The organism is Cupriavidus sp. 2KB_3, from assembly GCF_052115685.1.
Lineage (GTDB): Bacteria > Pseudomonadota > Gammaproteobacteria > Burkholderiales > Burkholderiaceae > Cupriavidus > Cupriavidus campinensis.
Window position 1 is genome coordinate 171,210 of record NZ_JBFRHD010000003.1, and the last position, 56,715, is coordinate 227,924.

At 68.8% G+C, this 56,715-nt stretch carries 49 protein-coding genes (2 of these 49 running past the window's edge); 25 read left to right on the forward strand and 24 right to left on the reverse strand.

Annotated elements, in window-relative coordinates; translation table 11 throughout:
* The 7 genes from AB4120_RS04060 to AB4120_RS04090 all read right to left on the reverse strand — a co-directional run.
* A protein-coding gene (locus tag AB4120_RS04060) for a LuxR C-terminal-related transcriptional regulator (protein WP_441641870.1) crosses the window boundary here: on the reverse strand, window positions 1-2,402 show its 5' portion. Its footprint begins 355 nt before the window's first position; only the first 2,402 of its 2,757 coding nucleotides appear in the window; its start codon is at window positions 2,400-2,402; its stop codon lies beyond the left edge, outside the window.
* A 6-nt stretch (window positions 2,403-2,408) separates the two neighbouring features.
* On the reverse strand, window positions 2,409-3,962 hold the full coding sequence (locus AB4120_RS04065; RefSeq protein ID WP_149139055.1) for a long-chain-fatty-acid--CoA ligase: 1,554 nt from the start codon (window positions 3,960-3,962) through the stop codon (window positions 2,409-2,411).
* Window positions 3,963-4,047: 85 nt separating this feature from the next.
* The gene (locus AB4120_RS04070; RefSeq protein WP_149139054.1) at window positions 4,048-4,881 is read right to left on the reverse strand and encodes an SDR family NAD(P)-dependent oxidoreductase; all 834 of its coding nucleotides are present in this window, start codon (window positions 4,879-4,881) and stop codon (window positions 4,048-4,050) included.
* Between the two features lie 43 nt (window positions 4,882-4,924).
* The gene (locus AB4120_RS04075) at window positions 4,925-5,344 is read right to left on the reverse strand and encodes a MaoC family dehydratase (protein WP_149139053.1); all 420 of its coding nucleotides are present in this window, start codon (window positions 5,342-5,344) and stop codon (window positions 4,925-4,927) included.
* Between the two features lie 13 nt (window positions 5,345-5,357).
* The gene (locus tag AB4120_RS04080; protein ID WP_149139052.1) at window positions 5,358-5,801 is read right to left on the reverse strand and encodes a MaoC family dehydratase N-terminal domain-containing protein; all 444 of its coding nucleotides are present in this window, start codon (window positions 5,799-5,801) and stop codon (window positions 5,358-5,360) included.
* 28 nt (window positions 5,802-5,829) lie between these two features.
* Entirely contained in the window at window positions 5,830-7,023 is a 1,194-nt protein-coding gene (locus AB4120_RS04085) for a lipid-transfer protein (protein WP_149139051.1), read from the reverse strand.
* 30 nt (window positions 7,024-7,053) lie between these two features.
* The gene (locus AB4120_RS04090) at window positions 7,054-8,190 is read right to left on the reverse strand and encodes an acyl-CoA dehydrogenase family protein (protein ID WP_149139050.1); all 1,137 of its coding nucleotides are present in this window, start codon (window positions 8,188-8,190) and stop codon (window positions 7,054-7,056) included.
* A 248-nt stretch (window positions 8,191-8,438) separates the two neighbouring features.
* Between AB4120_RS04090 and AB4120_RS04095 the strand changes: the two genes are divergently transcribed.
* From AB4120_RS04095 to AB4120_RS04105, 3 genes are read left to right on the forward strand one after another with little or no spacing between them, the layout of a single operon-like run.
* Window positions 8,439-9,578 (forward strand): acyl-CoA dehydrogenase family protein, encoded by a 1,140-nt coding sequence (locus AB4120_RS04095; RefSeq protein WP_441641871.1) that lies wholly within the window; start codon window positions 8,439-8,441, stop codon window positions 9,576-9,578.
* Window positions 9,579-9,614: 36 nt separating this feature from the next.
* A complete protein-coding gene (locus AB4120_RS04100) occupies window positions 9,615-10,802 on the forward strand; it encodes a lipid-transfer protein (protein ID WP_149139048.1) in 1,188 nt (395 codons plus the stop codon).
* A 30-nt stretch (window positions 10,803-10,832) separates the two neighbouring features.
* Window positions 10,833-11,663 (forward strand): SDR family NAD(P)-dependent oxidoreductase, encoded by an 831-nt coding sequence (locus tag AB4120_RS04105; protein WP_441641872.1) that lies wholly within the window; start codon window positions 10,833-10,835, stop codon window positions 11,661-11,663.
* 112 nt (window positions 11,664-11,775) lie between these two features.
* Here the strand turns inward: AB4120_RS04105 and AB4120_RS04110 are convergent, their stop codons facing one another.
* From AB4120_RS04110 to AB4120_RS04120, 3 genes are all read right to left on the reverse strand, one after another.
* On the reverse strand, window positions 11,776-12,696 hold the full coding sequence (locus AB4120_RS04110) for a TauD/TfdA dioxygenase family protein (RefSeq protein WP_149139047.1): 921 nt from the start codon (window positions 12,694-12,696) through the stop codon (window positions 11,776-11,778).
* A 59-nt stretch (window positions 12,697-12,755) separates the two neighbouring features.
* Complete coding sequence (locus AB4120_RS04115) at window positions 12,756-13,841, reverse strand: Zn-dependent alcohol dehydrogenase (protein ID WP_149139046.1); 1,086 nt, start codon at window positions 13,839-13,841, stop codon at window positions 12,756-12,758.
* A gap of 164 nt (window positions 13,842-14,005) precedes the next feature.
* Entirely contained in the window at window positions 14,006-16,813 is a 2,808-nt protein-coding gene (locus tag AB4120_RS04120; protein WP_149139045.1) for a LuxR C-terminal-related transcriptional regulator, read from the reverse strand.
* Between the two features lie 283 nt (window positions 16,814-17,096).
* Here AB4120_RS04120 and AB4120_RS04125 point away from each other — a divergent pair, with 283 nt between their 5' ends.
* The 8 genes from AB4120_RS04125 to AB4120_RS04160 all read left to right on the forward strand — a co-directional run bounded on the left by AB4120_RS04125 (window position 17,097) and on the right by AB4120_RS04160 (window position 25,936).
* Window positions 17,097-18,071, forward strand: a complete 975-nt coding sequence (locus AB4120_RS04125; protein ID WP_149139044.1) for a tripartite tricarboxylate transporter substrate binding protein — start codon at window positions 17,097-17,099, stop codon at window positions 18,069-18,071.
* A gap of 89 nt (window positions 18,072-18,160) precedes the next feature.
* Entirely contained in the window at window positions 18,161-19,291 is a 1,131-nt protein-coding gene (locus tag AB4120_RS04130) for a CaiB/BaiF CoA transferase family protein (RefSeq protein WP_441641873.1), read from the forward strand.
* Between the two features lie 13 nt (window positions 19,292-19,304).
* A complete protein-coding gene (locus tag AB4120_RS04135; protein WP_441641874.1) occupies window positions 19,305-19,967 on the forward strand; it encodes a hypothetical protein in 663 nt (220 codons plus the stop codon).
* Between the two features lie 274 nt (window positions 19,968-20,241).
* Window positions 20,242-21,390: a porin gene (locus AB4120_RS04140; protein WP_149139042.1), complete on the forward strand. Its 1,149-nt coding sequence runs from the start codon at window positions 20,242-20,244 to the stop codon at window positions 21,388-21,390.
* A 98-nt stretch (window positions 21,391-21,488) separates the two neighbouring features.
* Complete coding sequence (locus AB4120_RS04145) at window positions 21,489-22,094, forward strand: DUF2889 domain-containing protein (protein ID WP_441641875.1); 606 nt, start codon at window positions 21,489-21,491, stop codon at window positions 22,092-22,094.
* Between the two features lie 201 nt (window positions 22,095-22,295).
* Window positions 22,296-23,144 (forward strand): presqualene diphosphate synthase HpnD, encoded by an 849-nt coding sequence (hpnD, locus tag AB4120_RS04150; protein WP_149139040.1) that lies wholly within the window; start codon window positions 22,296-22,298, stop codon window positions 23,142-23,144.
* Window positions 23,145-23,222: 78 nt separating this feature from the next.
* A complete protein-coding gene (shc, locus tag AB4120_RS04155; RefSeq protein WP_441641876.1) occupies window positions 23,223-25,241 on the forward strand; it encodes a squalene--hopene cyclase in 2,019 nt (672 codons plus the stop codon).
* On the forward strand, window positions 25,238-25,936 hold the full coding sequence (locus tag AB4120_RS04160) for a phosphorylase (protein WP_441641877.1): 699 nt from the start codon (window positions 25,238-25,240) through the stop codon (window positions 25,934-25,936). The genes shc and AB4120_RS04160 overlap by 4 nt, the downstream gene beginning before the upstream one ends.
* A gap of 33 nt (window positions 25,937-25,969) precedes the next feature.
* Here AB4120_RS04160 and AB4120_RS04165 read toward each other — a convergent pair whose 3' ends face one another.
* The gene (locus AB4120_RS04165; RefSeq protein ID WP_441641878.1) at window positions 25,970-27,220 is read right to left on the reverse strand and encodes an Hsp70 family protein; all 1,251 of its coding nucleotides are present in this window, start codon (window positions 27,218-27,220) and stop codon (window positions 25,970-25,972) included.
* A 217-nt stretch (window positions 27,221-27,437) separates the two neighbouring features.
* On the opposite strand from AB4120_RS04165, the gene AB4120_RS04170 reads away from it, so the two are divergent.
* The 3 genes from AB4120_RS04170 to AB4120_RS04180 are packed head-to-tail and all read left to right on the forward strand — an operon-like array spanning window position 27,438 to window position 30,632.
* Window positions 27,438-28,481: a Bug family tripartite tricarboxylate transporter substrate binding protein gene (locus AB4120_RS04170; protein WP_149139039.1), complete on the forward strand. Its 1,044-nt coding sequence runs from the start codon at window positions 27,438-27,440 to the stop codon at window positions 28,479-28,481.
* A 37-nt stretch (window positions 28,482-28,518) separates the two neighbouring features.
* The gene (locus tag AB4120_RS04175; protein WP_149139038.1) at window positions 28,519-29,784 is read left to right on the forward strand and encodes a CaiB/BaiF CoA transferase family protein; all 1,266 of its coding nucleotides are present in this window, start codon (window positions 28,519-28,521) and stop codon (window positions 29,782-29,784) included.
* On the forward strand, window positions 29,781-30,632 hold the full coding sequence (locus AB4120_RS04180; protein ID WP_441641879.1) for a citryl-CoA lyase: 852 nt from the start codon (window positions 29,781-29,783) through the stop codon (window positions 30,630-30,632). The genes AB4120_RS04175 and AB4120_RS04180 overlap by 4 nt, the downstream gene beginning before the upstream one ends.
* Before the next feature lie 17 nt (window positions 30,633-30,649).
* On the opposite strand, the gene AB4120_RS04185 is transcribed toward AB4120_RS04180, so the two are convergent.
* From AB4120_RS04185 to AB4120_RS04195, 3 genes are read right to left on the reverse strand one after another with little or no spacing between them, the layout of a single operon-like run.
* Window positions 30,650-31,477: a phosphate/phosphite/phosphonate ABC transporter substrate-binding protein gene (locus AB4120_RS04185; protein WP_149139037.1), complete on the reverse strand. Its 828-nt coding sequence runs from the start codon at window positions 31,475-31,477 to the stop codon at window positions 30,650-30,652.
* 1 nt (window position 31,478) lies between these two features.
* Entirely contained in the window at window positions 31,479-32,483 is a 1,005-nt protein-coding gene (locus AB4120_RS04190) for an ornithine cyclodeaminase family protein (protein ID WP_149139036.1), read from the reverse strand.
* A gap of 10 nt (window positions 32,484-32,493) precedes the next feature.
* Complete coding sequence (locus tag AB4120_RS04195) at window positions 32,494-33,489, reverse strand: Bug family tripartite tricarboxylate transporter substrate binding protein (protein ID WP_262389785.1); 996 nt, start codon at window positions 33,487-33,489, stop codon at window positions 32,494-32,496.
* A 294-nt stretch (window positions 33,490-33,783) separates the two neighbouring features.
* Here AB4120_RS04195 and hutC point away from each other — a divergent pair, with 294 nt between their 5' ends.
* Complete coding sequence (hutC, locus tag AB4120_RS04200) at window positions 33,784-34,506, forward strand: histidine utilization repressor (protein ID WP_144196907.1); 723 nt, start codon at window positions 33,784-33,786, stop codon at window positions 34,504-34,506.
* A gap of 6 nt (window positions 34,507-34,512) precedes the next feature.
* Here hutC and AB4120_RS04205 read toward each other — a convergent pair whose 3' ends face one another.
* From AB4120_RS04205 to AB4120_RS04235, 7 genes are all read right to left on the reverse strand, one after another.
* On the reverse strand, window positions 34,513-35,760 hold the full coding sequence (locus AB4120_RS04205; RefSeq protein ID WP_149139034.1) for a GGDEF domain-containing protein: 1,248 nt from the start codon (window positions 35,758-35,760) through the stop codon (window positions 34,513-34,515).
* 202 nt (window positions 35,761-35,962) lie between these two features.
* A complete protein-coding gene (locus AB4120_RS04210) occupies window positions 35,963-36,748 on the reverse strand; it encodes an IclR family transcriptional regulator (RefSeq protein WP_149139033.1) in 786 nt (261 codons plus the stop codon).
* Window positions 36,749-36,832: 84 nt separating this feature from the next.
* Window positions 36,833-37,612 carry a class I SAM-dependent methyltransferase gene (locus AB4120_RS04215; protein WP_149139032.1) on the reverse strand — a complete coding sequence of 260 codons (780 nt, stop codon included), beginning with the start codon at window positions 37,610-37,612 and terminating at the stop codon, window positions 36,833-36,835.
* 87 nt (window positions 37,613-37,699) lie between these two features.
* Entirely contained in the window at window positions 37,700-38,569 is an 870-nt protein-coding gene (locus AB4120_RS04220; RefSeq protein WP_149139031.1) for an ABC transporter permease, read from the reverse strand.
* Between the two features lie 41 nt (window positions 38,570-38,610).
* Window positions 38,611-39,465: an ABC transporter ATP-binding protein gene (locus tag AB4120_RS04225; RefSeq protein ID WP_149139030.1), complete on the reverse strand. Its 855-nt coding sequence runs from the start codon at window positions 39,463-39,465 to the stop codon at window positions 38,611-38,613.
* A gap of 1 nt (window position 39,466) precedes the next feature.
* Entirely contained in the window at window positions 39,467-40,510 is a 1,044-nt protein-coding gene (locus AB4120_RS04230; protein ID WP_187645235.1) for an ABC transporter substrate-binding protein, read from the reverse strand.
* A 40-nt stretch (window positions 40,511-40,550) separates the two neighbouring features.
* A complete protein-coding gene (locus tag AB4120_RS04235) occupies window positions 40,551-41,420 on the reverse strand; it encodes a TauD/TfdA dioxygenase family protein (protein WP_149139029.1) in 870 nt (289 codons plus the stop codon).
* Window positions 41,421-41,652: 232 nt separating this feature from the next.
* Between AB4120_RS04235 and AB4120_RS04240 the strand changes: the two genes are divergently transcribed.
* From AB4120_RS04240 to AB4120_RS04260, 5 genes are all read left to right on the forward strand, one after another.
* Window positions 41,653-42,648, forward strand: coding sequence for an aliphatic sulfonate ABC transporter substrate-binding protein (locus tag AB4120_RS04240; RefSeq protein ID WP_149139028.1), 996 nt, complete (start codon window positions 41,653-41,655; stop codon window positions 42,646-42,648).
* A 155-nt stretch (window positions 42,649-42,803) separates the two neighbouring features.
* The gene (pdhA, locus tag AB4120_RS04245; protein WP_441641880.1) at window positions 42,804-43,904 is read left to right on the forward strand and encodes a pyruvate dehydrogenase (acetyl-transferring) E1 component subunit alpha; all 1,101 of its coding nucleotides are present in this window, start codon (window positions 42,804-42,806) and stop codon (window positions 43,902-43,904) included.
* A complete protein-coding gene (locus tag AB4120_RS04250) occupies window positions 43,897-44,874 on the forward strand; it encodes an alpha-ketoacid dehydrogenase subunit beta (RefSeq protein WP_092296961.1) in 978 nt (325 codons plus the stop codon). The genes pdhA and AB4120_RS04250 overlap by 8 nt, the downstream gene beginning before the upstream one ends.
* Before the next feature lie 9 nt (window positions 44,875-44,883).
* The gene (locus AB4120_RS04255; protein ID WP_149139026.1) at window positions 44,884-46,014 is read left to right on the forward strand and encodes a dihydrolipoamide acetyltransferase family protein; all 1,131 of its coding nucleotides are present in this window, start codon (window positions 44,884-44,886) and stop codon (window positions 46,012-46,014) included.
* A 151-nt stretch (window positions 46,015-46,165) separates the two neighbouring features.
* On the forward strand, window positions 46,166-46,819 hold the full coding sequence (locus AB4120_RS04260) for a peroxiredoxin (protein ID WP_144196896.1): 654 nt from the start codon (window positions 46,166-46,168) through the stop codon (window positions 46,817-46,819).
* Window positions 46,820-47,006: 187 nt separating this feature from the next.
* Here AB4120_RS04260 and AB4120_RS04265 read toward each other — a convergent pair whose 3' ends face one another.
* A complete protein-coding gene (locus tag AB4120_RS04265) occupies window positions 47,007-47,969 on the reverse strand; it encodes a chemotaxis protein (protein ID WP_149139025.1) in 963 nt (320 codons plus the stop codon).
* Window positions 47,970-48,477: 508 nt separating this feature from the next.
* On the opposite strand from AB4120_RS04265, the gene AB4120_RS04270 reads away from it, so the two are divergent.
* Window positions 48,478-49,878, forward strand: coding sequence for an NCS2 family permease (locus AB4120_RS04270; protein WP_149139024.1), 1,401 nt, complete (start codon window positions 48,478-48,480; stop codon window positions 49,876-49,878).
* A gap of 399 nt (window positions 49,879-50,277) precedes the next feature.
* The gene (locus tag AB4120_RS04275; RefSeq protein ID WP_144196893.1) at window positions 50,278-50,595 is read left to right on the forward strand and encodes an H-NS histone family protein; all 318 of its coding nucleotides are present in this window, start codon (window positions 50,278-50,280) and stop codon (window positions 50,593-50,595) included.
* An 84-nt stretch (window positions 50,596-50,679) separates the two neighbouring features.
* Here the strand turns inward: AB4120_RS04275 and AB4120_RS04280 are convergent, their stop codons facing one another.
* Together AB4120_RS04280 and AB4120_RS04285 are read right to left on the reverse strand one after the other, a co-directional pair.
* Entirely contained in the window at window positions 50,680-51,234 is a 555-nt protein-coding gene (locus AB4120_RS04280) for a hypothetical protein (protein ID WP_262389784.1), read from the reverse strand.
* A 249-nt stretch (window positions 51,235-51,483) separates the two neighbouring features.
* Entirely contained in the window at window positions 51,484-52,419 is a 936-nt protein-coding gene (locus tag AB4120_RS04285; RefSeq protein WP_149139023.1) for a LysR family transcriptional regulator, read from the reverse strand.
* A 198-nt stretch (window positions 52,420-52,617) separates the two neighbouring features.
* Here AB4120_RS04285 and AB4120_RS04290 point away from each other — a divergent pair, with 198 nt between their 5' ends.
* The 3 genes from AB4120_RS04290 to AB4120_RS04300 form a co-directional block, all read left to right on the forward strand.
* Entirely contained in the window at window positions 52,618-53,808 is a 1,191-nt protein-coding gene (locus tag AB4120_RS04290; RefSeq protein ID WP_149139411.1) for an MFS transporter, read from the forward strand.
* 158 nt (window positions 53,809-53,966) lie between these two features.
* Window positions 53,967-55,310 (forward strand): MFS transporter, encoded by a 1,344-nt coding sequence (locus AB4120_RS04295; protein ID WP_441641881.1) that lies wholly within the window; start codon window positions 53,967-53,969, stop codon window positions 55,308-55,310.
* Window positions 55,311-55,367: 57 nt separating this feature from the next.
* Window positions 55,368-56,715, forward strand: partial view of a NarK family nitrate/nitrite MFS transporter gene (locus AB4120_RS04300; protein WP_441641882.1) — the 5' portion only. The gene runs 35 nt beyond the window's last position; the window shows 1,348 of its 1,383 coding nt (coding positions 1-1,348); its start codon is at window positions 55,368-55,370; its stop codon lies beyond the right edge, outside the window.

A 56,715-nucleotide genomic window follows, 5' to 3' on the forward strand; every position in this document is an offset into this window, starting at 1 on the left:
GCGCGCAGCAATATCGGGTGCAGGCCGGCGCCCTCCTCGATCAGGGTGCGATGCAGCCCGAGCCGGTAGCACGTGGCCACGGCCGATTGCGCGCAACCCAGGGCCTGCGCGCTCCGGCCCAGCGATTCGAGCGCGCGCGCCTGCAACAGGTCGGCCACGGCCTGCAGCCGCTCGCAACCGCGCGCCGCGGCGAACCGCCGCAGTGTCTCCAGCGCGGACAGGGCCTCCTGCGGGGCATCCTGCGCCAGCGCCAGCCGCGCGCGCGCCAACGCCGCCGTCGCGCCAATCTCCACATCGTGGATGCCGTCGCCCGGATGCCGTGCCGCGTAGCCGTCGAGCACCGCCTGCAGGGCCTGCGCGTGACGGCGATCGCCATAGGACAGCACCAGCCGCTGCTGTTCGGCGACCATCGCCGCCACGCCGCGATCCATGCCCGTGGCGCGGAAATGCGCCTCGGCGCGTGAGAAGTAGGCGAGCGCATCCTGTGGCGGCTCGCGCAGGGCCTGGATGCGGCCGAATACCCGCGCGGCGCGCAGCTTCAGCTCCGCCGAGGCACCGCGCAGCCGCATCCGGCACGCCGTCAGTGCCGCGTACGCCTCGTCCAGGCGGTCGAGTTCGAACCATGCCTGCGCGACCACGGCAGCACATACCGTCGCGCAGAGCGCCCCGCTGCCGTGGATGGTCCGTGCGCGGCGCAGCGCGGCGGCGCCGATGCGCTCCGCCTCCAGCGCGTTGCCTTCGCGCATCGCCACGTTGGCCGCCGACGCCGCCGCCACGAGCGCCAGCTCGCCACGGCCGCTTCGCGTGGCGCGCGCCGCCGGGGCGCTGTACAGGCAGCGCGCCGCCAGATGGTGACCCTGCGCCGAGAGCCAGTGCACGCGCACCGCCAGCTCGATATCCTCCAGCCCGCCCGGCACCGACCGCGCTGGAATCAATTCGAGCGCCTGCAAGGCGGCGAGCGCGGCAGGCTCTTCGTCGCGATAGGTGGCGAGCACGGCGCGCAGCAGCAGCCGATGCCGCAACTCGGTGGGGTCGTCGGCCAGGCCGTCGGCGTCTGCCGTGGCCTCAACACGCGTGAGCCACCGTTCGGCAAGGTCCATGCGCGAGGTCAGCGCGGACGCCCACGCGCCCATGCGCAGCAGCCGCGGATGCGCCGCCATGCGGGTGCCGCCCACGCTCTCGGTCCAGCGCGCCACCACGCCGAGGTGCGCCAGCGAATGCGCCGGCGGCAGCCCGCCATCGACCAGCTGCGTGGCAAGCGCCAGGTCGTCGCACAGCGCGGCACTGCGCATCGCGTCGGCGAATCGGCCTTGCTGCACGAACCATAGCGCTGCGCGGCGGTGGAGCGGCTTCGGGTCGATGCCCGCCCGCGCGCGGCGCTTGTCCAGGTAGGCGACGAACATCGGATGGAAGCGATACCATGCCTGATCGTCGCGGCGGTCCACGCGCCGCAGGAACACGTGGCGCCCGAGAATCTCGTCGATCAAGGTTGCCGCATCGTCGCGGCTGGTGACGAATGCCGCGAGGTCGGCCTGAAAGCTGCGCAGCACCGACACATGCAGCATGAAGTCGAGCAACCTGGCTGGCAGTTCGTCGATGACTTCCTCAGACAGGTAAGCCTCCAGGTTACCGTTGCCGCCGTCGCCCACCCGCGCCGACGCATCGCCGGCGCTATCGCACGCGGCGTCGCGCGTGCGGCCCGCCAGCCGCACGCCCACCGGCCAGCCCTCGGTAATCTCCTGCACCTGCCGCGCCACGTCGGCGCTGGCCGGCATACCGGCACGCGCGGTCAGGAAAGCCGCCGTCTCGTCGTAGTCGAACGTCAGCTCGGCCCCGTCGATTTCCACGAACTCCTCCATGGCCCGCAGCCGCCCGAGCCGCAGCGCGGGCACGGTACGCGAAGCAATCACCAGATGCAGGCCGGGCAGGATGGCGTCGGTCAGCGCCTGCACCAGCGCCAGCGTGGCGGGGTCCTGCACATGATGGAAGTCGTCGATCATCAGGTACACGTCGGCCGGCGTGCGCGCGAGCACTTCGACCAGCGATGCGAGCAGCAACTCCGCGCCCTGCCTGCCCTCACCGCCCTCACCGCCCTCCCCCTCGCCAGCCTCAATGGCAAGGCCCGCGTGCGCGAGCGCCCCGGTCAGGATGGCGCGGAACGTTGGCAACGTCCCGTCCTGCATCGCCAGCGTGAGCCAGGCCACGCGCGCACCGGCCTTGTCGAGCCGCTGGCGCCACTGCGCCATCAGCGTGGTCTTGCCAAAGCCGGCGCCGCCCGTAAGCAGCACCAGCTTGCGGTCGCTGGCAGCCTGCAGCCGGCCGATCAGCCGCTCGCGCGAGATCGCGTCGCTCGCGGGGCGCGGCGGCACGATCTTGGGCAGGATGCACGGAGACGCGACCATCGCGGCCTACGACTTCCAGTGGCGCTTGCGCAGCTCGTTCTTGAGCACCTTGCCGACGCTGGACAGCGGCAGGGCATCCACGAACTCGGCGCTGCGCGGGATCTTGTACCCGGCAATCAGCGCCCGGCAATGGCCCTGGATCGACTCGAACGTGGCCTCCGCGCCAGACTTCAGCACCACCACCGCATGCACGGACTCGCCCCACTTCTCGTGCGGCACGCCGATCACGGCGACCTGCGCCACGGCGGGGTGGCTCGCCAGCGCACGCTCCACCTCGGCGGAATAGACATTCTCGCCGCCGCTGATGATCATGTCCTTCATGCGGTCCACCAGGAACACGAAGCCGTCGGTGTCCATGTAGCCGCCGTCGCCGGTGTGCATCCAGCCGTTGCGCACGGCGTCCGCCGTCGCCTCCGGCTGGTTCCAGTAGCCGAGCATCACGTTGGGGCCGCGCACGGCGATCTCCCCCACCGTGCCGCGCGGCACCTCGTGGCCCTGCGGGTCGACGATCTTCACTTCCACCATTGGCGCGGGGCGGCCCACCGAGTGCATCTTGCCGCTCGCCTGGCCGGCCTCGTTGTGGAACTCCGGGCCGAGCAGCGTAGCCACCGGCGCCAGCTCGGTCATGCCATAGCCCTGCGCGAACTCCACGTTCGGGAATGCGGCACGGGTACGGGCCAGCAGCGCGGGCGTCATCGGGGAGGCGCCGTAGCGGATCAGGCCGAGCGACGAGAGGTCGAGATCGGCCGCGCGCTGCGGGTTCTGCTCACGCCAGTCGAGCCCCATCTGGATCATCGTGGGCGCAAGCAGCACCGAGGTCACGGCATCACGCGCGATGGTCTCCAGCATCTGGCCGGGGTCGAAGGCCGCCATCGGCACGTGCGTGCCGCCGATCAGGAACACCGCATTGATCGACGCGAAGCACGCCAGGTGGAACATCGGCATGACGTGCAGCATCACGATCGACTCGTCGAAGGTGCCCGTCATCGGCTGGTTGCAGGCCGACGAGACGAGGTTCGTGTGGCTGAGCATCACGCCCTTCGGGAAGCCCGTGGTGCCGCCCGTGTAGAAGATGCCGGCCAGGTCGTCGCCGTGGCGGTAGGCGTCTTCCACCGGCTCGCTGTCGGCCACCAGTGCCTCGTAGTTCAGCATGCCCTCGGGCGTCTCGCCATCACCGGCGTAGATGATGTGGCGCAGCGTCGGGCATTCGGCGGCCACCTTGCGCGCCACGACCGTGAACGGGTCGTCGACGATCAGGATGGCAGTGGCCGAGTCATTGAACGAATACAGGATCTCGGCCGCGCTCCAGCGCGTGTTCACCGGATTGAGCGCCGCGCCGGCCCATGGCACGGCCATGTAGTACTCGAGAAAGCGCGCCGAATTGAGCGAGAACATCGCCACGCGCTCGCCTTCCGTCACGCCGAGCTTCTTCAGCGCGCCGGCCAGGCGCGCCACGCGGTCGCCAAGTTCGGCATAGGTCAGGTTGCGGCCCTGGAAACGCACGGCCGTCTTGTCCGGCCGTTGCTGCAACGATCTGTGCAGCGATTGTGTCATGTACATGCGAAGTGTCTCCGTCACCAACCGAGGGGGGGCGGTAGCGGCCTCTTGACGGGCCGCTCTGTGGGTCTTCCGGGTACCGCCGGGGTCAGAAATTGCCGCCGGGGCCGCCACCGCAGTAGACGACCTGCCCGGACAGGAAGTTGGACTCCGGCGTGCAGAACAGGTACACGGCGCCAGCCGCCTCTTCCGGCCTGCCGGCGCGGCCCAGCGGCGTCATGCGGCTCACGCCGTCGAGCATCGCCTGCTGCACGCCGACCTTGATCTCGCGGCCTTCGATGTTGACGGTCTTGCTCTGGTCACCGGCCAGCGCCTGCGTCAGGCGCGTTTCGATCAGACCGAAGGCCACCGCGTTCACGTTGACCTTGAGGCGTCCCCATTCCTTGGCCAGGGTCTTGGTCATGCCCAGGATGCCGGCCTTGGCCGCCGAGTAGTTCGACTGGCCCGGGTTGCCGCCGGCCGCGCCGGACGAGATATTGACGATCTTGCGGAACACCTCGCGGCCCTCGGCCGCTTCAGCCTTCGCCGCCGCGCTGATGACCGGCTGCGCGGCGCGCAGGATGCGGAACGGCGCGGTCAGGTGGCAGTCGAGGATGGCATACCACTGTTCGTCGGTCATCTTCTGGATGACGTTGTCCCAGGTGTAGCCGGCGTTGTTGATGATGATGTCGATGCCCTTGTGGTGCTCGACCGCCGTCTTGACCAGACGGTCGGCGAAATCGGGGGCGGTCACGCTGCCCACGCATGCCACCGCTTCGCCGCCCTGCGCGCGGATCAGTTCCACCACTTCGGCGGCGGGATCGGCGTCCAGGTCGTTCACCACCACGCGGGCACCTTCGGATGCCAGCTTCAGCGCCACTTCACGGCCAATGCCACGGCCCGAGCCGGTGACGATGGCGGACTTGCCTGCGAGTTTGCTCATGTCTGTTCTTCCTGTATCAATTCGTCTGGGGTGCGATGGGGGCTCACTTCAGGGCGACGATGGCGTCGCCCAGCAGCTTTTCCTCGCCGTACTGGTTGGCGCAGCGCAGCGCCACTTTCACGCGCTGCTCGCCATCGGCCTCGAATTTCTCGGTCACCACGCCGGTGCAGGTGGGCTGGTTGCCCAGGTGCGTGATGCCGGTGAAGCGGATGGCCACGTTGCGCACCTGCGTCTGCGGCACCCAGCCGGTCAGCAGGCGGCCCAGGTAGGCGGCGGAGAGCATGCCGTGCGCGAACACGTCCGGCATGCGCGCCTTGCGGGCGAAGTCGAGATCGATGTGGATCGGGTTGTGGTCGCCGGAGGCGCCGCAGTACAGCGCCAGCGTGGTGCGGTTGATCGCCGGCAGCGCCAGCGGCGGAAGCTGGTCGCCGACCTTGACATCGTTGAAACGGGGGGCTTGCATGGTCGTTGTCTCCTTAGCCACGGCGTTCCACGAGCGTGCCGCGCATATCGGCCACGTGCTCGCCACGCTGGTTGGTCACACGCGTGGTGTTGACCACGAAGTGCAGCGCGCCGCCCTTCTTGTCGTACACATCGGTCACGGTGGTTTCGAAATGCAGCGTGTCGCCGGCGTAGGCCATCCGGTGATAGTCGAACGCCTGCTCGGCATGCAGGATGCGCGCGAGGTCCAGCTTCAGCAGGCCCATGCGGTCCACGCCTGCCGAGACGTCGCTGTTCAGGCACATCAGGAAGGTCGGCGGCACCGGCAGCGTGGGATGCCCGGCATCCCGCGCGGCGGCTTCATCGGTGTAGATGGCATCGGTCTCGCCGATGGCCTTGGCGAAGAAGCGCAGACGCCCCTTCTCCACGTCGATCGAGCCCTTGCCCAGGCCGAGCCCGATCATGCTCTTGTCTGCCATGTTCTTGTCTCCTCTCCAATTGAACGGCTCAGCCGCGGCCGTAGAGCGTCACCACGCAGGCGCCGCCCAGCCCGAGGTTGTGTTGCAGCGCGAGCTGCACGTTCTCCACCTGGCGCTTGTCGGCCGTGCCGCGCAGCTGGTTGGTCAGTTCGTAGCACTGGGCGAGGCCCGTCGCGCCCAGCGGGTGGCCCTTCGAGAGCAGGCCGCCCGACGGATTGGTGACGACCTTGCCGCCATAGGTGTTATCGCCGTCCATCACCATCTTTTCGGCCTCGCCCACCTTGGCGAACCCGAGCGACTCGTAGGTCAGCAGCTCGTTGTGCGCGAAGCAGTCATGCAGCTCGCAGACCTGGATGTCGGACGGGCTCACGCCGGCCTGCTCGTAGACCGCCTTGGCGGCGTTCTGGGCCATGTGGAAGCCCACGAGGCGGATCATCGACGGCGGCTCGAAGGTGTCCGGCACATCGGTGGTCATCGATTGCGCCAGGATGCGCACGTCGGTGCGCAGGTTGTGCTTGCGCGCGAAGGCCTCGGTACAGACGATGGCGGCAGCGGCGCCGCACGTCGGCGGGCAGGCCATCGAGCGGGTCATCACACCCGGCCACATCACCTTCTCGTTCATCACGTCTTCCGGCGTCACCACGTCGCGGAACACGGCGAGCGGGTTGTTCGCGGCGTGGCGGCTGGCCTTGGCGCGGATCCGGGCGAAGGTCTCCAGCTTGGTGCCGTACTGCTGCATATGCTCGCGGCCGGCGCCGCCGAACAGGGTCAGCGCACGCGGCACGCCGGCATCGACGGCGTCCTGGATCAGATGGCCGCCAGTCTTGGTGAAGCTGTCGAGCGGCCCTTCACGGTCATCCCACGCGCCCTTGAGCGCACCCGGCTGCATGAACTCGAAGCCCAGCGCCAGCGCGCATTCCACCGCGCCGGACTCCACGGCCTGGCGCGCCAGAAACAGCGCGCTGGAGCCGGTCGAGCAGTTGTTGTTGACGTTGACGATGGGAATGCCCGTCACGCCCACCTTGTACAGCGCGGCCTGGCCGCAGGTGGAATCGCCATAGACGTAGCCGACGAACGCCTGCTGGATCTTGTCGTACGGCAGGCCCGCATCCTCCAGCGCCAGCCGCGCCGCCGTGGCGCCCATCACGCTGTACGACTCGCTCTGGCCCGGCTTCTTGAACGGGATCATGCCGACCCCGGCTACCACCACATGCTTTGACATTGCCTTGTCTCCTCGTTTGTCTTGTTTGGCTTACATCTTGCGCGAGATGAGCTCACGCATGACTTCGTTGGATCCACCATAGATACGGGCGATACGCATGTCCACGAACGCCCGCGCAATCGGATACTCGAGCATGTAGCCGTAGCCACCGTGCAGCTGCACCATGTCGTCGATGCACTTCCACAGCACTTCCGTTGAATGCATCTTGGCGATGGCCGCTTCCTCGCCCGAAAGGCCCCGGCGCATGTGCTCGCCGAGGTAGTAGTCCACCATCGTGCGCAGCGCCACGGCATTGGCCTTGATGTCGGCCAGCTTGAAACGGGTGTTCTGGAAATCCCAGATCGTGCCGCCGAAGGCCTTGCGGTCCTTCACGTACTCGACGGTCTGCTCGAGCAGTCGCTCGAGCTTGGAGGCGGCGCCCACGGCGATGATGAAGCGCTCCTGCGCCAGGTCGTGCATCAGGTAGCCGAAACCCTTGTTGACCTCGCCCAGCAGGTTGCTGGCCGGCACGCGCACGTTGTCGAAGAACAGCTCGGCGGTGTCCTGCGAGTGCATGCCCACCTTGTGCAGCTTGCGGCCGCGGCGGAAGCCCTCGCGGTTGGTCTCCACCATGATCAGGCTCACACCCTTGGCGCCGGCGGCCGGGTCGGTCTTGCAGACCACCATCACCATGTCCGAGATGAAGCCGTTGGAGATGAAGGTCTTGCTGCCGTTGATGACCCACTCGTCGCCATCGCGTACTGCCGTGGTGCGGCAGGCCTTGACATCGGAGCCGCAGCCCGGCTCGGTGATCGCCACGGCGAGGATGGTCTCGCCGGCGCAGACGCCGGGCAGCCAGCGCTGCTTCTGTTCCTCGGTGCCTAGCCGCGCGATGTAGGGCGCGACGATGTCCGAATGCAGGCCGAAGCTCAGGCTGACGCCGACGCTGGACATTTCCTCGGCGATGATCGCCGCATGGCCGAAGTCGCCGCCGCCACCGCCGTACTCTTCCGGCAACGAGGTGCCCAGCAAACCTTCGCGGCCGGCTTTCAGCCAGGTCTCGCGGTCGACGATGCCGTCGGCCAGCCAGGATTCCTGACGCGGCAGACATTCGCGCTCGAGGAAACGGCGCACAGTGGTGCGGAACTGCTCGTGATCTTCACGATAAACATGACGAACGACTTCCACGAAGACTCTCCTGTTCGGAATGGGTGAGCGCCTGGCGGCTCCCGGGCCGCCCGCGGTGAGCGAAATGATGCGGGGCCGCGTCGCGCACCACCCCTCCCCGAATCGGGTAGTCGCCACCTCCCCGCCCGCATTGCCGCGTGCCTCCCCAAACCGGGGAGGCCGTGTCCCCCGGCCCCCCCGCCATCATCTCCGTCAGGCCGCGGGTGCCCCCACGCCGCGCCGACCATAACCAGAAGAGGAGGTGTGCCGTGGAAGTAACCCGTACCGTTTTCCGTGAAGACCACGAAATGCTCCGCGAGAGTGCGCGGCGCTTCTTCGAGCGCGAATGCGCCCCGCGCCAGGCGCAGTGGGACGCGGACGGCCGCGTAGACCGCGAGACCTGGCTGAAAGCCGGCCGCGAAGGATTGCTCTGCGTGGCCATCCCCACCGAGTATGGTGGCGGCGGCGGCGACTTCGGCCACTCGGCGGTGGTGCTCGAGGAAACGCACCACGCCGGGATCTCGGGTTCGGGGTTTTCCCTGCACTCGGACATCGTCGCGCCCTACATCGCGCGGCTGGGCACCGAGGAACAGAAGCAGCGCTGGCTGCCCGACATCTGCGCCGGCAAGACCATCCTCGCCGTGGCGATCACCGAGCCCGGTGGCGGCTCCGACGTCAAGGCCTGCCGCACCACGGCGGTCCGGGACGGCGACGAGTGGGTCATCAACGGCAGCAAGACCTTCATCTCGAACGGCACCAGCGCCGACATGATCATGGTGATCTGCAAGACCGATCCGGCCGCCGGCGCCAAGGGCGTGAGCCTGATCATGGTGGAAACCAACCGCGCAGGCTTCCGCCGCGGCCGCAAGCTCCACAAGGTGGGCCAGCCCGCTGCGGACACCGCCGAACTGTTCTTCGACAACGTGCGCGTGCCGGCCAGCAACCTGCTCGGCGAGCTGAACCAGGGCTTTGGCTACCTGATGCAGGAACTGGCCCAGGAGCGGCTGATCATCGCGCTCTATGCGGCCGTGGCGCTGGAGCGCCTGCTCGGCCTCACGGTGGACTACGTGAAGGGGCGCAAGGCCTTCGGCGGCACGATCTGGGACTTCCAGAACACCCGTTTCAAGCTGGCCGACGCCAAGGCGCATGCCGTGGCAATCCGCACCATGGTCGACTACTACCTCGGCGAGCACCTGCGCCGCAGGCTGACCGTGAACGAGGCGGCCATCGCCAAGATGCATGCCACCGAGACCCTGTGGAAATGCCTGGACGACATGGTCCAGCTCCACGGCGGCTACGGCTACATGCTCGAGTACCCCATCGCACGGGCCTTTACCGACTACCGCGTCTCGCGCGTGGTGGGCGGCGCCAACGAGGTCATGCGCGACCTGATTGCCCGCAAGCTGTAACGGCCGGCGGCTTCCATCAATAGAGAGAGGATGAACATGAGCGAGACAGTCATCATCGGCGGCGTGGGCATGATCCCGTTCGCCAAGCCCGGCGCCAGCGCCAGCTACACCGACATGGGCGCCGAAGCCGTGCGCCGCGCGCTGGCCGATGCCGGCATCGGCTACGAGCTGGTCCAGCAGGCCTACGCGGGCTATGTCTACGGCGACTCCACCTGCGGCCAGACCGCGCTGTACGAGGTGGGCCTGACCGGCATTCCCATCGTCAACGTCAACAACAACTGCTCGACCGGCTCCACCGCGCTGTACCTGGCCCGCCAGGCGGTAGCGCTGGGCGATGCCGACTGCGTGCTGGCGCTCGGCTTCGAGCAGATGCAGGCCGGCGCGTTGAAGTCCCACTGGGACGACCGCCCGCCCACCCGCGCACGCTTCCAGCCAATCCTGAGAAAGCTGACCGAGGACGTCACGGACATTCCCCAGGCGCTGCGCAGCTTCGGCGGCGCAGGCCGGGAGCACATGCAGCGCTACGGCACGCGCATGGAGACCTTTGCCGCCATCCGCGCCAAGGCCAGCCGCCACGCCGCCAATAACCCGCTGGCGCTGTTCCGCAACGTGCTGACCACCGAGGACGTGATGAACGACAAGGTGATGTGGCCCGGCGTGATGACCCGCCTGATGGCCTGCCCGCCGACGTGCGGCGCCGCCGCCGCGCTGATCGTCTCGGAGCGCTTCGCCCGCAAGCACAACCTGCGTTCGGATGTGGTCATCCTGGCCCAGTCGATGACCACTGACCCGGTGGAGTCATTCGATCCGCCCTCGATGATCAGCTACGTCGGCGGCCATATGGCCCGTGCCGCCGCGCAGCAGGTGTACGAGCGCGCCGGCGTGGGCCCGCAGGACATCGACGTATGCGAGCTGCACGACTGCTTCGCCCAGAACGAGCTGCTGAGCTACGAGGCGCTCGGCTTCTGCCCCACCGGCGAGGGCGAGAAGTTCGTGATGGACGGCGACAACACCTATGGCGGCAAGGTCGTGACCAACCCGTCCGGCGGCCTGCTGTCGAAGGGGCACCCGCTCGGCGCCACCGGGCTGGCCCAGTGCTACGAACTGACCCACCAGCTGCGCGGCACGGCGGACAAGCGCCAGGTGGAGGGCGCGCGCCTGGCCCTGCAACACAACCTCGGTCTTGGCGGCGCGTGCGTGGTCACGCTCTACGGCAAGCACTGACGCTACCCATCTACCAAAGGAGTCCACATCATGAGCAGGAAACTGGAAGGCAAGGTCGCCATCGTCACCGGCGCGGGGCGCGGCATCGGCCGCTGCATCGCGCTGAAATTCGCCAGTGAAGGCGCCAGCGTGGTCGTCAACGACCTCGACGCCGCACCGGCCAGCGAAGTCGTGGCGGAGATCCGTGCCGCCGGGGGCCAGGCGCTGGCCTTTCCGTGCAACGTCACGGCGCCGGATTTCGGCGACCGCCTCGTCAAGGCGACGCTGGAAGCCTTCGGCGGCATCGACATCATCGTCAACAACGCCGGCTACACCTGGGACAACGTGATCCAGAAGATGAGCGACGAGCAGTGGGACGCGATCATCGATTGCCACCTGAAAGCGCCCTTCAACCTGCTGCGCGCCGCCCAGCCCTACTTCCGCGAGGTCAGCAAGGCCGAGGCGGCGGACGGCCGCGAGGTGTTCCGCAAGGTGGTCAATATCTCGTCGATCTCCGGCACGCAGGGCAACGCCGGCCAGGTCAACTATTCGGCGGCCAAGGCCGGCGTGATGGGCATGACCAAGACACTGGCCCGCGAGTGGGGCCGCATGAAGGTCAACGTGAACTGCGTGGCCTTCGGCTTTATCGCCACGCGCCTGACCGAGCCGACCGCCGAGGAGAAGACCGTCAACATCGAAGGGCGCGACATCAAGGTCGGCGTGAACCCGGAGCGCATCGTGCAGGCCAGCAAGGAGATCGCGCTGGGCCGCCCGGGCACGCCCGAGGAAGCTGCCGGCTCGGTCTTCATGTTCTGCATCCCCGAGTCCGACTACGTGACCGGCCAGACCATCATCTGCGGCGGCGGGCGCGGCGGGTTCTGAGCCCCTTCTGAGCCCCACGCCCCAATGAGAACGGGGCGCATGCCACTGCGGCATGCGCCCCGTTTTTCATTCCCTGCCCGGCGCGTGACGTCTGCGCGTTACGTCGCGGCAATCAGACCGGGCGATCCCCGATGATGGTGGCGCGGTTCATATGGCGCGGCGCCGGGAAGTAGTCCTGCACCGCATAGTGCTGCGTGGCGCGGTTGTCCCACAGCGCGATGGTGTCCGGCGCCCACTTCAGGCGCACCTGATACTCGGGCGCGGCGGCCTGGCGGAACAGGTATTGCAGCAGGTCCAGCTCGGCGGGGCGGAAATCGGACCCGATACGGTACGGCTGTACCTTGCTGAAATTGTCGAAGTGGGTGGTGAATCCCTCGTTGACGAACAGGATCTTCTCGCCGGTCTCCGGATGGGTGCGTACCACCGGATGCACCATCGGCGGATATTTCTTGCGCATTTCCTCGATCTTGGCGTCGGAGAGGGCCTGCCCGAAGGTCGGCATGGCGTCATGCACCGCGCGCAGCCGGGCGATCTTCGCCTTGATCTCGTCCGGCAGGTTCTCGTAGGCCGCCACCATGTTCACCCAGATGGTGTCGCCGCCCACCTCGGGGCAGCTCACGCAGCGCAGCATCGAGCCCATCGACGGCACCTCGCGCCACGTCACGTCTGAGTGATAGAGATTCTCACGGCCCCGCGCGCTGCCGTCACGGCCAAACACCACCAGTTCCGGGTGCTCCGGATGATGCGGGATCATCGGATGCACCTCCAGCTCGCCAAAGCGGCGCGCCGCGGCCACGTGCTGCGCCGGCGTGATGGGCTGGTCGCGGAAGAACAGCACCTTGAACTTCAGCAGCGCGCGGCGCAGGGCGAGGTAGGTGTCGTCGTCTAGCGGCCGGGCGAAGTCGATGCCGGTGATCTCGGCGCCGATCGCCGGGGTGGAGCGGCGCACGCCAAACGGCCAGGACTCAGCGTCCCGGGTATGAGTCCGCGCGGGGGTCGCGTCTTCGGCGACGGCGGTTGCTGCAAGTTGCATGGTGGTCTCCTCGTTTTATCGTCGTGGGAATGCCGCCCCGCGTGGCCGTGCGGGGCGGTTTAGCTGTCGAACACGATCACCGAGCGCGCCAGTTCGCCGCGCCGCAGCTCGTCGAAGGCCTCGTTGATCTGCTCGAGCCGCAGGCGGCGTGAAATCATCTGGTCGAGATGCAGCTTGCCCGCCATGTAGAAATCGACGAGGCGCGGCATATCCACCGGAAAGCGGTTGGAGCCCATCATCGAGCCCTGGATGCGGCGCTCGTACAGCAGGTGGAAGGGGTCGATCTCCAGCTTGGTGCCCGGCTTGATCATGCCGATCACGGTGGCGGTGCCGCCGCGCCGCAGCATGCCGAAGGCCTGCTCGGCGGTGGCTTTCAGACCGATGCACTCGAAGGCGTGATGCACGCCCTGCCCGGTCAGCTCGCGGACGGCCGCCACCACGTCGATGTCCTTCGCCCGGATCAGGTCCGTGGCGCCGAACTGCCGCGCCAGTTCCAGCTTGCTGTCGAGCATGTCGATGGCGATGATCCGCCCGGCCCCGGCCAGCGCCGCACCGTTGATCGCCGCCAGGCCGATGCCGCCGCAGCCGATCACGGCAACCGTCTCGCCGGGCGCCACCTTGGCGGTGTTGACCACCGCGCCGGTGCCGGTGGTGATGGCGCAGCCGATCAGCGCGGCGCGGTCCAGCGGCATGTCGCGCCGGATTGCCACGCAGGCGTGTTCGTGCACCAGCATCTGCTCGGCAAACGCCGACAGGTTGGCGAACTGCGGCATCGGCTTGTGCTGGTAGGCCAGGCGCGGCTCGTCGCCCTTGGCCCGGCGGGTGTCGGGGGACTCGCACAGCGACAGGTGCCCGGTCAGGCAGTGCTCGCAGTGGCCGCAATAGACCGACAGGCAGGTCACCACATGATCGCCCGGCTTGACCGTACGCACCTCCGAGCCCACCTGCTCCACCACGCCGGCGGCCTCATGGCCCAGCACCACCGGCGCCGGGTGCGGAAACACGCCGTCGACGAAATGGAGATCGGAATGGCAGACGCCGACGGCGCGGGTGCGAATCAGCACCTCGCGCGGGCCGGGCTTGGCGATGGCGATGTCCTCGATACTGAGGGGTTGGCCGGGACGATGGAATACCGCAGCTTTCATGGCTGAACCTCTACATGCGATGGGACGGACAAACAGGCGGGCATGCCAGGAGAGATGCCGGAAGGACGCCCGCCCACGGATCTGGACGTTACAGCGGTGCGGCGGCGCCACCCCTCCCCGGTACGGGGGGGGCAGCAGTACGGCGGGACGGCAGGACTACGGGACTACAGAGAAGGCGGACGGCTGCCAGACGGCTTGCCGCTGGCGGGCGCATCGGCGGCGAGGTCGCGCAGCAGGGCCACCGCCTCGTCGCGTCCGCTCACGCCCAGTTTCATGAAGATATTCTTGAGATGCCACTTCACCGTCTCGGGCGAGACCGCCAGCGTGCGTGCCACCATCTTGTTCGACATCGCCTGCGAGATCAAGGTCAGCACCTCGGTCTCGCGCTCGCTCAGGGCCTTGATCGGCGCCGAGCGGCGGGCCGGCGCCACGGGCGCCTCGCGCTCGCGCCAGCGGCCCGAAGCCTCGAGCAGACGCTTCGTATAAAACGCCAGTACGGGATCGAGCGTGGCTTCGGCCAGCACCGTGCGCATCAGCGTGACGCCGCCCGTGGCAGCATCGAGCAGGCTGCGCAGCAGCCCCAGCCGGTGGCCCAGGCGCAGCGCCTCGACCAGGTGCTCGCGCGCGGCGCGGCCATTGCCCCGGCCGTTCTCCGCCACCGCGCATTGCATATGGACGATGGCGCCATGCCGGCCGCGTGAGGCCAGCACGGAGTTGGACAGCATCGGCTGGAGCCGCGCCAGCGCCCCGTCGAAATCATGCCGATGCAGGCACAGACCGATGCACGCAAGCTGCGCGTGCGCCGCGATCTCCCAAACATCGGTACGATCCGCGTTGACGGCGGCCAGCTTGCGCACGCGCTCGATGGTCGCCTCGGCCAGATCGGTCTCGCCTTCGCGCAACTGCCAGCGCGAGCGCACATTGAGCGCCATCACCAGCAGGCGGTCGAGGTTGTTGTGTACCGCGTAATCCTCCAGGCGGTCCAGGCAGGCCGCGGCCTCCAGGCGCCGGCCGGCCACACGGTGCGACAACGACAGCATCAGCAGCGCGCGCAGCGTCGCATCCGGCACCGACGCCGTTTCCAGCTGGCCGATCCACCGCTCCAGCAGCGTGCAGACGGCGTCGATCTCATTGAGTTCGTAGAACGTCTCGCTCAGCAGCACCGCCGCCATGTGGGCCACGCCGACGTACTCGGGACCCAGCTGGTCGGCCTCGTGCAGCACCTGCCGGAACACCGGCTCGGCCTGGAGCATCTTCCCTTCGATCGACAGGCTCAGGCCAGACAGGCACCGCCCGATCAGGTTGCTGAGCATGCCGCCGCCACCGTGATGCGTGCCGTCGGCCAGTACCTGGCGGGCGCGCTCGTACTCGCCGCGGTGCATATGCAGCCAGCCCAGCACGTTGGCGCGCGAGGTCAGCACGAAATCGTCGGCATCGGGGGGTGCGGCTTCCAGTTCGGGCAGCAGGGCCACCGCCGCGCCGATATCGTCGCGCATCAGCGCCATGGCCCCGCGCAGCACGATGACGGCGAAGCGCTCGCGGGCGCCCAGCGCGGCGGCCTGCGCCTCCAGCCGGGGGATGGTCCGCGCGGTGGCGTCCAGCCTGAGCGAGCGCAGATCCACGTGGGCCTGCATCAGTTGCAGTGCGAAGCGCGATTCGATCTGCGCGGCGGGCAGCAGGCGCAGCAGGCCGCTCAGCTGGCGGAAGCCGCCCCGCGCAAGCAGCTCGGGCGCGCAGGTCTGGATGGCGTCGGCCGCCGCGCCGGCCTCGCCAGCCATCACCGCGTGCCGGACCGCCTCCTCCACCTGCCCGCGCTGCTCGAACCAGCGCCACGCCGCCGCATGCAGCGCATGCTGCCGGGCCTGCGGCATGCGTACCACGCGCGCCAGCAGCACCTCGCGCAACAGCGGATGCAGCCGGTACCAGCTCTCATGGTCGTGGCCGCTGACCTGGATGATGAACAGGTTGCTGCTATCCAGCCGCACCAGCCGGGTGGTCATGCGCGCCACGGCGCGCGGCTCGCCCACCAGCGTGGCGCACAACGGCGCGCAGAACCGGCTGCAGATGGCCACGCAGGTCAGCAGGTCCTGGTCCTCCGTGCCGAGCTGGCGCAGTACCTCGTGCTCGAAATAGTCGGCAAAGGCGCTGGCGTCGCGCAGCGTGCTGGTAGAACCGGGAAAGAAGCCCGGCGTGCCGGTACCGTGCTTGGCCTTGATATCGAGCGCGAACAGCTGCAGGCCGGCGATCCAGCCATCGGTCAGTTCGTGCAGGCGGCGTGCGTCACGCGGCGGGATATCGCCAAGCTGGTCGCGCAGATAGGCTTCGGACTCCTCGGGGCTGAAGCGCAGGTCGCGCAGGTCCAGCGTGGCCACCAGCCCCTGCGAATCGAGGCGCGCCAGCGAGAGCGGCAACGCTGCGCGCGAACAGAGCACTACGTGCAGGTGCGCCGGCGCATAGTCGAACAGCCATTGCAGCATCTGCCAGATGCGGGGGTCCTCGAGGTGATGCACATCGTCCAGGATCAGCACGACGTCGCGCGGCTGCGCGGCAATGGCCTCGATCAGCGTGACCACCCAATGCTCGATGGCCGAGGCATCGCTGCCATCGCCCACCAGTGAGGCCGCGTCCCGCACGATGCCGGCATCGATCAGGCCGATGCTGGCGAGCAGGCAATCGAAGAAACGCGCCGGATCGTCGTCCTCCTCGGACAGGGACAGCCACGCCACCTCGAAGCCGAGCGACACCAGCGACTGGCGCCAGCTGACCAGCGCGGAGGTCTTGCCGCACCCGGCCGGCCCCTGCACGATCACGCAGCGCTTGTGCCGCGCCTCCAGCAGGCGTGCCGCGAGGGCCTCCCGCGCCAGCGGACGGCGCGCGGGCCGTGGCGGCACCAGCTTGGTACCGGCGATGGGCTCGAAGTTGCGCGCGGAAGCCTCCGACAATGGCTTCGGCGCCGGGTCATACGAAGACATGTGTCGATTGTGCCGGGCTCGTCACCCAGGCAGGCGTTCTGCGCGATGGGAAGCCAGCATTATAGAGACGCCCCGGCGCCCGGACCATCGGGGTCAGTCTGGAGGCCGCGCCGCGCCTGGGTTTCCGGCACACGTGGGGGGGCGGGCCTCCCCATCGTCCACCCGGAGCGGGTGGGTCGTGACGCGCACGCGCCATGCATGATGGCGTCGGCGGCAGGGATCCCTTCCCACCGCAGCGCCCAAAACACGACGCGCGGCCCCACCGCGCCGACCAGGAGACAGAATGCTCAAGAAGACCTGCATGCTGACCGGCATGCTCATGCTGGCATGCCTCGCCCAGGCAGCGGCCGCGCAGTCACCGTACCCGACCCGCCCGATCATGTTCGTCCTGCCGTTCACCCCGGGCGGCGCCGCCGACATCGTCTCGCGCGCGCTGGCGGATGACATGGGCAAGCGCCTCGGCCAGCCGATCCTCGTCGAGAACCGCCCCGGCGCGTCCGGCATGATCGGCACGAATGTGGTGGCCAAGGCGCCCGCCGATGGCTACACGGTTGGCATCACGCTGACCCAGGCGATTCTGAACAATCAGTTCCTGTATACGAAGCTGCCCTACGACACCCGCAAGGAACTGGCCTTCGTCACCGAGATCTGCAGCGCCGGCGTGCTGCTGGTGGCCAGCCCGCACGTGCCAGCCAAGGACATGAAGGCGTTGCTGGACTGGACCGCGCACCACCCCGCCAGCTTCGGCTCATGGGGAGTGGGTTCCTACGGCCATCTGGTCAGCTCGCACCTGGCCCGCACGCGCAAGGCCGACATCACGCACGTGGCCTACAAGGGCGAGGCGCCGATGATCCAGGATCTCGTGGGCGGCCAGATCGACCTTGCCTTCGTCTCCGCCTTCGCCGCCAAGCCGTTCGTCGAATCGGGCAAGCTCAACGTGCTGGCGGTGGCGGCGGACCGCCGCCTGCCCGGCCTGCCCAACGTGCAGACGCTGGCCGAGGCCGGCCTGACCGACCCGGAGTTCCAGGTCACCGGCCGCATGGTGATGATGGTGCCGGCCAACACGCCGGCCCCGGTGGTCGAGAAGCTGGAAAGTGCCGCGCGCGCCGCGATTGCCTCGGAGCCGATCCGCGCGCGCATGCGCGCCATCGCCATGGAGCCGATCGGCAACAGCAGCAAGCAGGCGCTGGCCAACTACGAGGCGATGTACCCCGTGCAACAGCGGCTGGTGACGAGCACGGGCGCCCGGCTGGACTAAGCGGCGCTACCTACCCGATGCGGGGGGGAGGGGGTGGGCGGGCCTGACCGTAACCTAGGCTCCTCCTTTTATCCAACGGTAGGAACATCATGCTGTCTGGCATCAAGATCGTGGAAATCTGCGGTATCGGCCCGGGGCCGTTTTGCGCCATGCATCTGGCGGACCTCGGCGCGGACGTGATCGCGGTGGAACGCAGCCTGCCTTCGGGCACGGGCACGGGCACGCCGCCCCCCGCGGGCAATGTGATCAACCGGGGCAAGCGCTCGGTCGTGGCCGACCTCAAAACGCCGGAGGGCCGCGAACTGGTGCTGCGCCTGATCGAGGACGCCGACGCGCTGATCGAAGGCATGCGCCCCGGCGTGATGGAGCGCCTGGGCCTCGGCCCCGATGCCTGCCATGCGCGCAATCCCCGCCTGGTCTACGGCCGCATGACCGGCTGGGGCCAGTCCGGCCCGATGGCGCAGGCCGCCGGGCACGACAACAACTATATTTCGCTGTCCGGCGCGCTGTACTACAACGGCGGCCCGGTCGAGCCGCCCTCCTCCGCCATCACCCTGGTGGGCGATATCGGCGGCGGCGCGCTGTACCTGGCCATCGGCCTGCTGTCCGGCATCCTCAATGCGCGCGCCACCGGCAAGGGCACGGTGGTCGATGCGGCCATCGTCGATGGCTCCGCCCACATGCTGCAACTGCTGCTCGCCACGCAGGCCAAGGGCTTCGTCACCGGCCAGCGCGGCGACAACATCTTCGACAGTTCGCACTTCTACGCCACCTACCGCTGCGCCGACGGGCACTGCATCACGGTGGGGTCGATCGAGCCGCAGTTCTACGCGCTGCTGCTGGAAAAGCTCGGCGTGGCCGAGGACCCGCGCTTCGCGCGGCAGTGGGACCGCAAGCGCTGGCCGGAACTGCACCGCCACTTCGCGGAACTGTTCGCCAGCCGCCCCCGTGCCGAATGGAGCGCGCTGCTGGAGAACACGGACGTCTGCTTCGGCCCCGTGCTGAGCCCGGAGGAAGCGGCCAGGCACCCGCACAACGTGGCGCGCGGCATCTATGTGGAGAGCGAAGGCCGGCTCCAGGCCGCGCCAGCCCCGCGCTTCGACGGCGAGGCGCGCAAGCCCGGCGCCATCCCGACGCCGGGCCAGCATACGGCTGAGATCGCGGCCGGGCTGGCGCAAGGCGCCGCCGCCGGCGTCTGGCGTACCCCCGCCAAGGGCTGAGTGGAGCGTTGCCATGGCGAGTGCAACGCAACGCGGCGCCGCGCCGCAATCGGCCGGGCGCCTCCAGCCGAAGCTGTCCGCGCTGATCGCCGAGGTGCGCGCCGTGCGCGACGAACTGGACCGCACGCTGGCCCGGCATGGCATGCCCAGCCGCGACGCGGCGGCCTCGCGCGCGCGGCTGCTCGACCAGTGGATCCGGCAGGCGCAGGGCCGGCGGCAGCTGGTCTGCCTGGCCTGCGGCGCGGAGCAGGGTCTGCTCCAGCAGGGGCATCTGGAAATCGGCCGGCGCACCGCCGCCGGCACCACGGACCGCGCCCTGCGCGCGCTGTACTGGGCCAGCGTGCAGCGCTGGAGCCGCGCGCCGGGCATCCGTCCGATGCGCGATGACACCGCGGCAGCGTCGATGCCCGCACCATCGGCATCGGCAGCGCCATCCGCCGTGCCACACATGTGCGGCGACTGCGACGACCTGCGCCAGGACATCCGCCGCTACACCCCCCATGCCGAACTGGAGCGGGATGGCGCCGGCGAGCCGCCGCGGCCCCATGGGCCAGCCGAATGCCGGTATCGCTGCGGCACCTGCGCCACGCAATGGGTGCGGCGCGTGCCCCCCTTCGAGCCGTTTGCCGTCTGGGCCGTGGTGCCCGCCCGGCACGCGGCGCCGCTGTACCGCTGAGGTTTGACGTTTTTCCGAACAGTCCCTCCATCGCTGGATGTCGGTTCCGGCGATGGTCTTTACTCCGACCTCACGGTCGGATTTTTTTTTGGGGGAAAGCGCACGTGAAGGAGGTAAGGGTCTGCACGGATGGGTAGTGCGCAAATGCGACAGTCCGCCCATCCGGAGTGGGCAGGTTTCCGGGGCATCCGCGCTCTACTGTGCGTGCGCCGCGAGAGCGAGCGCGCAGCCAGCCAATGCGCTGGTTCCTAGAACGATAAGGAGACCCTCAAGCATGAAACGGAAGTTCATTACCCTGGCGGCGCTGGCCCCGCTCACGATCACGGCCCATGCGCAGACAAGCGTCACGCTGTATGGCGTGGTCGACGGTTCCATCGAGTACGTCAACCGGGTCGCGTCCTCGGCCGCCACGCCCAACCAGGGCGGCAGCCGCGTTGGCATGCCCTCCGTGGGCGGCCTGTCCGCCTCGCGCTGGGGCCTGCGCGGCGTGGAAGACCTCGGCGCCGGCAACCAGGCGCTGTTCGTGCTCGAGAGCGGCTTCCAGTGGGATAGCGGCGCCCTGCAGGGCGTGCCGCTGTTCAATCGCCAGTCATTCGTCGGCCTGCAGAATGCCAGCTTCGGCAAGCTGACCTTCGGCCGCCAGTACACCTCGTTCTTCGAGGGCATGGCCAACTTTGCGCCGATGCGCTTCGCCGCCACGTACGAGCCGGGCATCTGGTGGATGGGCCTGAACTACCGCGAAGACAACATGGCCAAGTACATGGGCAAGTGGGGCCCGCTCCAGGCCACCGCGCACTTCTCGTTCGGCACCGGCGTGGCCGTGCAGAACGCCGCCATCGCGCTGGCCAACGGCGGCGCCGGCGAGGTGCCGGGCAACTTCAAGGACAACACCGGCTACGGCGCCTCGCTGATGTACCTGAACGGCACCGGCCTGGGCCTGTCGATTGCCGCCGACGAATGGCGTCCGGCGGCGCAGATCGGCGCGCCGGGCAAGATGACCAAGCTCGGCGCGGCGGGCCTCTACAACACCGGCCCGTTCAAGTTCACGCTCGGCTATCGCTACAACAAGGGCGAGTTCGCCAGCGGCGCCACGCTGCTGCGTGACGACTACTGGTGGGCGGGTGTGAACTACCAGGCCACGCCGGCCTGGGGCCTCTCGCTGGCCTACTACTACGCGGACGTGAAGGGCGCGCGCGCCACGGCAACCGCAGCCGAGACCAATCCGCCCAACATGCAGCAGGTTACCTTCACCACCACCTACAACTTCAGCAAGCGCACCGACGTCTATATGTCGGTCGGCTACGCCCACAATGGCGGGCTGAGCTTCGACGGCCTGGCCACCGCCTACGCCTTCAAGTACCCGACCATGTCTGGCCAGCAGAACATGGTCGGCGTCACCATCGGCGTGCGCCAGATCTTCTGACCGGCATCCCCCGGGCCACCCTTTCCTGGGGGGCCCCCCCACCCCCCCAGGAACGGCATCATCCTTGCAGACCCCCGACAGTCCCAAGGATGACAACCATGGCCAACACCGTAAAAGACGCCACAATGCCCCCCGGCCGCACGCTGCGGCATACCCGCAATATCCAGTGCCGCGGCTACCTGCGCGACGATGGGCGCTACGACATCGAGGCCGAGATGCAGGACATCTCCGCCGTCGCCACCGAGATGCCCTTCACCGACCTGCCCGCCGGCGGCCACCTGCACCGCATGCACCTGACCATGACGATCGATGCCGGTCTGGTGATCCACCATTTCGAGGCCCGCACCGAGACCGGCCCCACCCCCTACTGCGCCGACATCAACGCCGCCTACGCCGCCCTAATCGGGCTGCGCATCGGCAAGGGCTTCAACCAGGCGGCCCGGCAACGGCTGGCCGGCGCGCGCGGCTGCACGCACCTGACCGACCTGCTCGGCCCGCTGGCCACCACGGCCATGCAGACCATGATGTCGATCGAGCGCGAGGTGACGCCCTGGCACACCAAGCTCAACGGCGATACGCCCCTGCCCCAGCCCTGGGTGCTGGGCACCTGCCATGCCTACCGCCTGGACGGCGAGGCCGCCCAGGTCATCTGGCCGATGCACCGCAGGGCGGCACCGGTGCCGGAGATGACCCCGCAGGAGTGATGCGCCATCCACATTTAGTGTCGCCCCCGTCACATGACTCGCCTGCAATGAAGTTGTTATAATCGCCCGACTTCAAAAAACTCCGAATCCGCGCAACGCCCGCGGCTCCGTCCGCACAGCGCCATCCCGCAGTTTCCATGGCAGTCCACCGGACGGCGTCTGACAGGCCCCGCGGACCCGACAAGCGTGCCGAGGAAATCCGTGGCCGGTACTGAAATCGCAACGCCAGGCGCCCCGCTCGCGGGGCCCGCCGTGTCATCGGGCAGCTCGTTCCACACGGCCATGCGCATCCTGCCCGCCTCCCAGCGGCAGGCCATGTTCGAGATTTACGCGTTTTGCCGCGCCGTGGACGATATTGCCGATGGCGACACCCAGCACGCCGATCGCCTGGCCGCGCTCGATCAATGGCGCGCGGACATCGCCGCCTGCTACGCCGGCCGGGCGCCCGCCGCGCTGGAGCCGCTGCATGTGCAGATTCAGGCATTCAATCTCCAGCAGCAGGACTTCTGCGACGTCATCGACGGCATGATCATGGACGTCGTGGCGACCATCGTCGCGCCGGACGCCGCCACGCTGGACACCTATTGCGACCGCGTGGCCAGCGCCGTGGGCCGCCTGGCCGTGCGCGTGTTCGGCCTGGAAGAAGCGCCCGGCATTGCGCTGGCGCACCACCTGGGCCGCGCGTTGCAACTCACCAATATCCTGCGCGATATCGACGAGGACGCCGGCATCGGCCGCCTGTACCTGCCCGCCGAGGCACTGACCGCCGCCGGCATCCCGATCGGCACGCCGCACGCGGTGATTCATCACCCCGCCATCGGCACGGTCTGCCAGGGCCTTGCGCGGGAAGCCCAGGCCCACTACGACGCCTCCGCCGCCATCATGGCGCGCTGCCCGGCGCGCGTGGTGCGCTCGCCGCGCATCATGTTCGAGGTTTACCACGGCATTCTCACGCGCCTGCTGGCGCGTGGCTGGCAGCCGCCGCGTACGCGTGTGCGCGTGCCCAAGGCCAAGCTGGTGTGGATCCTGCTCCGGCATGCCATCGCCTGACCCGACACACCTAATATGGAAGAGGATGCGCGGCCGCTTGCCGCGCCATCCGCAGAGAGAGAAGTGCCCCCAGAATTGATGAACCAGGCCGCAACGATCACCCGCCCCGAATTCGCCACCACCGACGCGCTGGCCGCCAGCGTGAACCGGCTCGCCCAGCCTGCCCTGCCGGACCCGCTGGACGCCGGCATCGCCCATGCCGTGGATACCCTGCTCGCCCAGCAACAGGCCGATGGCCACTGGGTCTACGAGCTGGAAGCCGACGCCACCATCCCGGCCGAATACATCCTGATGGTGCATTACCTCGGCGAGCCGGCCGACCCGGTGCTCGAGGGCAAGATCGCCAACTACCTGCGCCGCATCCAGAACGCCGATGGCGGCTGGCCGCTGTTCCACGCGGGGGCGTCCGACATCAGCGCCAGCGTGAAGGGCTACTTCGCGCTCAAGATGGCCGGCGACGACCCCGAGGCCGCGCACATGCGCCGCGCCCGTGCCGCCATCCACGGCATGGGCGGCGCCGAGGCGAGCAACGTCTTCACCCGCACCCTGCTGGCCCTGTACGGCGTGATGCCGTGGCAGGCCGTGCCGATGATGCCCGTGGAAATCATGCTGCTGCCGCAGTGGTTCCCGTTCCATCTCTCCAAGGTCTCGTACTGGGCGCGCACGGTGATCGTGCCGCTGCTGGTGCTGAACAGCCTGCGCCCGCAGGCGCGCAACCCGCGCAAGATCGGCATCGACGAACTGTTCGTGCGCCCAGCCCAGTCCACCCGGCTGCCCGCGCGCGCGCCGCACCAGAGCCCGCTCTGGGTGGGCGTGTTCCGCGCGCTGGACGCGGTGGTACGCGTGGCCGAGCCGCTGTTCCCGCGCAGCCTGCGCGCGCGGGCCATCGAGCGTGCCCGCACGTTCACCGTGGAGCGCCTGAACGGCGAGGATGGCCTCGGCGCCATCTTCCCGGCGATGGTCAATTCGGTGCTGATGTTCGATGTACTCGGCGTGCCCGCGAACGACCCGGACCGCGCCATCGCGCGCCGCTCGATCGACAAGCTGCTGGTGGTCCGCGACGATGAAGCCTATTGCCAGCCGTGCCTGTCGCCGGTCTGGGACACCTCGCTGGCCAGCCACGCGCTGCTGGAAGTGGGGGAGCCGCGCGCCATCGCCGCCGCCGCGCGCGGCCTGGACTGGCTGGTGCCGCTGCAGGAACTGAACCTCAAGGGCGACTGGATCGTGCGCCGCCCGGACGTGCGGCCCGGCGGCTGGGCCTTCCAGTACGCCAATGCCCACTACCCGGACGTGGACGACACCGCCGTGGTGGCTGCCGCGATGGACCGCGCCGACAAGGGCGACCGGACCGACCGCTACAAGACCGCCGTGGCGCGTGCCTGCGAGTGGATCGTCGGCATGCAGAGCAGCAACGGCGGCTGGGGCGCTTTCGAGCCCGAGAACACCCATCTCTACCTGAACAACATCCCGTTCGCCGACCACGGCGCGCTGCTGGACCCGCCCACCGCCGATGTCTCGGCGCGCTGCCTGGCCATGCTCTGCCAGCTCGGCCAGATGCCGGCCAACAGCGAGCCCGCCGCGCGCGCGCTGCGTTACCTGCTGGACGAGCAGGAAGCGGACGGCAGCTGGTTTGGCCGCTGGGGCACCAACTATATCTATGGCACGTGGAGCGCGCTGTGCGGCCTCAACGCCGCCGGCATCGGCGCCAACGCGCCCGAGGTGCAGCGCGCGGCCAAGTGGCTGCTGTCGATCCAGAACCCGGACGGCGGCTGGGGCGAGTCCGGCGACAGCTACAAGCTCGACTATCGCGGCTACGAGCGCGCGCCGAGCACGGCGTCGCAGACCGCCTGGGCCATGCTGGGCCTGATGGCAGCCGGCGCCGGCGACCATCCGGCCGTGGTGCGCGGCGTGGAATTCCTGCTGCGCACGCAGGCCAGCCATGGTTTCTGGGATGAGCCGTATTTCACGGCCGTGGGCTTCCCGCGCGTGTTCTACCTGCGCTACCACGGCTACGCGCGCTTCTTCCCGCTGTGGGCGCTGGCGCGCTTCCGCAATCTGCTGCGCGAGGGTAACCACGCCGTGGCATGGGGCCTGTGAGCCCCGCCCACGCCCCGGTGCTGGCGGTGAGCGGCATGCGCTTCGAGGCGCAGATCGCCGCCGGCCCTGGAATCGAAACCCTGTACGGCCGCCGTGACGCCGCGCTGGCGCGGGCGCTGGACCAGGCCCTGAAGGATGGCCGCGCGGGCGGCTTCGCCGGCGTGATCAGCTTTGGCGTGGCGGGCGGGCTCGACCCGACGCTGCCGCCGGGCACGGTTATCGTGGCCACCGGCGTGCGCGCCGGCGCCGAATCGTTCCGCACCGACCCGTTCTGGAGCGCCGCGCTACGCCGCGCGCTGCCGCAGGCGGTACCCGGCCTGCTGGCCGGCGCCGACACCGCCGTCACCACCGTGGCGGACAAGGCCGCGCTGCATGGCCTGCACGGCGCGCTGGCGGTGGACATGGAATCGCACATCGCCGCCCGTGCCGCCCACGCGCATGGCCTGCCCTTCACCGCGCTGCGCGTGGTGGTGGACCCGGCCGACCGCCCCGTGCCGCCGCTGGCCGTGGCCGGCATGGGCGCCGATGGCAGCACCGATATCGGCGCCATCCTCATCGGCCTGCTCAAGGCCCCCCATCACCTGCCGGGCCTGCTGCGCCTGGGCCAGGACGCCGCGGCAGCCCGCCGCGCACTGCAAGCCGCCCGCCGGGCGCTGGGCGAGGAATTCGCCCTGCCTGCCTCGGCGCTGGCTTAGGACATTTCCTAACCGACTACCCGGCGAATCGGCTCACCCAAACTTGCGCGCCGCATCGCGCGCGAGGCCCGAGCCGATCCCGCCGAACAGATCCCCTTCCACGCGCTTGGCGCCCGGCAGCAGTTCCGCCAGGCGCTGGCGCAGCAATGGCACGCTGCTGGAGCCGCCGGTGAACAGGATCGTATCGACCTGCTCCGCCGTCACGCCAGCCGTGTCCAGCATGTGGCGTACCGTGCTCTCGGTCTTGGTCACCAGCTTGGCGATGGAGCCATCGAAGTCATCGCGCGTAATCAGCAGCTGGGTGTCCGGGGCGATGCGGTGCAGGTCTACCCAGGTCTTTTCCTCCTCGGACAGCGCGATCTTGGCCGCTTCCACCTGGATGGCGAGCCAGTGGCCGGCGCGGTCCTTGATCAGGCGGATCAGGCGGTCCAGCTTCTCGGTCTCGGCGGCGTCGCGGTAGTTGTCCATCACCAGCGACCACGCCTTGCGCGTGTAGAGCAGGTTGATGGTGTGCCAGCTCGCCAGGTCGAAATACTGGCTCGACGGCATTTCCTTGCCGTTGCGCAGCTGGCTGCCCAGCCCCAGCAGCGGCATGGCGCTGGCCAGGCTCAGGGCGCGGTCGAAGTCGGTACCGCCGATATGGACGCCGCCGTTGGCCAGGATGTCGGCCTTGCGGTCGAGCTTTTTGGCGCGGTCCGGCGACAGCCGCACCAGCGAGAAGTCGGACGTACCGCCGCCAATGTCGGCCACCATCACCAGTTCCTCGCCCGAGATGCCCGCCTCGTAGTCGAACGCGGCGGCAATCGGCTCGTACTGGAACGCGATGTCCTGGAAGCCCGCCGCGCGGGCAATCTCGCCCAGCGTGTCCTCGGCCAACTGGTCGGCCTTGGGGTCTTCGTCGATAAAGAACACCGGCCGGCCCAGCACCGCCTTGGTGAACGTGGTGCCGGCGGCCTGTTCCGCGCGGCGTTTCAGTTCGCCGATGAAATGGGCCAGCAACTGGCGGAAGGGCATGGCCTGGCCCATGACCTCGGTGCTGTCGTCCATCATCGACGTCCCGAGCAGGCTCTTGAGCGAGCGCATCAGCCGGCCCTCGTAGCCGGCCAGATAGTCGCCCAGCGCGGCGCGGCCGTAGCTGACCAGCGGGTCCTCGGCGTGGAAGAAGATCACCGACGGCAGCGTGGTCTTGCCATCTTCCAGCGGCAACAGCACCGGCTGGTGGGGGCGCAGCCAGCCAACCGTGGAGTTGGAGGTGCCGAAGTCGAGACCGCAAGCGTGGGACATTGTTCTGCCTACCTTTGAATTCTGGGCCGCTATTGTAGTGGAGCCGGGCGACCCGGGCAGACGCAATGGCCATGCCCACCCCCTCGTCAATGCCGACTTGACACCGCCCGCCGCGTCCTCCTATCCTTCGCGTGTTCCTTCTTTAAGATCGATGTTCTATCTTACAGAACTTATTTAGAGCACATCCGGACACACGAAAACCGCAGGAGACACCCGCATGTTCCGTTCCGCCCCGATCCGTTCCCGCCTTCCTTCCCGCCTTCCTTCCCACCTTCCTTCCCGCCCTACATTGCCGGCCTGCGCGCTGGTGGCCGCCCTGCTGGCGGCGCCGCTGCTGACCAGCGCCCCTGCCGCACAGGCCGCCGATGCCTGGCCCAGCCAGCCCGTGCGGCTGGTGGTGCCGTTTCCGCCGGCTGGCGGCACGGATGTGCTGTCGCGCCTCGTCTTCAACAAGGTCGGGGCGGCCACCCACTGGACCGTGGTGGTCGAGAACCGCGCCGGCGCCGGCGGCAATATCGGGCTGGACACGGTGGCCAAGGCCCGCGCGGACGGCTATACGGTGGGCATGGGCCAGACCGCCAACCTCGCCATCAATCCGTCGCTCTATCCCAAGATGCCGTACGACGCCGTGAAGGATTTCACGCCCGTGGTGCTGGTATCCGCCCAGCCGGTGGTGGTGATCGTGCGGCAGGATGCGCCGTTCAAGACGCTGGCCGATCTGGTGGCGGCAGGCAAGGCCAAGCAGTTGTCGATGGCGTCCGCCGGCACCGGCACGGTGGGCCACCTGACCGGCGAGATGTTCCAGCGCCGCGCCGGCATCAAGGCGCTGCACGTGCCGTATAAGGGCGCCTCCCCGGCGCTGACCGACCTGATGGGTGGCCAGACCGACTTCTACTTCGCCACGCCGCCCATTGCCCTGCCGATGCTCAAGGCCGGCAAGCTGCGCGCGCTGGCCGTGACCTCCGCCAAGCGCCTGCCGCTGCTGCCCAACGTGCCCACCGTGGCGGAACAGGGCTACGCCGGTTTCCAGGCCGAGGACTGGAAGGCCCTCGTGGCGCCCGCCGGCACGCCCGCCGAGGTGGTGCAGCGCCTCAACGCCGAGGTGAACAAGGCGCTGAAGGACCCGGACACCGTGGCCAAGCTGCGCGAGGAAGGCAGCGAGCCGCGCGGCGGCAGCCCCGCCGACTTGGCCACCGCCATCAAGGCCGAGAACACGCGCTGGGGCACCATCGTGCGTGAATCCGGCGCCAAGGCCGAGTAATTCGGCTGAGTCATTCTTTCCCCAGGCAGGACCCGTCATGCAACCGCACCCGCACCCGCAATCGCAACCGCAATCGCAACCGCAACCGCAGCCGCAACCGCAACCCGTCAAGCCGCTCCGCAACATCCGCGTGCTCGACCTCACCAACGTGCTGGCCGGTCCGTTCTGCTGCCATCAGCTGGCGCATATGGGCGCGGAGGTGATCAAGGTGGAGACGCCCGGCACCGGCGACCTCGCGCGCCAGCTTGGCGCCGATGCCGACCTGAACCAGCGCCTGATGGGCGTGTCGTTCCTCGCCCAGAACCCGGGCAAGCGCTCGATCACGCTCAACCTCAAGCACGCGCGCGGCAAAGAGGTGTTCCGCAAGCTCGTGGCCAGCGCCGATGTGCTGGTCGAGAACTTCCGGCCCGGCGTGATGAAGCGGCTCGGCCTCGGCCATGAAGACCTGAAGGCCGTCAATCCGCGCCTGATCTACTGCGCGATCTCGGGCTTCGGCCAGGACGGCCCGCTCTCGGACCTGCCCGCCTACGACCAGATCATCCAGGGCATGTCGGGCGTGATGAGCATCACCGGCGACCCCGAAACCGCGCCGTACCGCGTGGGCTATCCGGTCTCCGACACCATCGGCGGCATCACGGCGGCCTTCGCCATCGCGGCGTCGCTGGCGGACACCACGCGCACCGAGGGCTATTTCCTCGATGTGTCGATGCTGGAAGCCACGCTCGCCACGATGGGCTGGGTGGTCTCCAACCACCTGATCGCCGGCAAGGCGCCCTCGCCGATGGGCAACGAGAACATGACGGCCAGCCCGTCCGGCACCTTCCGCACCGGCGACGGCCTGCTCAACATCGCCGCGAACAAGCAGGAGCAGTTCGAAGCCGTGTGCCGCGCGCTGGGCCGCCCCGAGCTGGCCACCGATGCGCGCTTCGCGCAGCGCCAGGCGCGCCTGGCCAACCGCCGCGCGCTGACGGAGGCGCTGGAAGCGGAACTCGCCCGCGAGCCCGCCACGGTCTGGTGGCAACGGCTGAACGAGGCCGGCGTGCCGGCCGGGCCGGTGCTTAACGTGCCGGACACCCTCGCCCATCCGCAGGTGCGTGACCGCGGCATGGTCGGCCATTTCCCCGATGTGCCCGGCGTGGGCCGCGACATCCGGCTGGTGCGCACCGGCTTCAAGGTCAACGGGCAGGCGCCCGCCGTGGATACCCCGCCGCCCGAACTGGGCCAGCACACCCGCGACATCCTCGTCGAACTCGGCTACGCCGACGCCGACATCGACACCCTGAAACAGGAGCGCGCGCTATGAGCGACAAGACATCCACGCCACCCGCCATCGACGCCGGCCAGCAGGCCTCGCAGGACTGGTGGCATACCGAAATCATCGACATGAAGCCGGGCGAGATCCGCTATCGCGGCTACCCGATCGAACAGCTGATCGGCAATGTCTCGTTCGCCCAGATGATCTGGCTGATGCTGCGCGGCGAGCTGCCGGGGCCGGGCCAGGGCGAATTGCTCGACGCCGCGCTGATGGCGGCGGTGGACCATGGCCCGCAGGCGCCGAGCATCGCGATTGCGCGCATGGCTGCAACCTGCGGCGTGGGGCTGAACAACGCGATGGCGTCGGCCGTGAACGTGCTGGGCGACGTGCACGGCGGCGCCGGCGAGCAGGCGGTGGAGCTGTATCAGGACGTAGCGCTGCGCGAAGATGCCGGCGCCACGCGTGAAGACGCCGTGGCGGCGGCGCTGCAAGCCTACCGGGAGCTGCGCGGCAAGTTCGTGTCGGGCTTCGGGCACCGCTTCCATCCGCTCGATCCGCGCGCCCCGCGCCTGCTTGCGCTGGTGGACCAGGCGGCGGCTGCCGGCGTGGTCTCCGGACGCTACGCGGGCATCGCCCGCGCGGTGGAGCAGGCGCTCGGCGCGGGCCGGGAGAAGCCGATTCCGATGAATATCGACGGCGCCACGGCAGTGATCTACGCCGAACTGGGCTTCCCGGCCCCGCTCGCGCGCGGCCTGTTCTGCCTGTCGCGCTCGGTCGGCATCCTCTCCCACGCCTGGGAACAAACCCAGCAAGGCGGCCGCAACAAGGGCCCCATCCCCCGCCAGTTCATCTGGACGTACGACGGCGTGCCGCAGCGCGACGTGCCGGGCGCGTAATAAGCCAGGAAGCCGCCTCAGCGGATCTCCGGATAGTGCGTCTCCCCTGCCGCCGCCAGCGGCAGGCTGTCGTACGCCGGCACGTCTGGCACGACGAAGCGCTGCACCACCACCGCCTCAAGCAACCCGGCGTAGCGGGCATCCTCGTGCAGGCTGCAAAGCTTGTCCACCAGCCGGGCCCGGTCCGGCGCCGGCAGGCTCTCGGCGGCTACCAGTAGCGGGATCGGCGTCCAAGGCGTGACCGCGATGGTGTCCAGCCCGGCCAGCCACGCCGGCTCATGCTTTCGTACGAGTTCGAGAAAATAGCTGTCGAGGGCAGTCACGTCGATCTGCCGCCCTTGCAGCGCCTTCAGCACGCGCGGCGGTGTGTCCAGCGGGCCGACCGAGGCCGCGTACAGCGCCCGGCCGGCCTCCCCGGCCTCCCCGGCCTCCCTCGCATATGGAGCCAGCAGCAGCCGCGCCGCCTGATAGCCCGACTGCGAATGCGGCACCATCCAGCCAAAGCGCTGCCCGAAGGTATCGGGCAGGCTGCGCCAGCCGCATTCGCGCCGCACCAGCAGCTCGCTCCGGTAGCGCGGCAGCCCCTCGTAGGCCGCCACCGCCGGCACCGGTGCCACCAGCGGCACCACGGGCGCCACGTGCTCGGCGAACGGCAGCCCGCACATGAAGCCGCACACGAGGTCGCGCCGCTGCCACAGCGCCTTCAGGGAGGCCGGCCAGGCGTGCGGAATCACGCGCACCGGCCAGTCCAGATCGGCAAAAACCTGCGCGAACAGCCGCTGCCATGCCTCAGCCACCGCCGGCGTGGCGTTGTACATGCGCGTCGAGGCAACGCCGTGCGCCATCTCAGGCAAACCGCAGCGTCTGGCCGAGCCCCAGCGCCCGCGCCTTGGTCAGCATGGCATGGCCAAGCGCGATGTCGGTGGTGGACAGCCCGCGGTGCCAGAACAGGATGGTCTCGTCGTCACGCTCGCGGCCCGGCTTCAGCCCTGCCACGATCTGGCCCAGCTCGGCGTGAAGGTTTTCCTCGTTCAGCCGCCCGCTGTCCACGTGCTGGCGCAGCGCGCCGAACGGCAGCCCCTTGCGGCACTGGCCCCAGTCGTCCACCACCATCTTGCTCATGATGTCGGTCAGGGACAGCTCCACCGCGCTCATCGTGCCGTACGGAATCACCAGCGCGCCGGGCTTGATCCATTCGGTCAGCAGCATCGGCGTGGGCGCAGGCAGGCGGGAGGCTTCCACGATGATGTCCGCGCCGCGCACGCAGGACTCCCAGTCGTCGGTCACGATTACCGGCTTGCCGAGGTCGCGCGTCAGCCGCGAGGCAAAGGCGTCGCGGCTCTCGGGCCGGCGCGAATGGACGCGGATTTCGTCGAAATCGAAGATCGAATCGAGCAGCCGCACGTTCCAGTACGAAGTCCCGCGTGCCCCCACGTGGCCGAGGATCTTGCTGCCCTTGCGCGCCAGATGCCGGGCGCCGAGCGCCGTCACGGCGCCGGTGCGCATGTCGGTGATGGCGGTGGCATCGATCACGGCCAGCGGCACGCCGTTGTCCGGGTCGAACAGGTTCAGCAGTGCCATTTCCGAGGGCAGGCCCTGCTTGTAGTTATCGACATAGTCCGAAACCACCTTCACCCCGGCCACGTGCAGCGGCTTGATAAAGCCGCGCAGCACGTTGAAATGGCCCTTGTCCGACGACTCCGGCACCAGGTGCACGCGCGGCTCGATCACGGTCTCGCGGCGGCCCTGCGCGGCCAGCGCGCCTTCCACCGCCGCCAGGATCTCGGCATCGGTCAGCGCCAGTGCGGCCACGTCCGGCCCGTTCAGGTAGGTCAGGTACAGCTCTTTCACGGTGGTCTCCTTACTGCATCGGGGGAATGTTGGCGCGGTGCACGATGGCGCGCCACTTGAGCGTCTCGGCGGCGATGGTGCCGCCGAACGCCTGCGCGCTGTTGCCGACCGGCTCCAGGCCCAGCGCGTCGAGTTTTTCGCGCACGTCGGGCTGACGCAGCACGGCGGCCACGTCGGCCTGCCATTTCTGCACGATGGCGTCCGGCGTGCCCTTGGGCGCCACCAGCCCGTACCAGGAGGTCACGTCGAAGCCCGGATAGCCCGATTCCGCCACGGTTGGCACGTTCGGCAGCTGTGGCAGGCGGCGCGGGCTGGCCACGGCCAGCGGCACCAGCTTGCCGGTGCGGATGTGCTGCAACACCGTGGAAATGCCCCCGAACATCATCTGCACCTGCCCGGCCAGCACGTCATTGAGCGCGGGCGCCATGCCGTTGTAGGGCACGTGAACCGTCTTGATGCCGGCCTCCAGGTTCAGCAGCTCGCCCGCCAGATGCGCGCCGCTGCCGTTGCCCGGCGAGGAGAAATTGAGTTCGCCCGGATGGGCCCTGGCGTAGCTGACCAGCTCCTTCAGCGAACGGGCGTGAACGGCCGGATTCACCACCAATACGTTCGGCGATGCCGCGAGCATGGTCACCGGCACGAAGTCGCGCGTCTCATAGCCGAGTTTCGGGAACAGGATGGGGTTCACGGTCAGGTTGCCGGCCGGGGCCAGCCCCAGCGTGTAGCCGTCCGGCGCGGCGCGGGCCACGGCCTCCATGCCGATATTGCCGGCAGCGCCGGGCTTGTTGTCCACCACGATGGATTTGCCCCACTTCTCGCCCAGCTTCTGGCCGATCAGGCGCGGCAGCGCGTCCGCCACGCCGCCGGCGGCGAATGGCACGATGATCCGCACCGGCTTGGCCGGATAGGTCGAATAGGTGTCCGGCTGTGCGCTGGCTGGCGCCGCCCACGACAGCGCTACCGGCAGCAGCCATGCCGCTGCCAGCCTGAAAAGATGACGATTCACTGCGGGCTCCCCGTGCTTTGCGATCTCGATACCGTCGCCGTGACAGCGCTTCCGGCTTGTCTTCGGCGGCAGCTTGTATAGACTGATCTTATCGATCCTGTCTGATACTGTATAGACAACTTTTTGCAGATCGAAAAGCGGTTTCCGCATAAGCGGCGCAATCCCCGCGTTGCGCCCCGCTGTGGCACACCGTTGGTGCGATGCGGCACAATGCGCGGGCATCGCCAGGGGTGGCCGGCGCCGCATTTCACCGAAGCGGACCGCGCGCACCATTACAGAGAGCCAGGAGCCTGCATGTCATCGACCCCCTCGTCGGCCACGCCGACGCCCGCCTTCCAGCGCATCAAGGACTATGTGCAGGGGGAGATCGAGGCCGGCACCTGGGGCGAGGGGGACGCCATCCCACCCGAACTGCGGCTCGCCGCCCAGTTCGGCGTCTCGCGCATGACCGTGAACCGCGCGCTCAACGAGCTGGAGGCGGAGCAGGTGCTGGTGCGACGCAAGGGCGCCGGCACCTTCGTGGCGCCGCAGCGCTACCAGGCCACCGTGGTGGAGATCCGCAGCATTGCCGAGGAGATCCGCGCGCGCGGCCACCGCCACCGCAGTGCGCTGTTCCGGCTGGAGCGCCAGCGCGCCACGCGGATGCTGGCCACGCAGTTCGGCGTGGCCGAGCGCAGCATGCTGTTCCATTCGGTAATCCTGCACTACGAGAACGACGCGCCGATCCAGGTGGAAGACCGCTGGGTCAATCCGGCGCTGGCGCCGGGCTATATGGAGATCGACTTTGGCGCGGTCACGCCCAACGAGCACCTGATGCGGGTGGCGCCGCTACAGCGCGCCGAGTACCAGATCGAGGCGCAGCTACCCACGGCCGAGGTGGCGGAGATGCTGGCCATTGGCGAGGCGGAGCCGGCGCTGGTACTGCGCCGGCGCACGTTCTCGCGCGATGCGGTGGCTTCGCTGGTGGTGCTGTGGCACCCGGGCAAGCGATATCGCTTCGGGGGGGCACTGGGGTAAGCCGGCCTAGGCGGCGGTGGCGCAGTCCATCGACGCTGGCGCGCCGTCTTGCGCTTCGTCCTGCGCTTCCGGCTTCTCGTCGATCACCATGCTCGACCCCAGCACGAACTGGTCGCGGCCCCGCTGCTTGGCCATGTAGAGCGCGCGGTCGGCTTCGGAAAACAGGTTGCGCCACAGCGACTCGCGGCTCGCGGCGCCGCCGTGCAGCTGCGCCACGCCGATGCTGACGCTGGCATGCCCGCCCCGCCCCGGCAGCTCGATCGCGCGTACCTTGCGCAGGATACGGTTGGCCAGCGCCGTGGCCTGGTGTTCGTCCGTGTGCGGGCAGAGGATGCAGAATTCCTCGCCACCGTAGCGTGCGGCGATGTCCGAGGCGCGGCGCGAGTTGTCCAGCGCGGCGGCAATCTCGCGCAGCACGTTGTCGCCGGCATGGTGCCCGTGGGTGTCGTTGACCTGCTTGAAGTGGTCCACGTCGATGACGAGGCAGGACAGCGCATCGCCCTCGCGCTGCCAGCGCGCCACCAGGCCCATGGCGGTCATGTCCAGCGCGCCCCGGTTCAGCAGGCCGGTCAGCGCATCGAGCCGCGCCCCGCTCTCGTTGCGGGCGATGATCTGCTCCATCGCCATCAGGCTGAAGCCGAACAGGCCCAGCAGCACCGCCACCAGCGGCGCGAGCGGCCAGACCGACGACGCGGTCTGGGCGAAGAACGGCACCATCACATGGTTGTGGAACGAGGCCGCCTGCCCCAGGGCCGCCACTTGCGAGCCCAGCAGCACCAGATGGGAGGCCAGCACCAGCGGCCCGCCGATGCTGGTGCGGCCGCGCGCGCTACGCAGCAGGGTAATGAGGGTGGTGAACGAGGTCATGGCCAGCACGCCGTAGCCGATGGCGTGGATCAGCATCGGGCCGTCCGCCAGCCCGCTCATCAGCACCATCAGGACCATCACCACGGCGCCGGTGGCGCGCAGCAGGTTGGCGCGCTCGGGCAGGCCGTAATAGACCCGCACGCCGCGGTAGATGGCCAGCCGGCCGACGATATAGGCCCCCGCGCCAAGCGCGCCCAGCTGGAGCGACCCGGCGCCCACGCTGGCCGCCACGACCAGCCCGGCGCCGGAGGCGATGACATGGCCGCTCGCCCACAGCCGTCCGGCCTCGTTGGCGCGCAGCGCGAGCACGAGCCCCGCCGCCATCACCAGCGTGCTGGAGAACACCACCATCATGACGACCAGAATGGTCTGCTGGGCCAGGTGCACGGATTCAACATCCTCTAAAGCTACCGGGGGCGGCTGCCGTTATTGCGGTTTACCCTGATCCTGGCCGCAGGATGCCCGCAGATAACGGGAATTGCGACCGGAGAGGCGCATCATAGCCCGTGCATGGCTTGCGGCGGCACCCCCGTTAAGCCGGGTTAGCGCGCACGCAACGTTTTGAAATTACTACGGAAATCCGTGCGGATCAGTCTTCGTCAGACAGGTCGTTCTGCCCTGCGGGAACCACCGGGGTGGCGGGCGCCGGCTGGACTTCCGGGAAGGTGCCGCCAAGCGCCGCCGTAAGCTGGCGCGCAGCGGCGAGCACCTGGTCGCGAAAGGCTTCCGAGAAACGCGGGGTCGGGCAGGTTAGCGTCAGCGCCCCCTTCAGTTCGCCGGCCGGGCCGAACACCGGCGCGGAGACGCCGGCGATGTCCGGGCTGCGGTCGCCCACCATGGCAATCACCCCTTCCTCGCGGATGCGCTGGTAGATCTCGCCCCGTGCGCCCGAGAAGGCCCGCAGCACGCGGCCACCGGCGCCACGGTTGCGCGGCAGGAGATCGCCGGCGCGGATGTGATCGCGCACAGGCTGGGGGGAATCCACGCGATAGAGGCACAGGCGGTGCTCGCCCTGCTCCACGTGGAAGGCGGCGGACTCCCGCGTGTCGCGCACCAGCTCACGCAACGCGGGCATCACCACCTGTTCCAGCGAGAAAGACGCCGCGTAGACCGCGTTGAGCCGGGCGACTTCCGGGCCGAGCCCGTAGCGGCCATCGGCCTGCCGCTGCACCAGCCGGGCATGCTCCAGCGAGGCCAGCAGCCGCAGCAGCGTGCTCTTATATAGACCGCTGCGGTGCGCCAGTTCGGCCAGGCCCAGCGCGGTGTCCCCTTCCCGGAACACCGAGAGCACGAACAGCGCCCGGTCCACGGCCACGGCGCCGCCTACGGCACCATGCTTGTCGGCTTCGGAGAGTTGGGCGGCTTTACGTGGCATGGCGGGACGGCGGGCAGCCGGTTGGAATGGGCGTCCACCGTATAGAACGGCCCGTGGCTTGTCAATCCGCCCGGGCCGGGCCTCTCAGCCCCGTTCGCAGCAATAGGCAGCCGTGGTGTAGGGGAATGCCACCACCGCCTGGCCGCGCAGCGCCGGGTCGGTGGCGATGACCTCGTGCAGCTGGGCGCGCACCGCGTCCTGCTGCGCCGGGGGCAGCGAGGCGATGAAGCTGACCGACATCACGCGGTCCACGATGACCTGCTCGGGCGCGCCGGTGTGGGTGTAGGGGAATTCCGTCAGGCGCAGCGGCCCGAAGCCCTCGGCGGGAAAGACCCGCTTCCAGTCGCCCCGGTAGTAGCGCGGCGCATCCCCTTCGAACGGGGTCATGATGGCCGTGAGCCGGGCCACCCAGTCGACCGATTCATCGCGCACGTTCCACACCAGCCCGAGCTTGCCGCCGGGGCGCAGCACGCGGCGGATCTCGGCCATGGCGGCGGGGTTGGCGAACCAGTGAAACGCCTGGGCGCAAACCACGGCGTCCACGCTGGCGTCGGGCAGCGGGATGGCTTCGGCGGTGCCGGCCAGCACGGTGGCGTCTGGCAGCTTGGCGGCCAGCTGGGCGCGCATCTCGGCCACCGGCTCCACGGCCACCACGCTGGCGCCGGTGGCGGCCAGCAGGCGGGTGAACTTGCCGGTGCCGGCGCCGAGGTCGACCACCGACCTGCCCGGGGCGAGCCCCAGGGTGTCGCGCAGCCAGTGCGTCAGTTCGGCGGGATATTCGGGACGCCCACGGGCGTAGGTATCGGCCTGGGCGGCAAAACCCTGGGCGGCGGCGCTGTGGATGGCGCTGTGGATGGCTGTCATGAGGGGGCTCCGGACGGGATCACGTACCTTACTCCGCCCCTCGCCGCCGGGCAACCGGGCGCCCCTCCCTACTCCTTTTCCTCTTCCTTAGTGCTGCATGCCCCAGCGCCGCACCGTCACGCGCTCCAGCGTGGTGAAGACCAGCCCCTCCACCGCCAGCCCGATCAGGATCACCGTGGCGAGGCCCGCGAACACGCGGTCCGTGTACAGCTCGTTGCGGTTCTGGAAGATGTACCAGCCCAGCCCGCCCTTGCCCGACGAGGCGCCGAACACCAGTTCCGCCGCAATCAGCGTACGCCAGGCAAAGGCCCAGCCGATCTTGAGCCCGGAGAGCACGGCCGGCAGCGCCGCCGGCAGCAGGATCAGCACCACGTAGCGCAGGCCGCGCAGCCCGTAGTTACGCCCGGCCATGCGCAGGGTCTCGGGCACGCCGCGAAAGCCCGCGTAGGTGTTCAGCGCCAGCGGCCACAGCACCGAGTGGATCAGCACGAAGATCAGGCTCTTGCTGCCCAGGCCGAACCAGAGCAGCGCCAGCGGCAGCAGCGCGATGGCCGGCAGCGGGTTGAACATGGCGGTCAGCGTGTCGAGCAGGTCGCGCCCCAGCCGGGTGGAAACGGCCAGCGTGGTCAGCATGAAGGCCAGCGCGATGCCCGCCGCGTAGCCCTGCACCAGCACCGACAGCGACACCGCCGCCTTGCCCGGCAACTCGCCATTGGCGATGCCTTCGGCAAACGCCCGCGCCGTGGCGAGGAACGTCGGCAGCAGCAGGTCGTTGTCCTGGATACGGGCGAGGATTTCCCAGAGCACCGCCAGCGCCAGCAGGATTACCGCCTTGCGCACCCAGCCCTGCTGCCAGAGGCGGCGATGAAAGGGCAGCGGCCGCGACAGCGGCACGGCGGTGAACGGCTCGGGCGCCAGTTCGTATTCAGGGCGGATGGGGGTGTCGAGGGTGGTCATGATCGGTCGAAAATGTTCGCTGGGCCTGGTTCGCTGGGACCCTACGCGTGCGCCCTGCCCCGCGCGCTGGCGGTCTCCGCTGGCTGATCGAACAGCATCTGGTGGATGCGCTGCGCGGCGGCCTGGAAATCGGCGCTGCCCTGGCTGGCCAGGCTGAACTGGTGGCTGTTGAGTTCCGCACGCACGCGCCCCGGATGCGGGGACAGCAGCAGGATGCGGTTGCCGACCACCAGCGCTTCCTCGATCGAATGGGTCACGAACAGCAGCGTGAAAGCGGCGTCGTGCCACAGTTCCAGCAGCTCCTCCTGCATGCGGCGCCGGGTCAGCGCGTCCAGCGCGGCGAAGGGCTCGTCCATCAGCAGCACCTTGGGCCGCATCGCCAGCGCGCGGGCAATCGCCACGCGCTGTTTCATGCCGCCGGAGAGCGTGTGCGGGTAGGCATCGGCAAACTGCGCCAGCCCCACCTTGTTCAGGAAGTGCATGGCCACCTCGGCGGCCTCGGCGGCGCCCATGCCGCGCGAGCGCCGCAGCGGGAACATCACGTTCTGTTTCACCGTCTTCCACGGCGGCAGCTGGTCGAACTCCTGGAACACGACGATGCGGTCCGGCCCCGGCGCCGCCACGCGCCGCCCTTCCAGGCGGATCTCGCCCTCGGCCGGCGGCACGAAGCCGGCCACGGCCTTGAGCAGCGTGGACTTGCCGCAGCCCGACGGCCCCAGCAGCACGAAGCGGTCGCCGCCGTGCACGTCGAAGCTCACGCGGTGCGTGGCGCGCACCACGCGTGCGTCGGTGCGGTATTCGAGCGAGACGCCGTCCACCTGCAACAGCGGCGAGGACAGCGAGGGCCGGCCCGGAATCACGCGCAGATGCGCGCCAGCGTGCAGCGGTTCAGACATTTCAGCTCCCCTGGGCCGTGGCCGGGTCCTGGAAGAAGTAATCCTGCCAGGACTTCGGCTGGTTCTTGATCGCCCCCACACGGTGCATGAACTCGGCCAGCGCGAAGGTGTTCTGCGGCGTGATCTTGAACTGCACCTGCGGGTTGCGCAGGATCCTGACCAGCAGCGCGCGGTCGATCCTGGCCTTGTTCACGCGGATATAGAGGTCGGCGGCGGCCTCCGGGTTGGCGGTGGCGAACTGGGCGGCCTCGGCCAGCGCATCGACAAAGGCGCGGTAGGTCTTGGGGTTCTCGTTGCGGAACGTCTCGGTGGCGTAGAGCACGGTGGCGGAACTCGGCCCGCCCAGCACGTCGTACGAGCTGAGCACGATGCGCGCGTTGGGGTTGCCGGCCAGCTCCTGCTCCTGGAACGGCGGGTTGCCGAAGTGGCCGGTGATCTCGGTGCCGCCGGCGATGATGGCCGCTGCCGCGTCCGGGTGGGGCACGGCCACGGTCCATTTGTCGAGCCGGTTGAACGCCTTGTCGCCCCACTGTCTGGCGGCCGCCAGTTGCAGCACGCGCGACTGCACTGACACCGTGACGGCCGGCAGTGCGATGCGGTCCTTGTCGGAGAAATCGGCAATCGACTTCACCTTGGGATTGTTGCTGACGAGGTAGTACGGGAAGTTGCCGAGCGAGGCCACGCCGCGCACGTTCTGCCGGCCGTGCGTGCGGTCCCACAGCGTCAGCAGCGGGCCCACGCCGGCGCCGGCGATGTCGATGGCGCCCGAGAGCAGCGCGTCGTTGACGGCGGCGCCACCCGAGAGCTGGGTCCATTCCACCTTGACGTCCACGCCCTGTTGCTTGCCGTGCTTCTCGATCAGTTGCTGGTCACGCGCCACGTTCAGCAGCAGGTAGACCACGCCGAACTGCTCGGCAATGCGCAGGCGGCCCTCGGCGTGCGCCACGCCGGTCAGGGCGAGGCTGGCGCACTGCCCAATCAGTACGGTCAGCACGGCGGCGGCGGCGCGGCGTTTCAGGGTCGTCGAAAGGAATGACAGGGACATGCAGGGGCTCCGGATGGATGTGGTTGGCTCGGTTTCGTGCTCAGAACGGCGTATCGCCTTCGATGGTGGTGCGGTACATCACCCGGCGCAGGTGGTCTGGCGTGCCGGCGGCCAGATGCAGCAGCGAGCGGTTATCCCAGAAGACGAGGTCATTGGGCTGCCACGGGTGGCGGTAGACGTGCGCGGGCTTCACGCTATGGGCGAACAGTTCGTCCAGCAGCGCGCGGCTCTCGCCCTCCGGCAGGCCGGCGATGCGCGTGGTGAAGTGCTCGCTGACGAACAGCGCCTTGCGGCCCGTCTCCGGATGCGTGCGCACCACGGGCTGGAGCACCGGCTTCACCTGGGCGATCTGCTCGGGCGACAGGTTGGGCCGCCACGGGCTGCGCGCCTGCAGCTCGGCGTAGCGGGCCAGGTAGGTGTGCTCGGCGTGCAGGCCCTCCACCCGGCGTTGCAGGTTGGCGGGCAGCGCCTCCCAGGCGGTGTGCATGTTGGCGAACAGCGTGTCGCCGCCCTCCTCCGGCAGCTCCCGTGCGTGCAGCAGCGAGCCAAGGCTGGGCTTCTCCTTGTAGGAGAGGTCGGAATGCCAGAAGTGGCCGGCATCGCCCAGCCCGATCGGCTTGCCGTCCTCCACCACGTTCGAGACGATCAGGATCTCGGGATGGCCGGGCAGCTGGAACTGGTGCAGCACGTGGATCTGCAGCGGGCCAAAGCGGCGGCTGAATTCGATCTGCTGCGCGGGGGTGATGCGCTGGTCGCGGAAGACCACCACGTGGTGGTCCAGATGGGCGCGGTGGATGCGCTGGAAGTCCGCCGCGGACAGCGGCTGGTTCAGATCCAGCCCGACCACTTCCGCGCCCAGCGCGGCGTCGAACGGGCGGATCTCGAAATCCTGGAGGGTGGCAGTCGTCATGGCAATGCGCTTCTCGGCTTCTTGGGGGACCGGGGACCGGGGGAACCGTGTACAAGCGATGCACTGTAAAGAGCGGCCGATATCGCAACAACGAATCAAATCGCGCGCGGTTATGCGGTTGCCGCATATGGCGCCAATCCGCATAAGCAAAGGCGGGAAGCTTCGTTCGCCGCGGGGGCGTTGGCGGCTAGGCTGGCGGGCTACACACCCACCCGAACGAAGGAAATCCGCCATGTCGCACGAATCTGACGCCACCCGCGACGCCACCCGGCGCCGCCTGGTCCTGGCCGGCCTGGGGAGCGCCGCGCTCCCGCTGCTGTCGACCCTGTCGCACGCGGCCAATGTCGCCGAGGGCCCCGAAACGCTGCGCATCGGCTACCAGAAGTCCTCCACGCTGATGATCTGGCTCAAGTCGCGCGAGACGCTGGAGAAAGCCCTCGCCCCGCTGAAGGTGAGCGTGCAGTGGCACGAGTTCACCTCGGGCCTGCCGCTGCTGGAATCGCTCAACGTCAACAACCTCGACCTCACCGCCGATGTGGCGGACGCGGTGCCGCCGTTCGCGCTGGCTGCCGGCGCGCAGCTGACCTACTACGCCATCGAGACGCCCTCGCCCACGGCGCAGGCCATCGTGGTGCGGCAGGACTCGCCGATCCGCACCGTCGCCCAGCTCAAGGGCCAGCGCGTGGCGTTTGCCAAGGGCGCGGGGGCGCACTACCTGCTGGTGGAGGCGCTCGCCGAAGCGGGGCTGTCCGTGCGCGATATCGAGCCGGCCTACCTGACACCCGCCGATGCCCGCGCCGCCTTCGAGCGCGGCAGCGTGGCGGCCTGGGTAATCTGGGACCCGTTCCTCGCGGCGGTGCAGCGCCAGGCCAATGCCCGCATCCTGCGCGATGGGACGAAGCTGGCCAGCTACCGGCGCTTCTATCTGGCCGCCACGCCGTACGCGAAGCGTCGGCCCGACGTGCTGGCCGTGGTCTATGACGCGCTGCGCCGCGCAGGCGACTGGATCAAGCGCAACCCGGGTCCGGCGGCGGCGTGGCATGCGCCGCTGATCGGGCTCGACCCGGCCACCGTGGAGGCCGCCAATCTGCGCCGTACCTACCAGGTACAGGCCGTGGACGCCGCCTCGCTCGAGGAACAGCAACGCATTGCCGACGCCTTCGCCGCGCAGTCCATCCTGCCGAGGAAAGTGACCGTAGCGGCCTCGCCGGTGTGGAAGCCGGTGTAAGGCCCCTCGGTTTTCTCCCCCCCGGCCGCCCCGTGCGGCAGCGCACGCCCGCTCCCCGCATCCGTGCCCTACACTCGAAGGCAGCAGCGTCCACAAGATGCTGCGCCGCACAGGGCACCGCGAACCTGACAGGGTTCCAACACGGGGACATCCACATGGACACTGTTGCGCGCTTCGAGATCGGCTTCACCCGCTTCCTTTCCGCCCAGGGCACCGCCAGCCCAGACCTTCCCTCCTTCGCCCGCGACCCGGCCGCGCTGCTGCCGCTGTATCGCGCCATGGTGCTGACCCGCCAGTTCGACCTCAAGGCCATCGCCATGCAGCGCACGGGCCAGATCGGCACGTTTGCGTCGGCGCTCGGGCAGGAAGCCATCGGCGTGGGGGTGGCCACCGCCATGCTGCCGGATGACGTGCTGGTGCCGTCCTACCGCGATCACGCCGCGCAGTTTGTGCGGGGCGTCACCATGACCGAGAGCCTGCTGTACTGGGGCGGCGACGAGCGCGGCAGCGGCTTTGCGGCGGCGCCGCATGACTTTGGCAACTGCGTGCCGATCGGCACCCAGGTGGGCCACGGCGCCGGCGTGGCCTATGCGTTCCAGCTGCGCGGGCAGCCCCGCGTGGCGGTGACCATCGTCGGGGACGGCGGCACCTCCAAGGGCGATTTCTACGAGGGCATGAACATCGCCGGCGCCTGGCACGTGCCGCTGGTCATCGTCGTCAACAACAACCAGTGGGCAATCTCGATGCCGCGCAGCAAGCAGACCGCGGCGCAGACACTCGCCCAGAAGGCCATCGCCGCCGGCATTCCCGGCGAGCAACTCGACGGCAACGACGTGATCGCAGTGCGGCACCGCGTGGGCGAGGCGATCGCGCGCGCCCGGGCCGGCGGCGGCCCCACGCTGATCGAGGCAGTGACCTACCGGCTGGGCGATCACACCACGGCCGACGATGCCTCGCGCTACCGCGACGACGCGGCGGTCAAGGCCGCCTGGGCGCAGGAGCCCATCGCACGGCTGCGCGACTACCTCGCCGCGCAGGGCGCCTGGGACGCGGGCCGGGAGGAGGCGCTGATCCGCGAATGTCAGCAGGCCGTGGCCGCCGCCGTGGACGCCTACCTGGCCCTGCCGCCGCCAGACACCAGCGCGATGTTCGACTGCCTCTACGCCACCCTGCCTGCTGCGCTGGAAGCCCAGCGCGACATGGCGCGCCAATACGAGGTGGGTCAAACCAACCAGCCAGGAGCCCACCATGGCTGAACTGCATCTGGTGGAAGCGGTGAACCTGGCGCTGGCCCATGCGCTGGCGCACGATCCGGACGTGGTACTGCTGGGCGAGGACATCGGCGTCAACGGCGGCGTGTTCCGTGCCACGGTGGGCCTGCAAGCCCGCTTTGGCGAGGCGCGCGTGATCGACACCCCGCTGGCCGAAGGCGGCATCGTCGGCGCGGCCATCGGCATGGCGGCGATGGGGCTCAAGCCGGTGGCCGAGATCCAGTTCGCCGGCTTCATCTACCCGGCCATCGACAACATCCTCAACCACGCCGGCCACATGCGCCACCGCACGCGCGGCCGGCTGGGCTGTCCGATGGTGGTGCGCGCGCCCAGCGGAGCCGGCATCCACGCGCCCGAGCATCACTCCGAGAGCCCGGAGGCGATGTTCGCGCACATGCCCGGCATCCGCGTGGTCATGCCGTCCTCGCCCGCGCGCGCCTACGGGCTGTTGCTGGCGGCCATCCGCGACCCGGACCCGGTGATCTTCCTCGAGCCGACGCGGCTCTACCGGCTGTTCCGGCAGGAAGTGCCCGACGATGGCGAGGCGCTGCCGCTCGACGCCTGCTTCACGCTGCGCGACGGCGCCGACCTCACGCTGGTGAGCTGGGGCGCGATGCTCCAGGAGACGCTGGCCGCCGCCGACCAGCTGGCCGACGAAGGCATCGGCGCCGCCGTGATCGACGTGGCCACGCTGAAGCCGCTCGACATGGACACCATTCTCGAATCCGTGGCGCGGAGCGGCCGCTGCGTGATCGTGCACGAGGCACCGCGCACGGCGGGGCTCGGCGCGGAGATTGCGGCCAATCTGGCCGATGCTGGCCTCTATTCGCTCAGCGCGCCGGTGCAGCGCGTAACCGGCTACGACACCGTGGTGCCGCTCGCCCGGCTGGAGCACAGCTACCTGCCCTCCGTGGCGCGGATTGTCGATGCCGCGCGGCGCGCGCTGGCGGCCTAGGAGACGTTCATGCGGACCTTCAAGCTGCCCGACCTGGGCGAGGGATTGCAGGAAGCGGAGATCATGGCGTGGCACGTCAAACCCGGAGACAGCGTGGCGGCGGACCAGCCGCTGCTGTCCGTGGAGACCGCCAAGGCCATCGTCGAGATTCCGTCGCCGTTCAGCGGCCAGGTGGCCAGGCTGTTCGCGCAGCCGGGCGATATCGTCCACCTCGGCGCGCCGCTGGTGGGCTTCGAGGGGGCCGGCAGCGCCCAGGACGACGCCGGCACCGTGGTGGGGGCGGTGAAAGTCGGCACGCAGGTACTGGCGGAGGCGGCAGCCCCGCTGGCGCCGCTCGGGCCGGGTGGCGCGCACGGCATCAAGGCCACGCCAGCGGTGCGGGCGCTGGCGCGCAAGCTGTCGGTGGACCTCGCCATGGTCACGCCTTCCGGCCATGACGGCCTGATCACGGCCACGGACGTGCAGCGCGTGGCCACCACGCTGGCCGATCTCGGCCCGGCCGAAGTGGTGCGGGGCGTGCGCCGGGCGATGGCCCAGAACATGGCCCGGGCGCAGAGCGAGGTGGCGGCCGCCACGGTCATGGACGATGCCGACCTGCACGCCTGGCAGCAGGATGCGGGGCCGGGCAACGACATCACGATCCGCCTCGTGCGCGCGCTGGTGGCCGGCGTGCATGCCGAACCGGGGCTCAATGCGTGGTACGAGGGCCAGAGCGGGCGGCGCCATGTGCTGGAGCGGATCGACGTAGGCATTGCCGCGGACCTGCCCGAGGGACTGTTCGTGCCGGTGCTGCGCAACGTTGGCAAGCGCGACGCCGCCGACCTGCGCGCCGGGCTGGACCGCATGCGCGCGGACATCGTCGCGCGCACCATCGCCCCGGAGGAGATGCGCGGCAACACCATCACGCTATCCAACTTCGGCATGATCGCGGGGCGCTACGCGGCGCCCATCATCGTGCCGCCCACGGTTGCCATCCTCGGCGCCGGACGTATACGTGACGAAGTGGTGGCGGCCGGCGGCCAGCCCGCCGTGCATCGCGTGATGCCGCTGTCCCTGACCTTCGACCACCGCGTGGTCACGGGCGGCGAGGCGGCGCGCTTCCTGCGCGCGGTGATCGCGGACCTGGAGCGGCCGGCGTAGCCCCAGCCGTTCCTCCGCCCACCCTGAATGTGACGCGCGAACGACACGCAGCGGGGGAGTTTTTTCACTGCGCAATTCCTATACTGGAGTTCCCCGGCGACGCCGGCAGCCCAATCATCCACCTGGCCCTGACAGAGACAAGGAGTGCGACATGGCAATTCGACTAGGCGAGGAAGCGCCCGACTTCACCGCCGATACCACCGAAGGCAAGATTCGCTTTCACGAATGGATGGGTGACAGCTGGGCGATCCTGTTCTCGCATCCGAAGGACTTCACCCCGGTCTGCACGACCGAGCTGGGCTACATGGCCAAGCTCAAGCCGGAGTTCGACAAGCGCAATACCAAGATCATCGGCCTGTCCATCGACCCCGTGGACGACCACCAGCGCTGGGCCAAGGACATCGAGGAGACCCAGGGCAGCGCGGTCAACTATCCGATGATCGGCGACGCGGACCTGCACGTGGCCAAGCTGTACGACATGATTCACCCCGAGGCCAGCGGCGGCAAGCGTACCGCCGTGGACAACGCCACGATCCGCTCGGTGTTCATGATCGGCCCGGACAAGAAGGTCAAGGCCATGCTGGTCTATCCGATGAGTGCGGGCCGCAACTTCGACGAGGTGCTGCGCCTGCTGGACTCGCTCCAGCTCAATGCAAAGCACACCGTGGCTACGCCCGTCAACTGGAAACCGGGCGAGGACGTGATCATCCCGACCTCGGTCTCGGACGACGATGCGAAGAAGAAATATCCACAGGGCTTCAAGACGCTGAAGCCGTACCTGCGTACGGTGGCGCAGCCGAAGTAAACATCGGAAAGCCCAGGGAAGCGGGGTCGGCGGGGGGGCCAAATGCGAACGGGAGCTATCCACAGTTCCAGTGGATAATCTCCCACCCCGCGACCCGCAAACCCGCGCCAGCATTGGAAAGAGCTGGACTGCCCGATTTTTATGCAACTGGTTTCGGACAGCCCGCCTGAACCCGCCCCGCTGACGATCAGGGATGGCGCGCCATCACGCCGCGGATGGTGTCTGCAAGATCCTTCGCCAGGAATTTCGACACATAGGCATCGGCGCCAACCTTGCGCACATGCTCCTCACTGGCCTCGCCGGAGAGCGAAGAGTGAATGACCACCGGCAGGGACTTGAGCCGCGCGTCGCCCTTGATCTTGCGCGTGAGCGTGAAGCCATCCATCTCGGGCATTTCCAGGTCGGTCAGCACCAGCGCGATCTCGTCGCGGATGGTCTTGCCCTGGGTGGCGGCGAGGTCGGCAATGCTGCCCAGCATCTCCCACGCCTCCTGGCCGGTCTTGGTCATCACCACCTGCACGCCCATCGCCTTCAGGCCGTTCTCGATCAGGCCGCGCGCCAGCGCCGAGTCATCGGCGGCCAGCACCTTGGTGCCGGGGCGCAGGTTCAGCGCCGGGCCCACGGTGGCCGGGTCCACGTCCGGCTGGCGGGTGGGCAGCACGTCGCGCAGGATCTGCTCCACATCGAGCACCTGCACCAGGCGCGGGTTCTCGCCGCCGACATCGAGCTTGGCGATGCTGGTCACCAGCCCGCCCTTGACGCTGGTCTCGGCCGAGATCACCTGGCTCCAGTCCAGGCGCACGATTTCCTCCACGGCTTCCACGGCAAAGCCCTGCGTGGAGCGCGCGTACTCGGTCACCAGCATGATGTTCAGGCCGGACTTGGGCTGGCAGTCCAGCAGGCGCGGCAGGTCGATCACGGGAATCACCTGGCCACGGATGTCGGCCATGCCGAGGATGGACGGCTCGGCGCCCACCACGGTGGTCACGGAGGGCATCACCAGGATTTCGCGGACCTTGAACACATTGATGCCGAACAGTTCGGATTGCCCGCTGTTCGCCGCGTCGCCAAGTCGGAACAACAGCAGTTCGAACTGATTGTTGTTGGTCAGGTTCGTGCGCTCGTCAATGTCTCTCATCGCGCTGGTCATCGTGCTTGCTCCGCTGCTGGCTGGGGTGGCCGGGGTGACTTATGGGTAAATGGACAGGTGTTGCCAAAGGTCTATCGGCGCCGCCGCCGGGACCTTTAGCGATCCGGCCAGCTTTCCCGCAGCAGGCCCCGGCCAAGTGACCGGAACCTACCTTGCGGGGCCGGTCGATGGCCGGAAATCCCCGTCCAGCCGCCCACCGAGGGAAATCCCTGAGCCTCCGGAAGCACCGCAAACCCGTGGTTATTCGGCGCCCCGCATGTTCCGCATCGTGCCCCGATGATGAAAGCGGCGCAGCCCTCCCCTACCGTTGAGCCTCGCCGGATCCTGCCCGCCAGAGGCAGCCGACCGGCCACCGGCCCCCGGGCCGGACACCGAGGAAAGAGACGCCCGCACCCCGCGCACCGATGCCACCGGGACCTCCGCCCTCGCACCCAGAACCACGTGAGACAAGCTGACGCCGGATCCGTACGCGGACCGGCGCGGCGCCCCTGCAAGGAGGCAGACCATCATGATCGAACAGCCGTATCCGTCCGTCACGGACGTGGATGACGCAGCGCACGCGCAGGGCACGCGCGCCGGCAGCGCGGGAAAAATCGACGAGTATTTCCAGATCAGCGCGCGTGGCAGCACGCAGCGCCGCGAGGTGGTGGCCGGTACCACCACCTTCATGGCGATGGTCTATGCCGTGTTCGTGGTGCCGGGCATGCTCGGCAAGGCCGGCTTCGACACCAGCGCGGTGTTCGTGGCCGTGTGCCTGACCACGGCGTTCGGCTCGCTGCTGATGGGCCTGTGGGCCAGGCTGCCCATCGCCATTGGCTGCGCCATCTCCCTCACCGCCTTCATGGCCTTCGGGCTGGTGCTCGGGCAGAAGCTCTCGCCCGAGGTGGCGCTCGGCGCCGTGTTCCTGATGGGCGTGGTCTTCACGGCGATCTCGGTCACCGGCGTGCGCGCCTGGATCCTGCGCAACCTGCCGGCCGGCGTGGCCCATGGCGCGGGGATCGGAATCGGACTTTTCCTATTGCTGATTGCCTCGAACGAGGTCGGCCTGGTGGTCAAGAACCCCGGCCCCGGTCTGCCCGTGCAACTGGGCCACATCACCGCGTTCCCGGTGGTGATGTCGGTGCTCGGGCTGGCGGCCATCTTCGGCCTGGAGCGCCGCCGCGTGCCGGGCGGCATCCTGCTGGTCATCATCGCCATCTCGGCGCTGGGCCTGGCCTTCGACCCGGCCGTGAAGTACACCGGCGTGTTCGCGCTGCCGAGCCTGTCCACCCCCGGCCATGCCTCGCTGATAGGTGCCATGGACATCCGGGGCGCGCTGTCCGCCGCCGTGCTGCCCAGCGTGCTGGCGCTGGTGATGACCGCCGTGTTCGATGCCACCGGCACCATCCGCGCCGTGGCCGGGCAGGCCAACCAGCTCGACGCCACCGGCCGCATCCATAACGGCGGCCGGGCCCTGACTGCCGACTCGGTCAGCTCGATCTTCTCGGCGATGTTCGGCGGCGCCCCGGCGGCGGCCTATATCGAGTCCACCGTGGGCGTGGCCGCCGGCGCGCGCACCGGGCTCGCGGCAGTCACTGTCGGCGTGCTGTTCCTGGCCGTGATGTTCTTCTCGCCGCTGGCCGGGCTGGTGCCGTCATACGCCACGGCGCCAGCGCTGATGTACGTGGGCCTGCTGATGCTATCGAGCGTCAGCCGCCTGCATATGGACGATCTGGTCGATGCCATGGCCGGTCTGGTTTGCGCGGTCTTTATCGTGCTGACCTGCAATATCGTCACCGGCATCATGCTCGGCTTCTGCACGCTGGTGATTGGCCGACTCGTCTCGGGTGAATGGCGCAAGCTCAATATCGGCACGGTGGCCATTGCCGTGGCGCTGGCCGCCTTCTATGCCGGAGGTTGGGCAATCTAAGAAATGTCCGATCCCCATCGGCAACGATGTGTGCGGTACCACCCTGGGTAACCAGTGGAATTCGCAGCCCCCGGAGTCTTTCCCTCCGGGGGTTTTTTTCTGCCAAGTCGCCAAAAATATCAGTGCCGTCAATCCTGCGCGGCGCCTGTCACGCGCGGCAATTCTCGTTCCGCGATTTCGGCATTGCCAAGGATTCTCCGAAATGCGCCGGCATTGAAATCCCTCCAATACGAAAATACGCACTTGCGTAGTCCGATTCAGATCCCACACCTGGAACAAACGTTTTTTATTAGGAAAATCCGTTTATCTTTTGTAATATTTTTGGGACGACTTGGAACGACAAATTGCAAGCAATGTCCTGTAACATGCGTTGAACAACAATCTGAACGGGGATCGAAAATGCCGACTTACAAGCAACTGCTGGCTGAAAAAGAAGCACTGGAAGCCAAACTCAGCGAAGTACGCGCCAATGAAGTCTCGGGCGTGGTAGCGCAGATTCGCCAATTGATGGCCGATTACGACCTCACGGTCGACGACATTGCGCCGAAGCGCCGTCGTGGTCGTCCCGCTGGCAGCGGTGCCGGCGCGGCACGCAAGACTGCGGCGCTGCCCCCGAAATACCTGGACCCGAAAACCGGCAAGACCTGGTCTGGCCGTGGCCGCGCCCCGGCATGGCTGGGCAAGCGCCCCGAGCGCTTCCTGATCGAACAGGCCTGAGTTTGAACAGGCCTAAGTTCAAACAGGCCTAAGTTCAAACAGGCCTGAGTTCGGCCCACCGTCTCACACGATAAGCACGCGCGCTTATTGCCCTGCGCGCGCCGGTTCAACGCCCGGCGCGTCGCAAACCAACTCCTTTCGCAACGCCCGGAAACCCTGCTGGCTGGCTTCCTGCACCAGATTGGCCCCGCCATCGGGCCGCGGCAGCAGGCGCAACACGCGCGCCGCGCATTGGCTCGCCGCTTCATCGCGCGTATAGCGGATTTCATATTGCGCCCCCGACTGCGGGATGAATGACACCCCGGCCGCGCAGCGCACCTCGTCGGCCGGCGGCGCCGCCATCGACGTCACCGCGACAAACACCCGTTTGCCAACCGCCACCTTGCGCTCGCGCGTCTGCGCGGGCGGCTCGGGCGAGCGCCCGGCCATGTCCAGCCCCCTGTCCCGCCCCATCGCGGCGAGCTGCTTGCCCATGCCCGCCAGCACCAGTGGCCGGGCCGGCGTGGGGCACTTTGCCGGGTCCACCACGCTGAAGGTGGTGTTCTCGTCGGTATTGGTCAGCAGCCGCACGCTGGCGTAAGGGGCGTCCGAGAGCACGCGGTACTGGGCCACGCAGCCGGACAGGCCGGCGCCGGCCATGATTACGAGAGAAATCGGGAAAACCCTTACCGCAACAAGCCGGATCTTGCGCATAGGAAGCACGAAGCTGACAGTTGACCGAGGATGGTGGCACAGCATAGCCGTGGAAACCGTTTTGGGGCGTGGCCTGGCCCACGTTGAGGATATCCACAGGTTCTGTGGATATCCTGTGGCGTCGCGCCCCCTAGGCCGCGTCTGTGCGTTACCCCACCGGACTGCTCAAGATTTAAGCAGTTTGTCTCGTGACCATCACCCGACCGGCGCGCCATCGGCCCAGCCGGCCGCCCAGGGTGGGGCGTCGCCCCACTGTTCGGCGAGGAAATCCACAAAGGCCCGCACGCGCGGCGGCACCAGCCGGCGCTGCGGCATCACCGCGTAGATGCCGCTGTCCGCCATCGGGTAGCCGGGCAGCACCGGCACCAGCCGGCCGGCCCGCAGGTCCGCGCTGACATGCCACACCGAATGCATGGCGATGCCAAACCCGGCGAGCGCTGCATCGGCCAGCAACTCGCCCGTATTGGCCTCCACCCGGCCCTGCACGCGCACGGCCACCTCGCCGCCGGCCCCATCGCCCAGCCGCCAGACATCGGACCGCCCCTGGCTGCCGACCAGGATCAGGCATTGATGATGGGCGAGGTCCTGCGGCGTCTGCGGCCAGCCATGCTGCGCCAGATAGTCGGGCGAGGCGCACAGCAGACGCTGGTTGTCCGCCAGCTTGCGCGCCACCAGCGTGGAATCCGCCAGCGCGCCGATGCGGATGGCGAGGTCGAAGCCGCTGCTGACCAGATCGAGCACATGGTCGGTCAGGCTGATGCTGAGGCGCACGCCGGGATGGGCGCGCAGGAATGCCGGCAGCAGCGGCGACAGGTACTGCCGCCCGAACGAGGCCGATGTGGTAACGCGCAGCACCCCGGTCACGCCGGCGCCCGCCTGCCGCAGCGAGCCGGACAGCGCCTCCAGGTCTTCCACCAGCGCCCGCCCCTGCTCAGCCAGCACCGCACCCTCCGGTGTGGCGTGCAGCCGCCGGGTCGTGCGATGCAAGAGGCGCACGCCAAGGTCGCGCTCCAGCCGTTGCAGCCGCTGGCTGGCCACGGCCACCGAGAGGTCGAGGCTGCGCGCCGCCGCGCTGATCGAGCCGAGATCCAGCACGCGCAGAAACAAGCCGATGTCACCAATCCGATCCATGATCCAATCCGATTCTCAAGATTTTCTTGAAACTGATTCTGGATCTTGCCCGTTTTTCAGAAGCTGCGAAAGGCCGACACTGGCGCCTTCCGAAATCCGTCCCCACTGTCCCCACTCCCCACCATGGCCGCGCCCCTCCCTTCCACCACGTCCACCCCTTCCACCCCTTCCACCCCCGCCACCGGCCCGTCCGCGCGGATGCCCGTGGCGCTGTATGCCCTGACCGCCGGCTCGTTCGGCATCGGATGTGCCGAATTCGTCATCATGGGGCTGCTGCTCCAGGTCTCGGCGGACCTTGGCGTGACGATTGCCGCCGCCGGCATGCTGGTCTCCGGCTACGCGCTCGGCGTGTTCGCCGGGGCGCCGATCCTCACCCTGCTGACCCGCCGCATGCCGCGCAAGGCTGTGCTGCTGGTTCTGATGGCGATCTACACCATCGGCAATGCCGCCTGCGCGCTGGCGCCCGACTACACCACGCTGATGATTGCGCGCGTGGTGACCTCGCTGACCCACGGCACCTTCTTCGGCGTGGGCGCCGTGGTGGCCACCGGCCTGGTGCCCGCCAACCGCCGCGCCTCGGCCATCTCGGTGATGTTCTCCGGCCTCACGCTGGCCACGCTGCTCGGCATGCCCGCCGGCGCCTGGCTCGGCCTGCATTTCGGCTGGCGCAGCACGTTCTGGGCGATGACCGTCGTCGGCCTGGCTTCGCTGGCAGTGATCGCCCTGCTGGTGCAGCGCAGCCGCGACGACACCGCGCCGGCCCGCCTCGCTGACGAACTGCGCACCATCGCCCGCCCGCAGGTGCTGCTCGGCCTGCTGATGACGGTGCTGCAATCGGTCGGCATCTTCGCGGTGATTACTTACGTGCAGCCGCTGCTGACCCGGGTCTCGGGCTATGGCGAGGCGGCGGTGTCGCCGATCCTGCTGCTGTTCGGCGGCGGCATGATCATCGGCAATATCCTCGGCGGCCGCATGGCGGACCGGCGTCCCACGGGCGCGCTACTTGGGTCGCTGGCGGCGCTGACGGTGGTGCTGGCGGCAATGACGCTGGCGCTCCACCAGCCGGTGGCCGTGGTGGCGTTCGTCGGCGCGCTGGGCGTGGCAGCGTTCACCACGGTCTCCCCGCTGCAACTGCGCGTGCTGCGCCACGCCCACGGCGCGGGGCAGAACCTGGCGTCGAGCTTCAATATCGCCGCGTTCAACCTCGGCAACGGCATTGGCGCGTGGCTCGGTGGCGTGGTGGTCGACCATGGCCCGGGCCTGACCGCGCTGCCGTGGATCGCAGCGCTGGCGCCGCTGGCCGCGCTGGGCATCGCGCTGCTGGCCGTGCGGGCCGAGCGGCGCGGCGATGACGGGCAGGCCGCCGGGATGGCGCCGGAGGCCTCTTGACCTGCGTTTTCGATATTGTCTGAAGGTGTTCGACCAACGGGACTAGTTCCTTCGACAGGGGCCACCCGCCCCGCCCGCTCCCCGGCCGGCGAATAGGCATGGCAGGCAGCCGTGCCTACGCTGGGGGCCATCCCTTGTTGTCCATTTAGGACCTCTCGATGGCCTCCCCCACCTCCCCCACCTCCCCCACCTCCCCCACCTCCCCCACCTCCCCCACCTCCCCCACCTCCCCCAACTCTCCCCCCTCCTCCGCCGTCCTGCACAACGCGCCGGCGATCTCCCCCCGCGCCAACGGCGTGCTGGCCTCCAGCACGTTCGCGTTCACCATCTGCTTCGCCGTCTGGATGGTGTTCGCCGTGCTCGGCATTCCGCTCAAACAGCAGCTGGGCCTGAACGACACCGAATTCGGCCTGCTGGCCGCCATGCCGGTGCTGAGCGGCTCGCTGATCCGCGTGCCGCTGGGCATCTGGACCGACCGCTACGGCGGCCGCATCGTCTTCGTCCTGCTGATGCTGGCCACCGTGGTGCCGATCTGGCTGCTCGCCTACGCCACCACCCTCTGGCAGCTGCTGGCGCTCGGGCTGCTGCTCGGGCTGGCCGGCGGCTCGTTCTCGGTGGGCACGCCCTACGTGGCGCGCTGGTTTCCGCGCCATCGGCAGGGCCTGGCGATGGGCATCTTCGGCGCCGGCAACTCCGGGGCCGCGCTGACCAAGTTCGTCGCCCCGGCGCTGATCGCCGCCGCCGGCACCTGGACCATCGTGCCGAAGGTCTACGCGGTGGCGATGCTGGCCACGGCCCTGCTGTTCTGGATGTTCTCGGCGACCAACCCGGCGCACCGCGTGGCTGCCAGCAGCGCCGGCTGGCGCGCCCAGCTGGCCATGCTGCGCGACCCACGGGTCTGGCGCTACTCGCAGTACTACTCGGTGGTGTTCGGCGGCTACGTGGGGCTGGCGCTGTGGATGACGCGCTACTACATCGGCGAATACGGCTTCGATATCCGCATCGCCGCCTTCCTGGCCGCGTGTTTCTCCCTGCCCGGCGGCGTGCTGCGCGCCATCGGCGGCTGGATTTCGGACCGCTACGGCGCCCATCGCACCACCTGGTGGGTGATGTGGGTGAGCTGGGTGGGCTTCTTCCTGCTCAGCTACCCGCAGACCGACCTCGTGATCCAGACCGCCAACGGCCCGCTGGCGTTCCACCTCGGCCTGTCGCCCACGCTGTTCACGGCGCTGCTGTTCGCGGTGGGCATCGCCTTCGCCATCGGCAAGGCGTCGGTGTTCAAGTTCATCGCCAATGACTTCCCGCAGAACATCGGCGCCGTCTCCGGCGTGGTGGGGCTGGCCGGTGGGCTCGGCGGCTTCATCCTGCCGATCCTGTTCGGCGCGCTGGCCGACCTGACCGGCGTGCGCAGCAGCTGCTTCATGCTGATGTACGGCACCGTCTGCGTGAGCCTGGTGTGGATGCACTACAGCCATCGCGGCGCCGCGCCGGCCGTGGCCTGACTCCGTGGCCCGACCCTCCCCACTTCCCACCTTCCCCCCTTCGAACGAGACAACGCCATGAGCACCTCCGTACTGACCCGCTGGGAACCTGAAGACCCGGCGTTCTGGAAACACCAGGGCGCGCGCATCGCCTACCGCAACCTCTGCATCTCCATTCCCGCGCTGATGCTGGCTTTCGTGGTCTGGATGCTCTGGAGCGTGGTGGCCGTGAACCTGGACCGCGCCGGCTTCCACTTCACCGGCAACCAGCTGTTCTGGCTGACCGCCCTGCCGGCACTGTCCGGCGCCACGCTGCGCATCTTCTACTCGTTCCTCGTGCCGATCTTCGGCGGCCGGCGCTTCACCGCCATCTCCACGGCGCTGCTGCTGATTCCGGCGCTCGGCATGGGCTTCGCGCTGCGCGACCCCTCCACCAGCTACCCGACCCTGCTGGGGCTGGCGCTGCTATGCGGGCTGGGCGGCGCCAACTTCAGTTCGTCGATGTCCAATATCAGCTTCTTCTTTCCGAAGGCACGCAAGGGGCTGGCCACGGGTCTGAACGCCGGCATCGGCAACCTCGGCGTCTCGGTGGTGCAGTTCGTGACGCCGGTGGTGGTGTCGGTGGCCGTCTTCGGCGCGCTGGGCGGGGCCGGGCAGGAATACGTCTCCCAAGGGGCCACGCAGCAGCTCTGGCTCCAGAACGCGGGCTTCATCTGGGTGCCGTTCATCGCCGTATCGGCGCTGGCGGCGTGGTTCGGCATGCATGACATTGCCGACGCGCGCGCCTCGTTTGCGGAGCAGGCGGTGATCTTCCGGCGCCGCCACAACTGGCTGATGTGCTGGCTCTACGTGGGCACCTTCGGCTCGTTCATCGGCTTCTCGGCGGGGCTGGCGCTGCTGACCAAGTCGCAGTTCCCGGACGTGAATCCCACCGCCTACGCCTTCCTGGGCCCGCTGGTTGGCGCGCTGACGCGCCCGGTGGGCGGCTGGCTGTCAGACAAGCTCGGCGGCGCGCGGGTCACGCTGTGGAGCTTCCTCGGCATGATCGGCGGCGTGGTGGCCGTGCTGGCGGCGCTGCCGCACAACGGCACGGGCGGCAGCTTCAGCGGCTTCCTTGGCGCGTTCATCGTGCTGTTCGCGCTCACCGGCATCGGCAACGGCTCCACGTTCCGCATGATCCCGGTGATCTTCCTGACCGAGCGCCTGCGCGCCGCCGGCCCGGGCGCGCCCGCCCAGCGCGTGGCCGTGCAGGACGCCGCCCGGGAATCCGCCGCCGTGCTCGGCTTCTCCGGCGCCATCGGCGCGTATGGCGGCTTCTTCATCCCCAAGAGCTTCGGCACCGCGCTGGAGATGACCGGCGCGCCGGACGCCGCGCTCCACCTGTTCATCTTGTTCTATATCAGCTGCGCCGTAATTACCTGGTGGT

What these genes read in the sequence shown, in the direction of transcription:
- AB4120_RS04250 (WP_092296961.1), top strand. Translation starts at nt 43,897, where the DNA reads ATGGCTGAACTGCATCTGGTGGAAGCGGTGAACCTGGCGCTGGCCCAT.
- AB4120_RS04170 (WP_149139039.1), top strand. Translation starts at nt 27,438, where the DNA reads ATGTTCCGTTCCGCCCCGATCCGTTCCCGCCTTCCTTCCCGCCTTCCT.
- AB4120_RS04210 (WP_149139033.1), bottom strand. Translation starts at nt 36,748, where the DNA reads ATGCCACGTAAAGCCGCCCAACTCTCCGAAGCCGACAAGCATGGTGCC.
- hutC (WP_144196907.1), top strand. Translation starts at nt 33,784, where the DNA reads ATGTCATCGACCCCCTCGTCGGCCACGCCGACGCCCGCCTTCCAGCGC.
- AB4120_RS04265 (WP_149139025.1), bottom strand. Translation starts at nt 47,969, where the DNA reads ATGACCAGCGCGATGAGAGACATTGACGAGCGCACGAACCTGACCAAC.
- AB4120_RS04135 (WP_441641874.1), top strand. Translation starts at nt 19,305, where the DNA reads ATGGCGAGTGCAACGCAACGCGGCGCCGCGCCGCAATCGGCCGGGCGC.
- AB4120_RS04280 (WP_262389784.1), bottom strand. Translation starts at nt 51,234, where the DNA reads ATGGCCGGCGCCGGCCTGTCCGGCTGCGTGGCCCAGTACCGCGTGCTC.
- AB4120_RS04110 (WP_149139047.1), bottom strand. Translation starts at nt 12,696, where the DNA reads ATGCAACTTGCAGCAACCGCCGTCGCCGAAGACGCGACCCCCGCGCGG.
- AB4120_RS04075 (WP_149139053.1), bottom strand. Translation starts at nt 5,344, where the DNA reads ATGCAAGCCCCCCGTTTCAACGATGTCAAGGTCGGCGACCAGCTTCCG.
- AB4120_RS04115 (WP_149139046.1), bottom strand. Translation starts at nt 13,841, where the DNA reads ATGAAAGCTGCGGTATTCCATCGTCCCGGCCAACCCCTCAGTATCGAG.
- AB4120_RS04140 (WP_149139042.1), top strand. Translation starts at nt 20,242, where the DNA reads ATGAAACGGAAGTTCATTACCCTGGCGGCGCTGGCCCCGCTCACGATC.
- AB4120_RS04295 (WP_441641881.1), top strand. Translation starts at nt 53,967, where the DNA reads ATGGCCTCCCCCACCTCCCCCACCTCCCCCACCTCCCCCACCTCCCCC.
- AB4120_RS04225 (WP_149139030.1), bottom strand. Translation starts at nt 39,465, where the DNA reads ATGTCTGAACCGCTGCACGCTGGCGCGCATCTGCGCGTGATTCCGGGC.
- AB4120_RS04185 (WP_149139037.1), bottom strand. Translation starts at nt 31,477, where the DNA reads ATGGCGCACGGCGTTGCCTCGACGCGCATGTACAACGCCACGCCGGCG.
- AB4120_RS04065 (WP_149139055.1), bottom strand. Translation starts at nt 3,962, where the DNA reads ATGTACATGACACAATCGCTGCACAGATCGTTGCAGCAACGGCCGGAC.
- AB4120_RS04235 (WP_149139029.1), bottom strand. Translation starts at nt 41,420, where the DNA reads ATGACGACTGCCACCCTCCAGGATTTCGAGATCCGCCCGTTCGACGCC.
- AB4120_RS04145 (WP_441641875.1), top strand. Translation starts at nt 21,489, where the DNA reads ATGGCCAACACCGTAAAAGACGCCACAATGCCCCCCGGCCGCACGCTG.
- AB4120_RS04125 (WP_149139044.1), top strand. Translation starts at nt 17,097, where the DNA reads ATGCTCAAGAAGACCTGCATGCTGACCGGCATGCTCATGCTGGCATGC.
- AB4120_RS04165 (WP_441641878.1), bottom strand. Translation starts at nt 27,220, where the DNA reads ATGTCCCACGCTTGCGGTCTCGACTTCGGCACCTCCAACTCCACGGTT.
- AB4120_RS04100 (WP_149139048.1), top strand. Translation starts at nt 9,615, where the DNA reads ATGAGCGAGACAGTCATCATCGGCGGCGTGGGCATGATCCCGTTCGCC.
- AB4120_RS04255 (WP_149139026.1), top strand. Translation starts at nt 44,884, where the DNA reads ATGCGGACCTTCAAGCTGCCCGACCTGGGCGAGGGATTGCAGGAAGCG.
- AB4120_RS04175 (WP_149139038.1), top strand. Translation starts at nt 28,519, where the DNA reads ATGCAACCGCACCCGCACCCGCAATCGCAACCGCAATCGCAACCGCAA.
- AB4120_RS04085 (WP_149139051.1), bottom strand. Translation starts at nt 7,023, where the DNA reads ATGTCAAAGCATGTGGTGGTAGCCGGGGTCGGCATGATCCCGTTCAAG.
- AB4120_RS04230 (WP_187645235.1), bottom strand. Translation starts at nt 40,510, where the DNA reads ATGTCCCTGTCATTCCTTTCGACGACCCTGAAACGCCGCGCCGCCGCC.
- AB4120_RS04070 (WP_149139054.1), bottom strand. Translation starts at nt 4,881, where the DNA reads ATGAGCAAACTCGCAGGCAAGTCCGCCATCGTCACCGGCTCGGGCCGT.
- AB4120_RS04290 (WP_149139411.1), top strand. Translation starts at nt 52,618, where the DNA reads ATGCCCGTGGCGCTGTATGCCCTGACCGCCGGCTCGTTCGGCATCGGA.
- pdhA (WP_441641880.1), top strand. Translation starts at nt 42,804, where the DNA reads ATGGACACTGTTGCGCGCTTCGAGATCGGCTTCACCCGCTTCCTTTCC.
- AB4120_RS04215 (WP_149139032.1), bottom strand. Translation starts at nt 37,612, where the DNA reads ATGACAGCCATCCACAGCGCCATCCACAGCGCCGCCGCCCAGGGTTTT.
- AB4120_RS04285 (WP_149139023.1), bottom strand. Translation starts at nt 52,419, where the DNA reads ATGGATCGGATTGGTGACATCGGCTTGTTTCTGCGCGTGCTGGATCTC.
- shc (WP_441641876.1), top strand. Translation starts at nt 23,223, where the DNA reads ATGAACCAGGCCGCAACGATCACCCGCCCCGAATTCGCCACCACCGAC.
- AB4120_RS04260 (WP_144196896.1), top strand. Translation starts at nt 46,166, where the DNA reads ATGGCAATTCGACTAGGCGAGGAAGCGCCCGACTTCACCGCCGATACC.
- AB4120_RS04275 (WP_144196893.1), top strand. Translation starts at nt 50,278, where the DNA reads ATGCCGACTTACAAGCAACTGCTGGCTGAAAAAGAAGCACTGGAAGCC.
- AB4120_RS04105 (WP_441641872.1), top strand. Translation starts at nt 10,833, where the DNA reads ATGAGCAGGAAACTGGAAGGCAAGGTCGCCATCGTCACCGGCGCGGGG.
- AB4120_RS04120 (WP_149139045.1), bottom strand. Translation starts at nt 16,813, where the DNA reads ATGTCTTCGTATGACCCGGCGCCGAAGCCATTGTCGGAGGCTTCCGCG.
- AB4120_RS04270 (WP_149139024.1), top strand. Translation starts at nt 48,478, where the DNA reads ATGATCGAACAGCCGTATCCGTCCGTCACGGACGTGGATGACGCAGCG.
- AB4120_RS04240 (WP_149139028.1), top strand. Translation starts at nt 41,653, where the DNA reads ATGTCGCACGAATCTGACGCCACCCGCGACGCCACCCGGCGCCGCCTG.
- AB4120_RS04180 (WP_441641879.1), top strand. Translation starts at nt 29,781, where the DNA reads ATGAGCGACAAGACATCCACGCCACCCGCCATCGACGCCGGCCAGCAG.
- AB4120_RS04130 (WP_441641873.1), top strand. Translation starts at nt 18,161, where the DNA reads ATGCTGTCTGGCATCAAGATCGTGGAAATCTGCGGTATCGGCCCGGGG.
- AB4120_RS04080 (WP_149139052.1), bottom strand. Translation starts at nt 5,801, where the DNA reads ATGGCAGACAAGAGCATGATCGGGCTCGGCCTGGGCAAGGGCTCGATC.
- AB4120_RS04220 (WP_149139031.1), bottom strand. Translation starts at nt 38,569, where the DNA reads ATGACCACCCTCGACACCCCCATCCGCCCTGAATACGAACTGGCGCCC.